54 protein-coding genes, 1 tRNA gene and 1 pseudogene (1 of these 56 only partly in view) are annotated in these 57,273 nt (G+C 52.7%); 25 read left to right on the top strand and 31 right to left on the bottom strand.

Annotated elements, in window-relative coordinates; genetic code table 11:
• Positions 1-690, bottom strand: the 5' portion of a protein-coding gene (locus tag P1U71_RS01715) for a hypothetical protein (RefSeq protein ID WP_301103813.1). Its footprint begins 198 nt before the window's first position; only the first 690 of its 888 coding nucleotides appear in the window; it begins with the start codon at positions 688-690; its stop codon lies off the left edge, out of view.
• Positions 691-820: 130 nt separating this feature from the next.
• Here P1U71_RS01715 and pyrC point away from each other — a divergent pair, with 130 nt between their 5' ends.
• On the top strand, positions 821-1,903 hold the full coding sequence (gene pyrC / locus P1U71_RS01710) for a dihydroorotase (protein WP_301103812.1): 1,083 nt from the start codon (positions 821-823) through the stop codon (positions 1,901-1,903).
• Positions 1,904-2,010: 107 nt separating this feature from the next.
• Positions 2,011-2,433 (top strand): annotated as a pseudogene (locus P1U71_RS01705) (GFA family protein).
• A 29-nt stretch (positions 2,434-2,462) separates the two neighbouring features.
• On the opposite strand, the gene P1U71_RS01700 reads toward P1U71_RS01705, so the two are convergent.
• Positions 2,463-2,726 carry an aspartate-semialdehyde dehydrogenase gene (locus tag P1U71_RS01700; RefSeq protein ID WP_301103810.1) on the bottom strand — a complete coding sequence of 88 codons (264 nt, stop codon included), beginning with the start codon at positions 2,724-2,726 and terminating at the stop codon, positions 2,463-2,465.
• A 159-nt stretch (positions 2,727-2,885) separates the two neighbouring features.
• Between P1U71_RS01700 and P1U71_RS01695 the strand changes: the two genes are divergently transcribed.
• Positions 2,886-3,875, top strand: coding sequence for an MDR family oxidoreductase (locus tag P1U71_RS01695; RefSeq protein WP_301103809.1), 990 nt, complete (start codon positions 2,886-2,888; stop codon positions 3,873-3,875).
• Positions 3,876-3,886: 11 nt separating this feature from the next.
• On the opposite strand, the gene cysQ is transcribed toward P1U71_RS01695, so the two are convergent.
• Together cysQ and P1U71_RS01685 are read right to left on the bottom strand one after the other, a co-directional pair.
• Positions 3,887-4,657, bottom strand: a complete 771-nt coding sequence (gene cysQ / locus P1U71_RS01690) for a 3'(2'),5'-bisphosphate nucleotidase CysQ (RefSeq protein WP_301103808.1) — start codon at positions 4,655-4,657, stop codon at positions 3,887-3,889.
• A gap of 90 nt (positions 4,658-4,747) precedes the next feature.
• On the bottom strand, positions 4,748-5,809 hold the full coding sequence (locus tag P1U71_RS01685) for an acyltransferase (RefSeq protein ID WP_301103807.1): 1,062 nt from the start codon (positions 5,807-5,809) through the stop codon (positions 4,748-4,750).
• Between the two features lie 126 nt (positions 5,810-5,935).
• Between P1U71_RS01685 and fdhD the strand changes: the two genes are divergently transcribed.
• Both fdhD and mobA read left to right on the top strand, forming a co-directional pair.
• Positions 5,936-6,802, top strand: a complete 867-nt coding sequence (gene fdhD, locus P1U71_RS01680; protein ID WP_301103806.1) for a formate dehydrogenase accessory sulfurtransferase FdhD — start codon at positions 5,936-5,938, stop codon at positions 6,800-6,802.
• Complete coding sequence (gene mobA / locus P1U71_RS01675) at positions 6,799-7,428, top strand: molybdenum cofactor guanylyltransferase MobA (RefSeq protein ID WP_301103805.1); 630 nt, start codon at positions 6,799-6,801, stop codon at positions 7,426-7,428. The genes fdhD and mobA overlap by 4 nt, the downstream gene beginning before the upstream one ends.
• Here the strand turns inward: mobA and P1U71_RS01670 are convergent.
• Both P1U71_RS01670 and P1U71_RS01665 read right to left on the bottom strand, forming a co-directional pair.
• Positions 7,425-8,273 (bottom strand): EamA family transporter, encoded by an 849-nt coding sequence (locus P1U71_RS01670; RefSeq protein ID WP_301103837.1) that lies wholly within the window; start codon positions 8,271-8,273, stop codon positions 7,425-7,427. The genes mobA and P1U71_RS01670 overlap by 4 nt on opposite strands.
• Positions 8,274-8,448: 175 nt before the next feature.
• Entirely contained in the window at positions 8,449-9,327 is an 879-nt protein-coding gene (locus P1U71_RS01665; RefSeq protein WP_301103836.1) for a LysR family transcriptional regulator, read from the bottom strand.
• Between the two features lie 131 nt (positions 9,328-9,458).
• Between P1U71_RS01665 and P1U71_RS01660 the strand changes: the two genes are divergently transcribed.
• The 5 genes from P1U71_RS01660 (at position 9,459) to P1U71_RS01640 (ending at position 14,419) form a co-directional block, all read left to right on the top strand.
• Positions 9,459-10,952, top strand: a complete 1,494-nt coding sequence (locus P1U71_RS01660; protein ID WP_301103804.1) for a CoA-acylating methylmalonate-semialdehyde dehydrogenase — start codon at positions 9,459-9,461, stop codon at positions 10,950-10,952.
• A 56-nt stretch (positions 10,953-11,008) separates the two neighbouring features.
• Positions 11,009-11,896, top strand: a complete 888-nt coding sequence (gene mmsB, locus P1U71_RS01655; protein WP_301103803.1) for a 3-hydroxyisobutyrate dehydrogenase — start codon at positions 11,009-11,011, stop codon at positions 11,894-11,896.
• Complete coding sequence (locus P1U71_RS01650) at positions 11,893-12,696, top strand: alpha/beta hydrolase (RefSeq protein WP_301103802.1); 804 nt, start codon at positions 11,893-11,895, stop codon at positions 12,694-12,696. Before mmsB ends, P1U71_RS01650 begins: the two co-directional genes overlap by 4 nt.
• 61 nt (positions 12,697-12,757) lie before the next feature.
• A complete protein-coding gene (locus P1U71_RS01645; RefSeq protein WP_367281095.1) occupies positions 12,758-13,675 on the top strand; it encodes a DMT family transporter in 918 nt (305 codons plus the stop codon).
• 3 nt (positions 13,676-13,678) lie between these two features.
• On the top strand, positions 13,679-14,419 hold the full coding sequence (locus P1U71_RS01640) for an enoyl-CoA hydratase/isomerase family protein (protein ID WP_301103801.1): 741 nt from the start codon (positions 13,679-13,681) through the stop codon (positions 14,417-14,419).
• Positions 14,420-14,435: 16 nt separating this feature from the next.
• Here P1U71_RS01640 and P1U71_RS01635 read toward each other — a convergent pair whose 3' ends face one another.
• The 4 genes from P1U71_RS01635 to P1U71_RS01620 are packed head-to-tail and all read right to left on the bottom strand — an operon-like array spanning position 14,436 to position 19,816.
• The gene (locus P1U71_RS01635; protein ID WP_301103800.1) at positions 14,436-15,149 is read right to left on the bottom strand and encodes a type 1 glutamine amidotransferase; all 714 of its coding nucleotides are present in this window, start codon (positions 15,147-15,149) and stop codon (positions 14,436-14,438) included.
• Position 15,150: 1 nt separating this feature from the next.
• Positions 15,151-17,889, bottom strand: a complete 2,739-nt coding sequence (gene fdhF, locus P1U71_RS01630) for a formate dehydrogenase subunit alpha (RefSeq protein WP_301103799.1) — start codon at positions 17,887-17,889, stop codon at positions 15,151-15,153.
• Positions 17,886-19,595, bottom strand: coding sequence for an NAD(P)H-dependent oxidoreductase subunit E (locus P1U71_RS01625; protein ID WP_301103798.1), 1,710 nt, complete (start codon positions 19,593-19,595; stop codon positions 17,886-17,888). Before P1U71_RS01625 ends, fdhF begins: the two co-directional genes overlap by 4 nt.
• A gap of 17 nt (positions 19,596-19,612) precedes the next feature.
• The gene (locus tag P1U71_RS01620; protein ID WP_301103797.1) at positions 19,613-19,816 is read right to left on the bottom strand and encodes a DUF3553 domain-containing protein; all 204 of its coding nucleotides are present in this window, start codon (positions 19,814-19,816) and stop codon (positions 19,613-19,615) included.
• Between the two features lie 119 nt (positions 19,817-19,935).
• Between P1U71_RS01620 and P1U71_RS01615 the strand changes: the two genes are divergently transcribed.
• From P1U71_RS01615 to P1U71_RS01590, 6 genes are all read left to right on the top strand, one after another.
• A complete protein-coding gene (locus tag P1U71_RS01615) occupies positions 19,936-20,574 on the top strand; it encodes a histidine phosphotransferase family protein (RefSeq protein ID WP_301103796.1) in 639 nt (212 codons plus the stop codon).
• A gap of 217 nt (positions 20,575-20,791) precedes the next feature.
• Positions 20,792-23,530 carry a chemotaxis protein CheW gene (locus P1U71_RS01610; RefSeq protein WP_301103795.1) on the top strand — a complete coding sequence of 913 codons (2,739 nt, stop codon included), beginning with the start codon at positions 20,792-20,794 and terminating at the stop codon, positions 23,528-23,530.
• Entirely contained in the window at positions 23,527-23,982 is a 456-nt protein-coding gene (locus P1U71_RS01605; RefSeq protein ID WP_301103794.1) for a chemotaxis protein CheW, read from the top strand. Before P1U71_RS01610 ends, P1U71_RS01605 begins: the two co-directional genes overlap by 4 nt.
• A 19-nt stretch (positions 23,983-24,001) precedes the next feature.
• Complete coding sequence (locus P1U71_RS01600; protein ID WP_227952801.1) at positions 24,002-24,367, top strand: response regulator; 366 nt, start codon at positions 24,002-24,004, stop codon at positions 24,365-24,367.
• A gap of 63 nt (positions 24,368-24,430) precedes the next feature.
• Positions 24,431-25,534: a chemotaxis response regulator protein-glutamate methylesterase gene (locus P1U71_RS01595; RefSeq protein WP_367281098.1), complete on the top strand. Its 1,104-nt coding sequence runs from the start codon at positions 24,431-24,433 to the stop codon at positions 25,532-25,534.
• Positions 25,531-26,367: a protein-glutamate O-methyltransferase CheR gene (locus tag P1U71_RS01590; RefSeq protein ID WP_301103792.1), complete on the top strand. Its 837-nt coding sequence runs from the start codon at positions 25,531-25,533 to the stop codon at positions 26,365-26,367. The genes P1U71_RS01595 and P1U71_RS01590 overlap by 4 nt, the downstream gene beginning before the upstream one ends.
• 117 nt (positions 26,368-26,484) lie before the next feature.
• Here the strand turns inward: P1U71_RS01590 and ctrA are convergent, their stop codons facing one another.
• Positions 26,485-27,186 (bottom strand): response regulator transcription factor CtrA, encoded by a 702-nt coding sequence (ctrA, locus tag P1U71_RS01585; RefSeq protein WP_207047537.1) that lies wholly within the window; start codon positions 27,184-27,186, stop codon positions 26,485-26,487.
• A 189-nt stretch (positions 27,187-27,375) separates the two neighbouring features.
• On the opposite strand from ctrA, the gene fliI reads away from it, so the two are divergent.
• The 3 genes from fliI to P1U71_RS01570 all read left to right on the top strand — a co-directional run bounded on the left by fliI (position 27,376) and on the right by P1U71_RS01570 (position 30,111).
• Positions 27,376-28,707, top strand: a complete 1,332-nt coding sequence (gene fliI / locus P1U71_RS01580; protein ID WP_301103791.1) for a flagellar protein export ATPase FliI — start codon at positions 27,376-27,378, stop codon at positions 28,705-28,707.
• Positions 28,708-28,741: 34 nt separating this feature from the next.
• On the top strand, positions 28,742-29,155 hold the full coding sequence (locus tag P1U71_RS01575; protein ID WP_301103790.1) for a flagellar FliJ family protein: 414 nt from the start codon (positions 28,742-28,744) through the stop codon (positions 29,153-29,155).
• A 110-nt stretch (positions 29,156-29,265) separates the two neighbouring features.
• Positions 29,266-30,111 (top strand): isocitrate lyase/phosphoenolpyruvate mutase family protein, encoded by an 846-nt coding sequence (locus P1U71_RS01570; protein WP_301103789.1) that lies wholly within the window; start codon positions 29,266-29,268, stop codon positions 30,109-30,111.
• 11 nt (positions 30,112-30,122) lie between these two features.
• Here the strand turns inward: P1U71_RS01570 and P1U71_RS01565 are convergent, their stop codons facing one another.
• Complete coding sequence (locus tag P1U71_RS01565) at positions 30,123-31,028, bottom strand: rhodanese-related sulfurtransferase (protein WP_301103788.1); 906 nt, start codon at positions 31,026-31,028, stop codon at positions 30,123-30,125.
• A gap of 132 nt (positions 31,029-31,160) precedes the next feature.
• On the opposite strand from P1U71_RS01565, the gene P1U71_RS01560 reads away from it, so the two are divergent.
• Positions 31,161-31,514: an MmcQ/YjbR family DNA-binding protein gene (locus P1U71_RS01560; RefSeq protein ID WP_301103787.1), complete on the top strand. Its 354-nt coding sequence runs from the start codon at positions 31,161-31,163 to the stop codon at positions 31,512-31,514.
• On the opposite strand, the gene P1U71_RS01555 is transcribed toward P1U71_RS01560, so the two are convergent.
• The 14 genes from P1U71_RS01555 to P1U71_RS01490 form a co-directional block, all read right to left on the bottom strand.
• On the bottom strand, positions 31,511-33,304 hold the full coding sequence (locus tag P1U71_RS01555; protein WP_301103786.1) for a hypothetical protein: 1,794 nt from the start codon (positions 33,302-33,304) through the stop codon (positions 31,511-31,513). The two genes, P1U71_RS01560 and P1U71_RS01555, sit on opposite strands and share 4 nt — an antisense overlap.
• Before the next feature lie 17 nt (positions 33,305-33,321).
• Positions 33,322-34,131, bottom strand: a complete 810-nt coding sequence (locus tag P1U71_RS01550; protein ID WP_301103785.1) for a MinD/ParA family protein — start codon at positions 34,129-34,131, stop codon at positions 33,322-33,324.
• Positions 34,128-35,237, bottom strand: coding sequence for a hypothetical protein (locus P1U71_RS01545; protein WP_301103784.1), 1,110 nt, complete (start codon positions 35,235-35,237; stop codon positions 34,128-34,130). The genes P1U71_RS01550 and P1U71_RS01545 overlap by 4 nt, the downstream gene beginning before the upstream one ends.
• 11 nt (positions 35,238-35,248) lie before the next feature.
• Positions 35,249-37,363, bottom strand: a complete 2,115-nt coding sequence (gene flhA / locus P1U71_RS01540; protein ID WP_301103783.1) for a flagellar biosynthesis protein FlhA — start codon at positions 37,361-37,363, stop codon at positions 35,249-35,251.
• Between the two features lie 42 nt (positions 37,364-37,405).
• On the bottom strand, positions 37,406-38,776 hold the full coding sequence (locus P1U71_RS01535; RefSeq protein WP_301103782.1) for a sigma-54 dependent transcriptional regulator: 1,371 nt from the start codon (positions 38,774-38,776) through the stop codon (positions 37,406-37,408).
• Positions 38,777-38,796: 20 nt separating this feature from the next.
• Positions 38,797-39,573 (bottom strand): MotA/TolQ/ExbB proton channel family protein, encoded by a 777-nt coding sequence (locus P1U71_RS01530; protein ID WP_301103781.1) that lies wholly within the window; start codon positions 39,571-39,573, stop codon positions 38,797-38,799.
• A gap of 18 nt (positions 39,574-39,591) precedes the next feature.
• On the bottom strand, positions 39,592-39,888 hold the full coding sequence (gene fliN / locus P1U71_RS01525) for a flagellar motor switch protein FliN (RefSeq protein ID WP_367281097.1): 297 nt from the start codon (positions 39,886-39,888) through the stop codon (positions 39,592-39,594).
• A 104-nt stretch (positions 39,889-39,992) separates the two neighbouring features.
• A complete protein-coding gene (locus tag P1U71_RS01520) occupies positions 39,993-40,679 on the bottom strand; it encodes a FliH/SctL family protein (RefSeq protein ID WP_301103779.1) in 687 nt (228 codons plus the stop codon).
• A gap of 13 nt (positions 40,680-40,692) precedes the next feature.
• Entirely contained in the window at positions 40,693-41,706 is a 1,014-nt protein-coding gene (gene fliG, locus P1U71_RS01515; protein ID WP_301103778.1) for a flagellar motor switch protein FliG, read from the bottom strand.
• Between the two features lie 15 nt (positions 41,707-41,721).
• The gene (gene fliF, locus P1U71_RS01510) at positions 41,722-43,407 is read right to left on the bottom strand and encodes a flagellar basal-body MS-ring/collar protein FliF (RefSeq protein ID WP_301103777.1); all 1,686 of its coding nucleotides are present in this window, start codon (positions 43,405-43,407) and stop codon (positions 41,722-41,724) included.
• 247 nt (positions 43,408-43,654) lie between these two features.
• The gene (locus tag P1U71_RS01505; protein WP_301103776.1) at positions 43,655-43,954 is read right to left on the bottom strand and encodes a DUF1153 domain-containing protein; all 300 of its coding nucleotides are present in this window, start codon (positions 43,952-43,954) and stop codon (positions 43,655-43,657) included.
• Positions 43,955-44,104: 150 nt separating this feature from the next.
• On the bottom strand, positions 44,105-45,427 hold the full coding sequence (gene flgE / locus P1U71_RS01500) for a flagellar hook protein FlgE (RefSeq protein WP_301103775.1): 1,323 nt from the start codon (positions 45,425-45,427) through the stop codon (positions 44,105-44,107).
• 62 nt (positions 45,428-45,489) lie between these two features.
• Positions 45,490-46,182 carry a flagellar hook capping FlgD N-terminal domain-containing protein gene (locus tag P1U71_RS01495; RefSeq protein WP_301103774.1) on the bottom strand — a complete coding sequence of 231 codons (693 nt, stop codon included), beginning with the start codon at positions 46,180-46,182 and terminating at the stop codon, positions 45,490-45,492.
• Between the two features lie 44 nt (positions 46,183-46,226).
• Positions 46,227-47,774: a flagellar hook-length control protein FliK gene (locus P1U71_RS01490; RefSeq protein ID WP_301103773.1), complete on the bottom strand. Its 1,548-nt coding sequence runs from the start codon at positions 47,772-47,774 to the stop codon at positions 46,227-46,229.
• 551 nt (positions 47,775-48,325) lie between these two features.
• On the opposite strand from P1U71_RS01490, the gene flgK reads away from it, so the two are divergent.
• The 4 genes from flgK to P1U71_RS01470 all read left to right on the top strand — a co-directional run bounded on the left by flgK (position 48,326) and on the right by P1U71_RS01470 (position 52,779).
• Entirely contained in the window at positions 48,326-50,422 is a 2,097-nt protein-coding gene (gene flgK, locus P1U71_RS01485) for a flagellar hook-associated protein FlgK (protein ID WP_301103772.1), read from the top strand.
• 10 nt (positions 50,423-50,432) lie between these two features.
• The gene (locus P1U71_RS01480) at positions 50,433-51,392 is read left to right on the top strand and encodes a flagellin (protein ID WP_301103771.1); all 960 of its coding nucleotides are present in this window, start codon (positions 50,433-50,435) and stop codon (positions 51,390-51,392) included.
• A gap of 60 nt (positions 51,393-51,452) precedes the next feature.
• The gene (mnmA, locus tag P1U71_RS01475; protein ID WP_301103834.1) at positions 51,453-52,598 is read left to right on the top strand and encodes a tRNA 2-thiouridine(34) synthase MnmA; all 1,146 of its coding nucleotides are present in this window, start codon (positions 51,453-51,455) and stop codon (positions 52,596-52,598) included.
• Positions 52,599-52,702: 104 nt separating this feature from the next.
• Positions 52,703-52,779: transfer RNA gene (locus P1U71_RS01470), tRNA-Met, on the top strand.
• A 101-nt stretch (positions 52,780-52,880) separates the two neighbouring features.
• On the opposite strand, the gene P1U71_RS01465 is transcribed toward P1U71_RS01470, so the two are convergent.
• Positions 52,881-53,195, bottom strand: coding sequence for a putative quinol monooxygenase (locus tag P1U71_RS01465; RefSeq protein WP_301103770.1), 315 nt, complete (start codon positions 53,193-53,195; stop codon positions 52,881-52,883).
• 117 nt (positions 53,196-53,312) lie between these two features.
• Between P1U71_RS01465 and P1U71_RS01460 the strand changes: the two genes are divergently transcribed.
• On the top strand, positions 53,313-53,648 hold the full coding sequence (locus P1U71_RS01460) for a hypothetical protein (RefSeq protein WP_301103769.1): 336 nt from the start codon (positions 53,313-53,315) through the stop codon (positions 53,646-53,648).
• Here the strand turns inward: P1U71_RS01460 and P1U71_RS01455 are convergent.
• From P1U71_RS01455 to P1U71_RS01440, 4 genes are all read right to left on the bottom strand, one after another.
• Entirely contained in the window at positions 53,645-54,175 is a 531-nt protein-coding gene (locus P1U71_RS01455) for a hypothetical protein (RefSeq protein ID WP_301103768.1), read from the bottom strand. The genes P1U71_RS01460 and P1U71_RS01455 overlap by 4 nt on opposite strands.
• Before the next feature lie 93 nt (positions 54,176-54,268).
• Positions 54,269-54,754 (bottom strand): VOC family protein, encoded by a 486-nt coding sequence (locus P1U71_RS01450; protein ID WP_301103767.1) that lies wholly within the window; start codon positions 54,752-54,754, stop codon positions 54,269-54,271.
• Positions 54,755-54,843: 89 nt separating this feature from the next.
• Complete coding sequence (locus P1U71_RS01445) at positions 54,844-56,067, bottom strand: MFS transporter (protein WP_301103766.1); 1,224 nt, start codon at positions 56,065-56,067, stop codon at positions 54,844-54,846.
• Positions 56,068-56,073: 6 nt separating this feature from the next.
• On the bottom strand, positions 56,074-57,273 hold a 1,200-nt coding region (locus tag P1U71_RS01440; protein WP_301103765.1), incomplete at its 5' end, for a benzoate-CoA ligase family protein.

The following is a 57,273-nucleotide window of genomic DNA, read 5'->3' as shown; positions in this document are numbered from 1 at the left end:
ATATTCAATTCGAAACAGGCGCTTCTTGATTTTCGCTCGATGTTTGGTGCGGGCCGTTAGTTCCTGTCCGACATAGCAACCCTTGGTGAAGCTGACACCGTTGAGTTCTTCGAAATTTGCCTCCAGCAGGAAATTCTTTTCCGGAAGAATATCGCGCGCGGCTTCCGGAATACCGAGGCGTAGCCGATGCGTTTCATATGCTTCTTCCGCTGCAAGAGTCGCTGCGGGGAATTGAGTTGCGGGATCGAAATCTGTGCCAGCATATACGCGCACGCCAAGCGCCAGATTACGTGGATCGGCCAAATAGAGTGCCCCGCGCTCTTCCACCACGCCTATTTTCTCCGGGAGGTTGGCGGCGGCATGAGCATCTTCTCCAAACAGGGCAAAAATGCTCTGATCGCTCTCGGTGATGGAGACATCGGCCCGAAGCTTATAGAGAGTCAGGCGGCGGATAAGATCATTCTTCCGATCCGCCGTACAATCAACGAGATAGCTGTCCCCGGACTTCAGAACAAAAAAGTCATGGAGGAACTTGCCTTGCGCCGTCAGAAGCGCCGCATAAATCCCTGATGCGCCGCTCACCCCCTTCATGTCATTTGTGATGAGGTTCTGTAGAAAGTCCCAGACATCCTTGCCTGTCAGGACAAGGACAGTGCGGCTTTCCAATTGTGCGACTGTCAAATTTGCCATGCGTTTCTTTCCAAATTCGGGTCAAATCCCGAATGCCTCTTACAGGTATGACAGGAACGCGCTCTTGGCAAGAGAGGGTATGCGTATTATGAAGAAACCGCAATTTTGACTTTACTTGTGGAATCCCGATATGAGCCAGGCCGACAGCGGACCGAAGACTTCCTTCCAGGCGAGCAATCGAACAGTGATAACCATTCGAAGGCCCGATGACTGGCATGTTCATTTGCGGGACGGGGACATGCTCAACACGGTTGCGGAATATACCGCGCGGCAGTTTGCACGGGCCATCATTATGCCCAACCTCGTGCCGCCTGTGACAACGGTGGCCGCAGCGAAAAGCTATCGGGCACGAATTCTTGCCGCTCTGCCAGGGGGGATGGAATTCACACCGCTCATGACATGTTACCTCACCGACAGCATTGACCCTGACGAAGTGCGGCGCGGGCATGAAGCCGGCATTTTTACGGCGGCAAAGTTATATCCTGCGAATGCGACCACGAATTCCAGCCACGGGGTGACGGATATTCGAATTATATATCCGGTACTGGAAGTGATGCAGCGGATCGGGATGCCACTTCTGGTGCATGGGGAAGTAACCGATGGCGACATTGATATTTTCGATCGGGAGGCGGTCTTTATTGAGCGCGTGATGATCAATATCCTCACGGATTTTCCCGAGTTGAAAGTGGTGTTTGAACATATTACCACAGCCGATGCCGCAGCATTTGTCTCGGAAGGCACTGCTAATATCGCCGCGACTATTACACCGCATCATCTCACCTTTAACCGGAATGCGATTTTTAAAGGTGGGATTCGGCCGCATTATTACTGCCTGCCAATCGCGAAGCGCGAAGAACACCGTCTCGCGCTTCGGAAGGCGGCGACGTCGGGCTCGCCAAAATTCTTCCTCGGAACCGACAGCGCCCCTCACGCAGTGCAGGATAAGGAAACGGCCTGTGGCTGTGCAGGTTTGTTCAATGCCCCCTACGCGCTGGAGAGCTATGCAACCGTTTTTGAAGAGGAAGGCGCCCTCAACCAGCTGGAAGCCTTTGCCTCGGAGAATGGTCCAAAATTTTATGGCCTGCCTCTGAACGATGGCGAGGTTACGCTGGAGCCGGTGGAGACAACGGCTATCGAGCGGGTTGAAACGCCGAATGGGGCGGTGGTTCCTTTTCTCGCGGGCGAGACACTGACATGGAGATTTCGTGGCTAAGCCTAACCCAATAAACGAACTTGAATCTCTTGCATCCTTTCATCTTGAGGGAATACTTGCAGCCAAATATGGTTGTAAAATGAAACAATGAGTAGGAGTCGCTGATCATGATCGGAATCGAAAGAAAAGGAAGCTGTCTCTGCGGGGAAGTGAAAATCAACGCGACAGCGTCCGACAACAACGTAGGAGCCTGTCACTGCCGCATGTGCCGGAAATGGGGTGGCGGGCCGTTCCTGGCGATTGATTGTGGATCGGAGGTTGCGTTCGAAGGTGATGAAAATATCTCGGTTTTTAATTCGTCAGATTGGGCCGAGCGCGGATTCTGCAGGAGTTGTGGCACGCATCTTTATTATCGGCTCAAAGGCAATGGGCAGTATATCATGCCACTTGGACTGTTTGAGGACGATGGCAATTTTGTCATGAATCACTAGATCTTTATCGATGAAAAGCCTGACTGCTACTCTTTCGCCAACAAGACGGCGATGATGACCGGCGCCGAAGTTTTCGCGAAGTTCGCGCCACCGGAATAGGCAAATTCTGATGCGTCCCGAAGGAGGCGCTAGTTCACCAGATACTCGGCGCTACTATACCGTAACTCGCTCGGGCTGATCAGCTTTTTCGAAGCAATGCGAACGGAATGCAGTGGCCCGTCCAGTTCGGCTTCCCAAAAATCCAGAAACTTTTTCAAAGTCGGGTATTTCGGGGACAGGTCATATTCCTGCCAGATATAAGTCTGCAGAAATTCCGGATAGTCGGGAAGGTGATATAAAATCTCTGCGGTTGTTAAGACGTAGCCTTGTAAAATTTTCTCCATCTCTGACATGTTGTTACTCCATTTTACTAAAAATCAGGGGAGCCTCTCTGCCTGTAATATCAATATTAGAAGAAATACATTAATAATCAATTGCTTATGTAATTTTGGCTTTTATTCCCGGTGGTGTAAGGGCTATAAGAGGTAAAATATAATTAAAGGGATATCGAAATGAGCGACACATTCAGGGCTCTGGTCATAGAAGATCAGGATGGAAAACAGCAGGCAGTTTTTAAGGATTTGACCGTTGGGGACCTTCCCGATGAGGACGTTCTTGTCGAAATTTCCTACTCAACGCTGAACTATAAAGATGGCCTCGCTGTTTCGGGTAAGGGAATTGCGCGCCGCTTGCCGATGGTTGGCGGCATTGATCTTGCGGGCACGGTGCTGGAAAGCAAGTCTGCGGATTTCAAGCCGGGTGACAAGGTCATCGTCAATGGTTATGGCCTGTCAGAGCTTTACTGGGGTGGGTATAGCCAGAAGCAGAAGCTCAAATCCGAGTGGCTGATCAAGCTGCCGGACGCTTTTTCCATGCAAGACGCCATGGCCATCGGTACAGCGGGCTATACGTCGATGCTTTGCGTGCTGGCGCTGGAAAAGGCTGGCGTGACACCGGACAAGGGCGATATTCTGGTGACGGGTGCCGCAGGCGGTGTGGGCTCTGTCGCGATTGCGATCCTTGCCAAGCTGGGGTATCAGGTTATTGCATCGAGCGGCCGAGAAGAAACCCATGAATATTTGAAAAAACTTGGCGCCAAGGAAGTTATCAGCCGGGAAGAAACGATGGGCAAGGGGCGCCCTTTCGATAAGGAACGCTGGGCGGGTGCCGTCGATTGCGTCGGCAGTAATATTCTGGCATCGGTGATTGCCCAGACCAACTATGGCGGTGCGGTTGCGGCTTGCGGCCTCGCAGGGGGCAATGATCTACCGACATCGGTTCTTCCCTTCATCCTGCGGGGAGTTTCCCTGCTCGGTGTCGATAGCGTTATGGCTCCACGGGAAAAACGTATCGAGGCTTGGTCACGGCTGGCAACGGATCTTGATAAGTCGCTCTTTGCGGATATAACTCGTCTTGAACCGATGAGCAACCTGCCGACTCTCGCGAATGATATTCTTAAAGGCCAAATTCAGGGGCGTGTCGTTATAGACGTCAACGCCTGAGCTTGAGTGAATTAGGGGCGGCCTTTGGCAACAAAAAATGGGTTGTCATGGCCGTCCTTTCCATAGGTGAGGGGGGCGCCATCAAGTGTCTCTACGGTGCCGCCCGCCGCCTCCAGTATGGCCTGACCCGCGCCGATATCCCATTCCATGGTCCGGCCAAACCGGGGATAAAGATCGGCTCTCCCTTCTGCCAGAAGACAGAGCTTCAGGGAAGAGCCCGCCGAGATAAGCTCCGCCACCTTGAATTTTGCGATATATTCATCGGTCTCCGGTGTTCGGTGAGATCGACTTGCAACAATAGTGAGGCCGTCCGACGGGGCCGGGCGTGCGGCAATGGCCTCCGGTTCATTCTCCTCGTCCTGACGCCAAACCTTACCAGGGCCTTCGGCAAAATAGGTTTTGTTCTTCGCGGGTATATGGATGACGCCCATGGTTGGGCGGCCCTGTTCAACAAGCGCGATGTTGACGGTGAACTCGCCGCGTTTGTGGATGAATTCCTTTGTCCCATCAAGGGGGTCGACTAGCCAGAAGATGCCGCCTGACAGGTCCGGGACCTTGCCCGCCGCCTCGCTCTCTTCTGCGAGAATGGGGATATCGGGTGTCAGTGCCGTTAGCCCCTTGAGGATAATTTTTTCCGCCTCTACATCGGCCTCTGTTACAGGCGATGCGTCGGATTTTGTCTTCACGTCAAAATCCTGCTCATAGATGGTCAGGATCTTATCGCCTGCTTCCCGAGCGATTTTGGTGATGGCCAGGACGAGGGCCGGGCGGTCAAGTGTCATGACTTCTTCCTGATGACGTGATGGGATCGATTTCAGGCAACACCATATCGATAAAAATGGCGATGTCACTCCTGAAACGGGGGCGGAGACCTATTTTGTCGCAATGGGGCTGCGACTCCGCAATTTGAATCTTCTGGCGAGGCCAAGAGAGGGTTTTTCAACGATCATCCAGGAAACAATGGCGCAAATAAGGGCCAGTGGAAGTGCGTAGAGGATATTGAGAAACGGATTAGTAACGCCGGCATAGGCAACGAGTTGCTGAATGGGAAAGGCGTATATATAGATGCCGTAGGAGTAATCCCCGAAGCGATTATAGCCCCTTATTTTTCCGACCGGCAAAAAGGCCAGCAGAAAAATGATGTAGGAAAGGGATAACATGAAAACTTCCCTGAAAACCACACTGTCGTATAGGAGCGCCGTCAGGATGATAAGCGCTCCGCCAATTCCCCAGTTTAAAATAATTTTCTGGCGCCACACAAAAAGGATAACACCGACCATGAAGGGAAATGCCAGCTTGGCAAGGGCAACAAGGCGGGATTGCGGCTCGAAGAATATGATGGCGGCATAGGATGCAATAAAGGCAATCCAAGCCAGAAGCATCAGGCGTGGGGACTTTAGCAGCCCTGCTATTCCCAATAACGTCACAAAGAAATAACAAATCAGTTCATGGCTCAACGTCCAGAGAGGAATGTTGATTGAGCCGCCGACGGGGTTTCCTTTAAACACGCCCGGCAAATACTGTTCAAGCGAGAATAGTGTAAAATTGCGCAAGATATATTCCGGTGCCGCCAGCCATACCGCCTGAACATTCGCGACGGTAATCAGCGGGGCCAATATCAACGCCGTGATGAGCAGAACAACAAGCAGCCCCGGAAAAATACGCATCACACGCGAAAGCCAGAACCGCTTAAGATTCGGATCACGGTCATAGCTCTGTGCAATGAGATATCCAGAGATCGCGAAAAATATCGAAACACAGATAATTCCAAGGTCAATCCCATGCAAAACATCGGCGAGGGGCTGCTCGGCGATATTGCCCGTTGAAATGGGCCAGGCGTGTGATACCAGTACACCGACGGCAGCGAGCATTCTGATCAGGTTCAGATTGTTGTCGCGGCCCTTGTCAACATCAGACAAATATACTGCCGTCATGAAATATATCTCCAATCCACCACCGGAAAGCTCCGGCAATCGGAAATAACAGGTCGATTACTGCCTGCCAAACTGCTAATTTAACACGAATTTATTTACAAAGAAATGTAAGGGTAACGTCGCGGGATGAAGGAATTCACGGTCACTCCGGACCCTGATGCTCCGGGCTTGAGCGAAAATTTGCAAGGTGTCGACCAGAATGGCGCGGCGGTTCACCTGCCTGTCGTCGTTGAGAAGCCGCTTACGCTGTTTCTGAATGGTCAGGAGATCGTCACGATGATGACCATTGGTGACTATCCGGACTATCTCGCCCTTGGATATTTACTGAACCAGAACATGTTGCAGGCGGATGATGAGGTAACGGGCATTGACTATGACGATGACCTTGGCGTTGTCGTGGTCCGCACCGACCGGGAGACGGACTTCGAAGAAAAGTTAAAGAAGAAAACCCAAACTTCCGGCTGCGCGCAAGGCACCGTTTTTGGTGATGTCATGGAGAAGTTTGAGGATATCATCCTTGATCCGGAGGTTATGCTCAAAACCTCCTGGATCTATTCTTTATCCCGCAAGATAAATCAGCAACCCTCCCTCTATCTGGAAACCGGCGCCATTCACGGCTGTGTCCTCTGCGAAGAGGACCGCCCGCTGATCTATATGGAGGATGTGGGGCGGCATAATGCCATCGATAAGATCGCTGGATATATGTGGCGGCAGGGCATCTCTCCCAAGGCCAAGATTTTCTATACGACGGGGCGGCTGACGTCCGAGATGGTGATCAAAACGGTCCAGATGCAAATTCCGATTGTCATTTCCCGGTCGGGCTTTACGGCCTGGGGCGTCGACCTTGCCCGTCAAGCCAACCTGACCCTGATCGGACGGGCAAAGGGCAAGCGGTTCGTTTGCCTGTCGGGCGCAGACCGGTTGGTTTTCGACATAGACCCAGCAACCGTACCGGAAGAATCCAGCAAGCACCAACGAAAGGCCGCACGATGACGGGGCGCGCGCAGAAATTTCCCTGCCTCTTGTTGGCGGGCGGGCGGTCGCGGCGGATGGGCGGCGGGGCAAAGTTTCTTGAAAGGCTGGGCGGCAAGACACTGCTCCTGCATAGTATCGACACCCTCCGTCCGCAGGTCAGTGAGTTTGTGCTGAATATGAATATGGAAGCAGGGGAGGATATTCCGTCGGATATTCCCGTCATAAAGGACAGTGTGTCCGGATTTGCGGGGCCTCTCGCGGGGGTATTAACCGGTATTGAATATTTTAATAAGAAGAACGTTGACTCAACTCACATGCTAAGTGTGCCAACAGATGCACCCTTTATTCCCGCAGACCTTGTCGAGCGCCTGGCATCTGAAATCAGGAGTACTACCAATAAAATTGTTATGGCGAATTCGGTCGGGAGGGTGCATCCTGTTGTCGCGCTCTGGCCCCTCGCCCTTGCCGTCGATCTGAGGTCTGCGCTGGTTGAGGAAGACCTCCGTAAAATTCTTGTGTTTGCGGACCGCTATCCGCGAAGTGAAGTTATCTGGGGCGAGGATGAAGGCGATCCGTTCTTCAATATCAATCGTCCGGAAGATCTCGCAGAAGCAGAACGCCGATTGTCCCACTCTCCCACCTAGCGTGATTTGGATGGTATGTTGATAAGGGCGACGCCGAGGATGGCCGTTGCCAATCCCAATCCGACGATCAGGGAAAACTGCTCTCCCAGGATGACGATGCCCAGCATCACCCCAATACCCATTCGCAAGTAGCTTTGGCTCGCAGTGCCAAGAGACCCCAAGGTATTGATCAGCCGGAAATAAAGGAGCAAAGCAAGCGCCGTTCCGAAGGTGCCGAGGATGACAACAGCGGTGAGGGATTCAATGGAGGGAGAAAGTGTCCAGGGTTGATCAATGATCAAGCTCGCCGGAATAAGGACCAGCGATGCCGAGATCATGACGCCCGCCGCCGTAACGGTCGGCGGAAGGGCGGCGAACTTCCGACCATTGATCGCCGCATAGCCATACAGCATGGCGCTTGCGAGGATCGCGAGTTGGGCGATAACCTGCTGCCCGAGGCTTTGCAGGGCATCGACGCCGATGATCAGGATCACGCCCGCAAGCCCGATAAAGGCGCCTGCAATCTTTCGTGCCGTTACTGTCTCATGCCGCGTGATGATCCAGGTCAGCAGAAAGACGAAAATCGGTGATGTCGAATTCAGCACTGAGGCTAGTCCGCTCTCGACATATTGTTGGCCCCAGGCGAGAAGCGTCCAGGCACCGAAGCTGTTGAAGAAAGACTGGATCGCAAAATTCCGCCATGTCGGCATATCTTTAGGCAGCCGATATCCCTGTCGCCAGATAACGACCAGCAGGACAAGTGCCGCGACTGATACCCGAAGCGCTACGAGAGAGGCTGGCGGAATTGTCTCGACGCCGATGCGGATAAGCAGATAGGAGGATCCCCAAAGGCTCGCGAGGAGGATAAGCAGGAGATATTCTCTCGTTCGATTGACGGGTAATGTGGAAATGAGACTGGCCTTTGTTATGTGCGTTGACTACGGCCAGAAGGATAGATTTATATTCTGGTTATTGCTTCGCTCCGGATCGAACTATCAGTAGCATGATACAACGCGGCGCTGATGGGAAGAAATATGTTGATTAGCTCTCGCCCATCAGTTTTTCCCGGCGCTGCTCGACAACATCACTCAGGAAATCGCTGACGGCTTTGATGCGGGCAAGGTCATGAATATCCTCGGGAGTATTCAGCCAGTAACTTCGTTCGATGCTTATCTCATCAGGGAGTATGGGAATGAGCTCAGGATATTCATCGACGGCGAAGCAATGCAGGATACTGATCCCGGCACCGGCAAGGGTTGCCTGAAACTGAAAAACAATGCTTGAGCTTTTAAGGCTGACATTTGGGTTTCCGATAACCTCACTCAAGTAGAGAAGTTGCGGGTCCGGCACCAGTTCCTCGATATAAGAAATGAAGTTGTGATGGCGCAAATCTTCCCGCGTATTGATTGGCCAATGATTTTCAAGGTAGCTCTTTGTGGCATAGAGCCGGAGCCGGTAATCCGTCAGCTTCCTGGAAATAAGACGACCGGATTTCGGGCGGCCGAGGGTGATGGAAAGGTCCGCCTCCCGCTTTGAAAGGCTGACAAAACGATCATTAGCGACGAATTCAAGCTCTATTTCTGGGTGCCGTTTCTGAAATGCGGCGAGCTCTTGCGACAGAAACTGGCTACCAAATCCTTCCGGCACGCCGAGGCGCACTGTCCCTGTCAGGGTCTGGTTTTCGCCCCCGACCGTATCCTGCACAGAGGCGGAGGCAGTCTCCATCTGTTCCGCCAACGGGAGTAGTCTCTCTCCCGCTTGGGTCAGGACAAATCCGCGTGATGTCGCCTCGAACAATTTGGCGTCCAGCTTTTCTTCCAAGGCGAGAACCCGGCGACCCACAGTGGTATGATCTACCTTGAGTGCTTTAGCCACTTCCGTCAGGCGGCCTTTACGGCTAAGCTCCAGAAAGAAACGAATGTCGTTCCAGTCAAAAATAAGAAATACCTCATGTGTAATTTTACACAGGGAATGTGCGTTCTTATCTAATTACTTTGCAATTTTACCTATGTAAAGTGGCGTGAAATAAGCGCTCATTGGGAGAAAATAGGATGACAGAACAGTTGAAGCATTATATCGGCGGTCAGTATGTGGCCGGGACGTCCGGACGGTTCAGCCCGGTTTACAATCCAAGCACTGGTGAACATATGGCAGATGTTCACCTCGCGACGGAAGCTGAAATTGGCGATACGATTGCAAACAGCCTAGCGGCTTTTCCTGGCTGGGCGGACACGTCACCGATTACCCGCGCGCGGGTCATGTTCAAATTCAAACAGCTGGTCGAAGACAATATTGAAGAATTGGCCGCATTGCTCGCGAGTGAGCATGGCAAGGTCCATTCCGACGCCAAGGGCTCGATTATTCGCGGCCTTGAGGTTGTTGAATTTGCCTGTGGTATTCCGCACCTTCTGAAAGGCGAGTTCTCCGACAATGTCTCGTCCGGCATTGATATGTATTCCATGCGTAAGCCGCTGGGTGTCGTTGCCGGCATCACGCCGTTTAACTTCCCGGCCATGGTGCCGATGTGGATGTTTGCCGTCGCCATTGCCTGCGGAAATACATTTATTCTGAAACCGTCGGAAAAAGACCCGTCTCTGCCGATGCGGCTTGGGGAGCTGATGCTTGAGGCCGGCGCACCCAAAGGTGTGCTGAATGTTGTCAACGGCGACAAGCTTGCAGTGGATACCCTTCTTGATGATCCTCGGGTGAAGGCGATAAGCTTCGTGGGCTCCACACCGATCGCGAAATATGTCTACTCCCGTGCCGCCGCGGCTGGAAAACGTGTACAGGCCATGGGCGGTGCCAAGAACCATATGCTGGTGATGCCGGATGCGGATATGGACAAGGCCGTGGATGCGCTGATCGGTGCGGGTTATGGCTCCGCCGGGGAGCGCTGCATGGCAATCTCCGTTGCTGTTGCCGTTGGCGATGCCGGTGATGAGTTGATCGAGAAGTTGGCACCGAAGGTGCGCGGTCTGAAAGTCGGGCCGAGTGCGGCTGACGGGGACATGGGTCCTTTGGTCACGAAAGAGCATCTTGAAAAAGTCAAAGGCTATGTCGATCTCGGGATTGAAGAAGGTGCTGATCTGGTCGTTGATGGCCGGGATCTCTCGCTTCAAGGGTATGAAAACGGCTTCTATATGGGCGGGTGCCTTTTCGACAATGTCCAGACCGAAATGCGCATTTATAAAGAAGAAATCTTCGGGCCGGTCCTGTCCGTCGTGCGCGCGCCCACTTTCAATGACGCCATTGAGATGGTCGATAAGCATGAGTTTGGGAATGGGACATCGATCTTCACGCGAAACGGCGATGTCGCCCGTGCCTTTTCCAACAATGTTGAAATCGGCATGGTTGGCGTGAATGTGCCGATCCCGGTTCCGCTGGCTTTCCACAGTTTTGGTGGCTGGAAGAATTCCGCTTTCGGTGATCACAACCAGCATGGACCTGAAGGCGTGCGGTTCTATACCAAGGTGAAGACGGTTACCTCACGTTGGCCCGATAGCATCAAGGCGGGTGCCGAGTTCATCATGCCGACGCATAAATAAAAGCTGAATAAAACGCGGGGCCTTCGGGCTCCGCGCTAACAAAACGGGGAAATATTATGGCCAGAATTGGATTCGTGGGTGTTGGTAACATGGGCGGGCCGATGGCCCTTAACCTCCTGAAAGCCGGACACTCGGTAAAAGTTTTTGATTTGTCTGCGGATGCCGTTGCCGCCTGCGTTAAGGAAGGCGCGGAAGCTTCGGACAGTGCCTCTGCCGCTGCTAGTGGAGTTGGCATTGTTGTCAGCATGCTGCCGAAGGGCGATCACGTCCGGGCGGTTTATCTAGGGGCGGATGGGCTGCTCGTTGCGGCGGACCCGGGAACTCTTTTTATTGATTGTTCCACTATCGACGTGGCAACCGCCCGGGACGTTGAGAAAGAAGCGTCAGCAGGCGGCATGATGATGGTTGATGCCCCGGTGAGCGGCGGTGTTGGTGGCGCAGCCGCAGGAACACTGACCTTTATGGTCGGTGGCAGCAAAGGCGCGTTTGAAGCGGCAAAGCCCATCCTTGAGGCTATGGGCGCAAATATCGTGCATACCGGCGGGCCGGGGAACGGGCAGGCGGCGAAGATCTGCAACAACATGATCCTCGGAATTTCAATGGTCGGCGTTTGTGAGGCATTCGTGCTCGCAGAAAAGCTCGGGCTGGAGCATCAGACTATGTTTGATATTGTCTCAACGGCATCGGGCCAGTGCTGGTCGCTTACGACATACTGTCCTGTCCCGGGGCCGGTACCGACTAGCCCGGCGAATAATGGCTACAAGCCCGGGTTTTCGGCAGAGAATATGCTGAAGGACCTCCATCTCAGTCAGGAAGCGGCGGAGGGATTTGGGGCTTCAACCGAGCTTGGCAAGGCGGCGATGGATCTCTATGAGAGTTATGTCTCGGGTGAGGGGAAAACGGCTGACTTTTCCGGCATAGTCAATATGATCCGGAAGTCGTGACGTCGGCGACGGATTTAAAACTCGCGACAATCGCCGGTAAGCGCATCGAATATCGAACGATTGGCGCGCTGGATTCGCAGCGACCGGTTCTAGTGTTCTTGCATGAGGGTCTCGGCTGCACGGCGCTTTGGCGCGACTTCCCGGACCGCCTGTGTGAACTCACAAATTGCACCGGACTGATATACAGCCGGTTGGGATACGGCGGGTCTGATGCGTGCGATCTGCCAAGACCTCTTGACTATATGGAGCGGGAAGCAAGTGATATGCTTCCCGTGATCCTTGAGCATTTCAACATAAAAAGACCTCTTCTTGTCGGCCATTCCGATGGGGCATCTATTTCCCTGATATATGCGGGCCTGTCCGATGTTGCCAAACCCGAAGCCGTCATTGTGATGGCGCCGCATGTCTTTTGCGAAGACATCTCTGTCGATGGCATTAAGACAGCGAAGCAGGCTTATGAACAGCGGGATTTGAAAGAAAAGTTAGAAAAATTCCATGGAATAAATACAGAATGTGCTTTTCGGGGATGGAATGACGCCTGGCTCGATCCGGCATTCAAAAACTGGAATATTGAAAGCTTCCTGCCGTCGGTCAATATGCCGCTCCTTGCTATTCAGGGGCGGGAGGACTCTTATGGCACACTTGCCCAAATTGATGCCATTGAAGCCGCTGTTTCAGGACCTTTCGAAAAACTGATTTTGGACGATTGCGGCCATAATCCCTGGCAGGAAAAGGCGGAAGATGTGCTTTCGTATGCTGCTGAATTTATTTCCGATATAGGGGTACGAACCGCAGATTAAATCTTTATCGCTATGGTGAATAATACTTGCGGTTTGCCATCTTTTCACAGACTAATTGGCAATGGCTATTCAATTCTCCGACAATATGCGGGGTGCGGCTTTCATGTCGATCAGCGTCGCCGCTTTCGTTGTCAATGACACAACTATGAAGCTGGTGGCGGAGCACCTCGGTATATTCCAAGCAATTTTTTTGCGAGGTATTTTTACGAGCCTGTTGCTGGCCGGGTTATGCCTTTACAAGGGACACCTTGCTTACCGCGTCCCGAAGGGAGATCGCCTGCTTATCTGCCTTCGTTTAGTCGGTGAGATCGGGGGTGCAATTTTTTACTTAACGGCGCTCTTTCATATGCCGATTGCCAATGCCACGGCAATCTTGCAGGCACTTCCGCTTGCGGTGACCCTGGCCGGTGCAATCTTCCTTTCCGAAACCGTGGGTTGGCGGCGGTACTTTGCAATTGCGGCCGGGTTTATTGGGGTGTTGATGGTGGTGAGGCCCGGATCCGACGGGTTTAATGAATTCTCGATCTACGCCATTATTGCCGTGCTCTTTATCGTGTTGCGTGATCTCTCAACACGCCGACTGTCCGCGGCTGTCCCATCTTTGTTTGTTTCTCTGCTAACCTCAATCGCAGTAATGATTGTCGGCGCTATTCTGGCGCTGACGGCAGACTGGCAGCCGGTCACGGTAGAGGGCGTCAGCCTGCTCGCGATGGCGTCACTCTTTATCATTTTCGGCTATCTCTTTAGCGTTATGGCCATGCGAGTCGGTGATATTAGCTTCACCTCCCCGTTTCGTTATACCATTCTCATATGGGCTATTATCCTCGGCTTTTTCGTCTTTGGCGATATTCCGGATACTTGGACAATTCTTGGTAGCCTGATTATTGTAGGTAGCGGCGTTTATACTTTTTATCGGGAGCGGCATGTGTTTCGTAAACAGAACAAGAGCGCAGACGTCAAACCTTTGGAAAGGACCTGATGAATGTCGGCACTGGTCACACGAAAAGATATTGATGGCATCGCCATATTAAGCCTGAATCGTCCGGATGCGTTAAACGCGCTCAGTCCGTCCTTGTTTGTGGAGCTTCATGAACATGTTGCTGCGATTGCCGAGGACGCGGAAAACATTGGATGTGTTATCCTGCGCGGCGAAGGGCGATCGTTCTCGGCGGGAAATGACCTGAAGGCCATGCAGGCGGGGGAGAAGGCCCCGCATCCACGTTTTCAGGCGGAGACTGTCGAAATGATCGAAAACCTGCCGCAACCGATCATTGCCGAAGTACAGGGACATTGCTATACCGGCGCGCTGGAACTCGTGCTTGCCTGTGACCTGATGATTTGTAGCGAAAGTGCCAAATTTGCGGATACTCACGGTAAATGGGCCTTAACCCCGCTCTGGGGGATGAGTCAGCGATTGCCGCGGCGCATTGGTGTGTTGAACGCAAAGGAAATGATGTTTACAGGCCGTGTCGTGAGTGGCGCAGAGGCATTTGAGATTGGGCTGGTCAATAAATGCGTACCTGATTCTGAGCTTTCAGAGGCCGCGTTGCAGATGGCCCGCTCTATCGTTGAGAATTCCTGGCACACTCTCCGTGCCGATAAAATGCTGGTCAATAAGGGCCAGGATTATGGTCTAAAAGATGGCCTGATGTTCGAGCGGGAAAACAGCCCTGGCCGGGCCACAGGGAATGAAGAGCGATTGTCCGGGTTCAAGAAAGGCTGAGAATACCACTGCGGCGTTATATCCGCCGCTCCCCTTTCAGAATTTCGGCAAGCCACTGACCATATTGCTGCTGATCATTGGGTTCGGCCAGAGACGCGAGGCCGTCATCTGCCAAATCGGCATCCAATTGGATACCGCTCCGCTGATTGATAAGATCGACGATGAAGGGCAGTGTATGTTCGGGATGTGGCTGCAATGACAAGCAAGTGGGTGAATATTTAAGTCCCGCATTTTCGCAAAAATCAGATGTTAGAATAACTTCCGCGCTATCCGGTTGGCGCGTGACCTGGTCCTGATGAAAGGAAAGAAGACGCGCTTTCCTGTTGTTGATGAGGTCTGAATAAACCACGCGTCCAACGCTCCATCCGCCTGCGAATTTTTCCACCGTACCGCCCATGGCCTGTGCCATGAGCTGATGCCCAAAACAGATGCCTACCGTCGGCTGGCCACTGGCAATCAGTTTGCGCACAAATACTTCCAGCGGCCTGATCCAGTCAAAGTTCTCATACACACCATGCTTGGAGCCCGTGATAACCCATGCATCGCATTCCAACGGGTGTTTGGGAAGCTGCATATCGATGGCGGCATAGGTCACATAATTAAATGGTTCGTCCTTGAACATGTCCATGAACATGTCCGGATACTCACCGTATTTAACACCAAGCGAGCCGCCGAGACGGCCCGTCTGGATAATTCCAACGGTAGTTTTCCTCTCCAGATCGGTGGACATTTCAGGCGGACTTCCTTTCGACATGCACGGCGCAGAATTTAACTTCCGCGATTTTGCCGAAGGGGTCAAGTGCGTCATTCGTAAGCAGATTTACCGCTGCCTCTGCGTAGCAGAAGGGAATGAAGATCATACCATTCTGCACGGCGCCGTCGGCGCGAACCCGAATATCAATCTCACCGCGACGCGACCGGACAGTGACGAGGTCACCGGCGCGCGCCGCCAACTGCTCCATCATTGCCGGCGGCATATGAACAATGGGTTCTGGCTCCACCGCATCCAGCACGCTGGCGCGGCGGGTCATGGAACCGGTATGCCAATGCTCCAGCAGACGGCCTGTCGTCAGGACAACAGGGAAATCTTTGTCCGGGATTTCATCGGGGGAGACAAGGCTGGCCGGAACGAATTTACCCAGCCCATTCGCCGTCGGAAAATCCTCTGTGAAAATGAGCGGTTTGCCAGGATCACCAAGGTTTTCGCAGGGATAGATGACAGCATCTTCCGCCTCCAGCCGATCCCATGTAATGCCTTTGATACTGTTCATCGCCTGTGTCATTTCGGCGAAGACTTTCTTCGGGTGGTCGTAGTGCCAATCCAGCCCGAGGCGCCTGGCAATCTCCTGAATTATCCAGAGATCCTGACGAGCATCGCCCGGCAGCGGAACCGCCGCACGGCCGATTTGAACCTGTCGGTTGGTATTGGTCACGGTGCCGTCCTTCTCCGGCCAGGCCGACGCGGGAAGTATGACATCGGCATAGGCCGCCGTCTCGGTCACAAATAAATCCTGCACTACGAGATGATCCAGCATAGCGAGGGCTTCGCGGGCATGACTGACGTTCGGGTCAGACATTGCCGGGTTTTCGCCCATGATATACATGGCGTTGATTTCGCCGCGATGAACAGCCTCGGTTATTTCAACAACGGTGAGGCCTTTCTTGGGGTCAATCTTCGCGCCCCAGAAACTCTCGAACTTTTCGCGGATGACGGGGTCCTCAACCGATTGATAGTCGGGCAGGAACATCGGGATCAGCGCCACATCGGATGCGCCCTGCACATTATTCTGACCGCGCAACGGATGCAGTCCCGTCCCCGGCCGTCCAACCTGGCCTGTCATCAGTGCGAGACTGATCAGGCAGCGGGAATTATCCGTGCCATGGACATGCTGACTTATGCCCATCCCCCAGAAAATTATCGCCGCCTTGGCGGTGGCAAATTCCCGCGCAACCTCCCGGATCAACTCCGGCGAGATACCGGTCACCTTTTCCATCGCCTCCGGGCTGAAATCCTCCAGATGGGCTTTCAGCTCTTCAAAGTTTTCCGTGTGATTCTTGATATAGTCCTTGTCCGTCAGCCCTTCCCTTACAATGACATGCATCATGGAGTTAAGAAGCGCGACGTCTGTTCCCGGCTTTTCCTGTAGCATATATTGCGCATGGCGAGAGAGGGATTGACCGCGTGGATCAATGACGATCAGCTTCGCGCCTCTCTTGGCGGCGTTCTTGAAAAAGGTGGCGGCGACTGGATGGTTGATTGTCGGGTTGGAGCCGATCACCATGATGACATCGGCGTTCTCCGCCTCATTAAACGGGGCCGACACAGCACCCGATCCAACGGTTTCGAGCAGCGCCGCAACGGAAGAGGCGTGGCAAAGGCGGGTGCAGTGATCGACATTGTTGGTACCAAAGCCAATGCGAACGAGCTTCTGAAAGAGATAGGCTTCTTCATTCGATCCTTTGGCGGATCCGAACCCGGCAAGCGCGCCGCCACCTTTTTCATCTCGCACCTTACGAAGACCGCTGGCGGCATAATCGAGCGCCTCTTCCCAACTTGCCTCGCGGAAATGGGTGTAGGGATTTGCGGGGTCCAACCCGGCAACATTCCCTTTTGCGACCCCTTCTTTCCGGATCAGCGGGACGGTCAGCCGCTCCGGGTTATGGATATAGTCAAAACCAAAGCGTCCCTTGATACAGAGCCGTTCCTCATTGGCGGGGCCATTGCGCCCGTCCGCATAGAGAATTTTGTCATCCCGTACCTTGAACGTCAGCTGGCAACCGACACCGCAGAAGGGGCAGACGCTGTTGACCTCGCGATCAATATGGTCGTCATGCAGGACGGATTTCTCAAGTAATGCGCCGGTCGGGCAGGCCTGGACGCATTCGCCGCAGCCCACGCAGGTGCTGTCTCCCATCGGATCGTCAAAATCAAAGACGATTTTGGAATGCACCCCGCGCCCGGCCATGCCAATAACGTCATTCACCTGCACATCGCGGCAGGCCCGGACACAGAGATTGCAGTTGATACAGGCATCGAGATTGACGGCCATCGCGGGATGAGACATATCTTCAAGCGGCATTTCGCGCGGAGCGAACCGACTTGTTGCAATATTCTGCTGGTCCGCCATTTGCCAGAAATGGCTGTCATCGTCATAGGCGCTCTCACGCTCCGGCTGATCGGCGATGAGCAGTTCCATGATCATCTTACGGGACTTCTCCGCGCGCGCTGTCGCGGTGTGAACTTTCATCCCGTCCGTTGGTTTGCGGATACAGCTCGCGGCAAGAACCCGCTCCCCCTCAATCTCTACCATGCAGGCGCGGCAGTTTCCATCCGCCTCGAAACCGATCCGGTCCGCATGGCAAAGATGTGGAATTAATGTGCCCTGCTGCTTGGCAATCTCCCAGATGGATTGCCCCGCATTCGCGGTTACTTTTTTGCCATCAAGCTCAAACGTGACTGCTTTACTCATTTCACCGCCTCCAGGAAATGCTTGAGGATCGACAGCAAGCCATTGGGCGCCGCCTGCCCAAGACCGCAGATAGAGGCATCCCGCATTACGGCGCTGAGCTCCGTCAAAAGGTCACTATCCCAGTGATCCGCCTCCATCAGCAGACGCGCTTTTTCCGTACCGGCGCGGCAGGGGGTGCATTGACCGCAGCTTTCATCCTCAAAAAAGCGCATCAGGTTGCGGGCGACCATTTTCAGGTCGTCCTTGTCCGAAATTACGATAACGGCGGCGGAGCCGATAAAGCAGCCATGCTTTTCAAGCGTTCCAAAATCAAGCGGGATATCCGCCATAGACGCGGGCAATAGGCCGCCTGATGCCCCGCCGGGAAGGTAGGCGCGAAATTCATGTCCGTCCTGCATACCGCCGCCATATTCCTCAATCAGTTCCTTGGCGGTAATTCCGGCGGGCGTGATATAAACGCCCGGCTCCTTTATATGGCCAGAGAGGGAAAAACTTCTAAAGCCTTTGCTGCCATGACGGCCGCCTTCCTTAAACCAGCCAGGTCCTTTTCGGATAATGTCCGGTAGCCAATAGAGTGTTTCGACATTGTTGATCAGGGTTGGCCGTCCAAACAATCCGACATGGGCCGGGAAGGGAGGCTTGTGGCGGGGCAGCGCGCGCTTGCCTTCGATGCTTTCCAGCATGGCACTTTCCTCCCCGCAGATATAGGCGCCAGCGCCACGCCGAAGAATAATCTTGCGCCCCCCGTCAAGTTCTTCGGCTTTCAATTTCGCGATACAATCGGAGAGAATTTGGGCGGTTTCCGGATATTCATCTCGCAGGAAGATGTAGATTTTCTCTGCGTCTACGATTTCCGCGCCAATGAGCATTCCTTCCAGAAACTGGTAGGAGTTTTTATTGAGAAAATACCGGTCCTTGAAGGTGCCGGGCTCGCTCTCGTCGGCATTGACGGCCATATAGCGTGGACCCGGAACGGAAAGTACGGAGTTGAGCTTTAATGCATGGGGAAAGCCTGCTCCACCGAGGCCGCGATGACCGCTGTCACTTAAAATCTCGATAATATCTTCAGATTTGAGCTTCCCCTCGCGCAACTGAAGGAGAGTGGTGAAGCCTCCAGCCCCTGTATAATCGGTGAGAGACGTATAGGCGGGAAGGGCGAGCGGATCATTCCTTTTTTCCGCTTCAATCTGCTTGTCCACTTCCTCTATTGTCGCATTTCCGACATAGCGATCCTTGATGCGTGCAACGGGCGCAACTTCACAGCGACCCATGCAAGCGCCATGGGTTATATGAATATTGCCGCCGTATTTTTCGGCGAGTTTCTTTTTTATTGCCATTGACCCGGCCATTTCGCAACTTAGGCTGTCGCAGACCTTGATGGTGAGGGCGGCGGGTTTGGCGTCACCTTCCTTCACAACTGTGAAATTGTGATAGAAGGTCGCGACTTCATAGACTTCTGCAAGCGCAAGCCGCATTTCTTCCGCCAATGCCGCCAAATGGTCGGCCGAAAGAAAACCATAGGTATCTTGAATTAAATGCAGATGCTCAAGGAGCAAGTCCGGTTGACGGGATCGGTCACCTAACAGCGCGGCAATTTCGCGAGCGGCTATAGGATCGACTTGACGACCTTTTTTCTGGTAGCGGGCTTTCCGGCCTCCCTTGCCCGGTGCTTTTGGAGCCGCGAATAATGTTTTCCCTGCAGCCAACTCGAGATCCTCCGGTCTTAATTCCCGCGATTTTGTTCTTTATGCGCTTCTTCCTCGCTAAGCACAATGAGTTCAACCAGCCCGACAATGATCAGTTGCTTGCCAGCGTGCTCAAAATTCACTGTTACGCGGTCTGCAACGGATGACTGTACCTGACCCACGCCCCAGTTGGGCTCTTGCGGGTGGCGGACATATTGGCCGGGTGAAAACTGAGCGAGCATGATTTTTCTCTTAACATGACGGATAAGATTGTTGCATATTCACTCTATCAAATTGTCGTGCAGACGACAAAGGTTGTTCGATTTTACAGTGTCCCGCAGCTTGCGGATTTGGAGATGTTATGATTGATTTGAAACTCGCGTCCTTAATGAGCTCCAAACTCTGTCATGACGTCATTGGCCCCATCGGTGCCGTCTGCAATGGAATTGAACTTGTCAGTGATGATGGCAATGAAGATATGCGGACCGAGGCGCTTAAGCTGGTGAGCGAGAGTGCAGGGGAAGCGTCGGCGCGGCTTCAGTTTTACCGGCTTGCCTTTGGCCTTGCCGGTGGCTTGGGGCAAGAGGTATCGCTTCGTGATGCGCGTAACCTCTGCCGCGACCTTATGTCATATGGCAAGGTAAGGCTGGATTGGCCCGATAGCGAAGGCGGTGCAGAGCTTTTGCCGAAAGATGCCATTAAAATTCTTTGTAATCTGCTGGTCATCGCGTCGGGTTCCTTGCCGCGTGGCGGCGAAGTAAAGGTCACGGGAAGTGTGGCGGATGGTGACTGGTCATTCGCCTATCGGGCTGAAGGGCCGCGTGCCGTCCTGCGTGAAGACGTGACCCATATCCTGCAGAACGGATATAATGAAAGTGAACTGACGGCACAAAATGTCGGTGTTCAGTATCTCATGGCCCTGTGCGGAAACAATAATGCGGTTCTGGATATTACGGACGTGGAAGACGGTCTGGTAGCGCTTGCCGTCCGCTCAGCCTGACCGGTCATCACAGGTTTTCCGTTGTACCCTAATTTAATTGAATAGCATTTAATGGAATGATGCCTGAACTTCAAGGATGTCATTTTATGGTAAAAATTGCGATTTTAAAGCCAATCCGTAACCGCTTGTTAACCTATATCCTGCATTCTGTATTCGAACATTTTTAGGAACATCGATTTCCTGAAAAGAAGTAAAGAATCGGAAAGTGTGTGGGCGAATGGATGATCTTCTAAGTGAATTTCTTACGGAAACCAACGAAAACATTGGTATCGTTGATGCTTCCATTGTTGTTTTGGAACAGGATCCGAGTGACGAAAGTCAGATCGATAATATTTTCCGTCTTGTTCATACCATTAAGGGAACATGCGGCTTCCTTGGCCTGCCAAGACTGGAAGCGGTTGCACATGCCGGGGAAAATGTCCTCGGAAAAATTCGCGATAAGGAACTTACCGTTACCGCCGATGTCGTAACCCTTATTCTCGAAGCAATGGATGCCATCAAGGATATTCTGGCCACGATTGAGGAGACGGAAGAAGAACCTGCTGGAAATGACGCGGATCTAATCGCTCGCTTGAACGACGTCGCGTTCGGAGAGGCCCCTCAGGAAGCCACGCCGGTTCCCGAACAGGAAGAACTCCCACCCGGAAAGGTGTCCGAGGCAGAGCTTGAAGCAGCATTTCAAGCGGCGGAAGGACCGGATGAGGATTTGGCGGAAGAAGGCTTGCGCCCTGGCGAGGTTTCTGAAGCTGAGCTTGAGGCGGCGTTCGAGGCAGCAGAAGGCCCGGACGAGATCGTCGTGCCCGCAGAAGTAAAGCAAGAAGAGGCGCCGCTTGAGGAAAAGAAGCCGGCAGCCGAGAAAACATCAAAAGAATCCAGCATCGCCAATCAGAGCATTCGCGTGAATGTGCAGATGCTCGAAAATCTTATGACGATGGTCAGCGAGCTTGTCCTGACCCGCAATCAGCTTTTGCAGATGGTTCGCGGGATGGACGACAATGAATTTACTGTTCCACTGCAACGCCTCAGCCATGTAACCACAGAGTTGCAGGAAGGGCTGATGAAAACGCGGATGCAGCCGATTGGAAATGCCTGGTCGAAGCTGCCGCGTATTGTGCGTGACCTCAGCCATGAGCTGGGCAAGAAAATTGATCTTGTCATGCATGGCGCCGAGACAGAACTTGATCGTCAGGTGCTTGAACTTATCAAGGACCCGCTCACGCACATGGTGCGAAATTCGGCTGACCATGGTCTTGAAATGCCTGAAGATCGCGTTGCGTCTGGCAAACAGCAAACCGGAAAGATTGTTCTCGAAGCCTTTCATGAGGGCGGCCATATCATCATCAAGATTACGGATGACGGTCGAGGGCTGAACAGCGAGAAAATCAAGAAGAAGGTCGTTGAAAGCGGATTGGCGAGCGAAGCTGAACTGGAAGGCATGAGCAAGCAGCAAATTCATAACTTCATCATGCGCGCCGGCTTCTCGACTGCGGAAAAGGTAACAAATGTGTCTGGCCGGGGGGTCGGCATGGATGTCGTTCGCTCCAATATTGAGAAAATTGGCGGAACAATTGCCCTGACTTCTGAAGAAGGTGAGGGGTCAACTTTCACCATCAAAATCCCGCTCACCCTCGCGATTGTGTCCGCATTGATTGTTGAATGTTGCGGCGAAAGATTTGCCGTCCCGCAGACGAGCGTTGTTGAACTCGTTCGCGCATCGACCAATAACAATAGCAATCACACGATTGAAATGATCAATGGTTCGCCGGTCCTTCGCCTGCGTGATCATCTTTTACCACTTGTCCATCTCAATGAAATCATGCGTCTTGAAACGGCTGCGGATGAAGTTGCGGATCGAAGCGAAGTTAAAGGCTCTGAAGAATTTATCATCGTGATCCAGGTTGCCAACTATGTGTTCGGCATTGTTGTAGACCGGGTTTTCGATACTGAAGAGATTGTCGTCAAGCCGATTGCACCGATCTTGAAAAACCTGTCCATTTTCTCGGGCAATACGATCCTCGGGGACGGCAGTGTTATCATGATCCTTGATCCGAATGGAATTGCTGCGATGTCCGGTGACGCCGTGGTTAATTCGGATGGTTCGTCGAAAGAAGAAGCAAGCCAGGCGCAGACGCAGGATGAGAAGATTGCGCTACTTGTCTTCCGCGCAGGTGGCAAGGACCCGAAAGCCGTGCCTCTATCTCTGGTGGCACGCCTTGAAGAGATCGACGTTGGCACCATTGAAGAGGCTAATGGCAAGAAAGTCGTCCAGTATCGCGGCCAACTGATGCCGCTGACAACAATCGAAGACGATATTGAGGTCAAGGAGGAAGGCAGACAGCCTGTCCTAGTCTTCAGCGATCAGGATCGCACGATGGGTCTGATGGTCGAGGAAATTGTCGATATTGTCGAAGATCGCCTCGATGTGGAAATGATATCGGAACGTGATGGCTATGTCGGCAGTGCCGTCATTCGTGAAAAGGCGACAGATATAATTGACGTTGGCTACTGCCTGAGCAAATGCTTTGGTAGTTGGTTTGGTGACTCCGAGACACGGCCTTTTGGCCATAACGGAGAGAAACAAAAAATCCTTTTGGTTGATGACAGCCCTTTCTTCCGGAATATGCTCGTGCCGCTTCTTAAAACGGCGGGGTATGACGTCTCGACGGCTGAAAATGGTGTCGAGGCCTTGCAGAAGCGGGATACGGGCGAGACGTTTGACATCATCATCAGCGATATCGAGATGCCGGAAATGGATGGCTTCGCGTTCGCCGAAGAAATCAAAGGGGATGATAGATGGAATGAGACGCCGATTGTTGCCTTGTCATCCCATACGACGCCAGGTGATTTTGATCGCGGCCGCGCCGTAGGGTTCTCCGATTATATAGCAAAATTCGACAGAGATTCATTGATGTCCGCGCTTTCGCAGACTCTCAAGGAATGTGGGAGTGCAAAATGACCGTCAGTAATATGCAAGATTATGTAACCGTTTCAATTGCGGACCAGCTGTTTGGTATCCCGGTTCTTGAAGTGCATGATGTGCTTCGGGGTCTCAGCCTTACGAAAATCCCGCTTGCTCCGCCTGAAGTTGCGGGTGCCCTTAACCTCCGCGGTCGTATCGTGACTGCTATTGATGTTCGCAAACGACTTGATCTGCCGGAGCTGGAGGAAGATGAAAACTGCATGAGTATCGTCGTGGAGCATCAGGGTGAACCCTATAGCCTGATGATAGATAATGTAGGCGAGGTGCTCAGCCTGGATTTGAATGAGTTGCAGCCAACTCCTGTCACGCTGAATTCCCGCTGGAAAGAAATATCAGGCGGTGTTTACCGGCTTGAAAACAAGCTGCTCGTCCTTATGCAAATCGAGCAGCTTTTGAGCTTTGCAGACAATTCGACCATCGCAGCTTGAGAAAGAACGGAGAAATTAGATGCCATCGTGTTTGATTGTTGATGATTCCAAAGTTGTCCGTATGGTCGCGAGACGTATTCTGGAAGATTTGAGTTTTGGTATCCTTGAAGCGGAGGACGGTAAAGGCGCGTTGAATGCGTGCCTCGAAAAAATGCCGGATGTCATCTTGCTTGACTGGAATATGCCGGTGATGAATGGAATTGACTTTCTTCGGACGCTGCGAAATTCAGAGAACGGGGAACAGCCTGTTGTGATCTTTTGCACGACAGAAAATGATATGGCGCATATTCGTGAGGCTATTTCTGCGGGCGCCAATGAATACATTATGAAGCCATTCGACCGGGCAATCATTGAAGCGAAATTCTCACAAGTGGGAGTTCTCTAGGTGGTGCAAGCCGAAACGATAGCAAGTTTGCCTGACGAGACGAACAAAGATCCTTATCGGATCATGATCGTCGATGACTCTGCGGTCATACGTGGATTTTTAAGGCGGTGGCTTGAAGCGGAGGCGGACATTGCGGTTGTCGCTATCGCCAACAACGGTGTTATGGCCCTTCGTGAATTTGAACGCACTCGCCCAGAATTGGTTATCCTGGATATTGAGATGCCGGAAATGGATGGCCTTACGGCGCTGCCGCGCCTTGTCCAGCTGGATCAGGCTGTGCAAGTTATTATGGCGTCCACACTGACACGACGAAATGCGGATGTCAGCCTGAAGGCACTGGCCATGGGGGCTGCGGATTATATCGCAAAGCCGGAATCGACACGCGTCGTCAATGAGAAAGAAGAATTCCACAGGGGTCTGCTCGAAAAAATCCGGGCGCTTGGGGAAACCCGACGTATACGCGATCGCAAGGCAGGTAAAGTCGCACCGCGGTCGACTCCCCAGCCAGCGGTGATTGGGGAAAAAGCGGCATCGCCACTTCCCAAAAAATCGACATTTAGTTTGCGACCCTATGAAAAGAACCCTACCCCTAAAGTGATCGCCATCGGATCATCCACGGGCGGTCCACAAGCGCTCTTTAAAGTATTTGAAGCGCTCAAAGGAAAAACCAGCCTACCGATTTTTATCACCCAGCATATGCCGGGTACGTTCACGGCAATCCTCGCAGAGCATTTGAATAAGATCTACGATAAAGACTGCAGGGAAGCAGCTGACGGTGAAAAGGTTTTGGAAAACCGCGTTTATATTGCGCCGGGAGATTGGCATATGACGGTTTCCCGAAAGGGCACAGATATCATCGTCAAGTTAAACCAGGAGCCTCCGGAAAACTATTGCCGTCCGTCCGTAGACCCGATGCTTAGAAGCCTTGTTGCTGCTTACGGGAGTGACGTGCTTGCGGTTATTTTGACGGGTATGGGACATGATGGATTGGAAGGTTGCAAAAAACTTTCGGAGTCAGGAGCAGTGGTGATTGGTCAGGATGAAGAAACAAGTGTTGTATGGGGAATGCCGGGGGCCGTTGCCTCTGCCGGCTTATGTAATGGGGTTTTCCCGCTGCCGAAAATTCCCGATGCGATTGAAAATATTCTCAAGGGGAGGCCCGTATGAATAGTCAGGACTTCCAACTCTTTGGCGAAATAGTCAACTCACGCTCCGGACTGGTGCTGACGGAAGAGAAAATATACCTGCTCGAAAGCAGGCTGGTTCCTCTCGCGCGGCGGCGCGGACTGGAAAACCTGGAGGCACTGGCGGAAGAAGTTCGTCGGCATAAAGATGAACGTCTTCTGGAAGAAATCACCGAGGCGATGACAACCAACGAGACTTTCTTCTTCCGGGATACCAAGCCTTTTGACACATTCCGCGATGTCGTGCTGCCGCAGCTTCTGAAGGCGAGGGCCGCGAAAAAATCCTTGCGGATATGGACGGCGGCATGCTCAACGGGTCAGGAGCCCTACTCAATTGCCATGCTGTTGAAGGAAGAAGCCGCTAAAATGGCCGGCTGGCGTGTAGAAATCATGGCAACCGATATCTCGCAAGAGGTTTTGGAGAAGGCCAAGGCTGGGCTGTATTCTCAGTTTGAGGTGCAGCGCGGACTTCCCATTCAGCTGCTTATGAAGCATTTTCAGCAAGTCGGTGAGATGTGGCAGATCGATAGCTCTATCCGGGCGATGGTCAAGTTCCAGTCGAAGAACCTTCTGGAGGATCTCGGAAATCTGGGTCACTTCGACGTTGTTTTTTGTCGTAACGTTCTGATCTATTTTGACCAATTGACAAAGGGCCGTGTGTTGACACAGATCCATAATATTCTCACTGATGACGGCGCGCTCTTTTTGGGCGGTGCGGAAACGGTTCTTGGTATTTGTGACAGCTTTAAGCCGGTTGATGGTCAGCGAGGGGTTTATACTTCGGTTAACGGCGGGTTGATGGCGGCAGCCAGCTAAACAGACAATTGGGTGCACAGCCGCGCAGGCACTCTCTGACGATATTCATTAAAAAGCCCCGCAGTATAACTACTGCGGGGCTTTTTAATGAATGGCGCTTCGTTGTTTGGTAGAAGGTTAGCTCGCGCGTGCCTGAAGATTTTCTTCCGGATCGCGAAGAACATATCCCCGTCCCCAGACAGTCTCGATATAGTTATCTCCGGCAGTGGCCGCAGCAAGTTTCTTGCGCAGTTTGCAGACGAAAACGTCGATGATTTTGAGTTCCGGCTCGTCCATGCCCCCATAGAGATGGTTGAGGAACATTTCCTTCGTCAATGTTGTGCCCTTGCGCAAGCTAAGAAGCTCAAGCATGCCGTATTCCTTGCCGGTCAGATGCAGACGCTGGCCGCTGACTTCGACAGACTTGGAGTCCAGGTTGACCGTAAGCTTGCCTGTCTGAATAGTGGACTGTGCATGTCCTTTAGATCGGCGAACAATCGCATGAATACGTGCGACAAGTTCATCTTTATTAAAAGGCTTGGTTAAGTAGTCATCCGCGCCGAAGCCCAAACCCTTAACTTTGTCGTCAGGTTCGGACATGCCGGACAAAATCAGAATGGGCGTTGATACCTTTGCCGTACGAAGCTTTTTCAAGACATCGTAACCGGACATATCAGGCAGGCCCAAATCCAATATAATAATGTCATAGTCATAAAGTTTACCAAGATCTACGCCCTCTTCACCAAGGTCGGTCGTGTAAACATTAAGACCCTCTGCGCTCAGCATCAGTTCGATGCCACGAGCCATTGAGCTATCATCTTCTATCAATAGTACACGCATATATTGTACCTCCTGTACTCCAACTATTATTAACAACTTAACTTAACAATTAGTTAAAACAAAAGATAAAAATTAACTATCTTTGTTAACTTCGTATGACGGCATTTACGAAACATTAAAATGTATCTGCCAGAATGGCTTAACTCACCAAGTCAGGGTCGTACAAACAAGTTTAGCGAGGCGTCTTTCGTGCAAAGCATTATTTCGGAAATCGATCGGGTTCCTACCGCGCAATATTACGGTCGTGTGGTTGCAATAATGGGGCTGCTGGTCGAAATCGGTGGTATTCAAAGACATCTGAGCATTGGCAGCCGCGTTAATCTATGCGCCCGCGGTAGCGGTAAGGTAAAGTGCGAGGTGGTCGGTTTCCGCGATGACCGCGCGTTGCTCATGCCGTTTGGCGTTCTGGAGGGGATTGGCATCGGTTGTAAGGCGGAAATCGCAGAGCGGGATCCGGTTGTCTTTCCAAATGAAAGCTGGCTCGGACGGGTGATCAATGCCATGGGGGAACCGATTGACGGGGGACCGCCCCTTAAGTCCGGAAGCAGGGCTGTTCCCTTTCGGAATACGCCGCCGCCAGCACATACCCGCCAACGGGTCGGTGACAAAATTGATCTTGGCGTTCGCGCCCTGAACAGCTTCGTTACTTGTTGTCGTGGGCAGAGAATGGGTATTTTCTCGGGCTCCGGTGTCGGGAAGTCGGTGTTGTTCTCCATGCTTGCGCGGAATACGGCGGCGGATATCAATGTGATTGGCTTGATCGGGGAGCGCGGCCGGGAAGTGCAGGAATTTATCAAGGATGATCTTGGTGAAGAGGGGTTGAAGCGGAGCATTGTTGTTGTTGCGACGTCTGATGAATCCGCACTTATGCGGCGCCAGGCTGCTTATCTGACGCTTTCTCTGGCGGAATATTTCCGCGATGAGGATCGCGAGGTGCTTTGCCTGATGGATAGCGTCACCAGATTTGCCATGGCACAACGGGACATTGGCCTTTCGGGCGGTGAACCCCCCACGAGCAAGGGATATACTCCGACTGTCTTCAGTGAACTACCGAAATTACTTGAACGCGCGGGACCGGGGGCCGGTAAGGGTAGCATTACGGGGCTTTTTACCGTTCTTGTCGAAGGTGATGATCATAATGAGCCTATCGCAGATGCTGTTCGCGGAATTCTGGATGGTCATATTGTTATGGAGCGGCAAATCGCGGAGCGGGGCCGGTACCCCGCAATTAATGTTCTCAAGTCTATCTCCCGAACGATGCCCGGCTGCAATAATGACGCCGAAAACACTCTTATTTTGAAGGCGAAGCAATATCTATCGACCTATGACGACATGGCGGAAATGATCCGCTTGGGTGCATATCGACAAGGCGCGGATCCACTGGTCGACGAGGCCATTCACTTTTTCCCGATGCTGGAAGAATTCATGAGCCAGGGCAAGAATGAGAGAGCCAGCTTGCCGGAATGTTTCGCAGCGCTTTCGGAGATCCTCGCACGGCAACCAGAACCAGAAACGGTTTGAGTTTGGAGACTGATGCATTGAAATCGAGATCAAGATGAAGGGCTTAGACAGTTTAATCAGGGTCCATAAATGGAAGCTTGACGAGAAGCGGCGGGAACTCGTCGATTTTGAAAATCTGCGCGCAAGTTTCGTCAAACAATTAAGGGCTCTTGAAGAAGAGCAGCAGCGGGAGCAGGATGTCGCCGGGACCAATCCTGAGGTCGGCTTCTCATTTGCAAACTATGTCGCCGCTGCCAGGCAGCAAAGAGAAAATATCCAGGCAAGCATCGAAGAGGTAGACACCAAGATCGCCACGCTAAATGAAGAGGTAACCAGCTGTTATCAGGAACTCAAGAAATATCAGGTCGCGCTCGATGCCCGTGGGATTAGGGAAAAATACGAGCGTAACAGGGTTGAGCAAATGAGCCTCGATGAACTGGCGATTGACCTGCATCGGCGTAAAGGTTGAGCCAGTTTTACTTCCCCGTGCTTCTGTCGCTACGGTTGTGTTTTTTCTTGCAAGTTTGCAATAAATTCGCGATAGTGAACAAAACATGAACATTTAATCGAGGAGGGCAAATGTCGACCGATATTTGTGAAAGGGCGGAGGCGTTCAAGGCGTTGCATCTGCGGGAAAAAGCGTTTGTTCTTCCCAATCCGTGGGATACGGGCTCGACGAAGATGCTGACAGCACTTGGTTTTGAGGCGCTGGCAACGACGAGCGCCGGTTTTGCCTTCTCTACGGGCAAGGGAACCTCGATCGGTGAAATCGGCCGCGAGGAAGCTCTCGACCATGCCGCCGGAATTATTGCGGCGACACCCTTACCCGTCAGCGCCGATCTTGAGAATGGATATGGCCATTCGCCCGAAGAGGTAGCGGAGACGGTCCGGCTGGCCGCCGAAATTGGCCTTGCCGGCTGCACAATTGAGGATGCGACAGGTGATCCGGACAGTCCCATTTATGAGCGCGCCCACGCGATTGAGCGAATTGCCGCGGCTGCTGAAGTTGTGAGGGGGCTTGATAGACCCTTCATGCTGACGGCCAGGGCCGAAAATTACCTCTTTAACCGGCCAGATTTTGACGATACTTTGATGCGCCTGCAATGCTACGAGATGGTCGGAGCCGACGTCCTATATGCGCCGGCGCTTCCCGATTTAGAGGCCATCAAGACGGTCTGTCAGGAGGTTTCGAAACCGGTTAATGTTGTCGCGGGCATCGGCCTGCCGGGCGTAACAATTGCAGAGCTTGAAGCTGCAGGGGTGAAACGGATCAGTGTCGGCTCTGCCTTCGCCCGGGTTGCTTACGGGGCGATGATAAGCGCCGCGCGAGAAATTCTCGATACCGGGTCCTTCGCGCCCTTTCAGTCCGCTGCATCCTTTTCCTCGATAGAAGCGCTGATTAAATCCGTAGATTTGGAACAGTGACGAAAAGGCAGTTACTTACCGCCGATATGGACTTCGTTCCGTGCTTTCGCGAGATCGATCTGTTTCTGACGATCCGCGAAGCGCTTTTTCTGCTCCTCGCTCAGGCTGTCATGGCAGCGCGGGCAGGAAATCCCCTCTATATAGAGCGACGATGCCTTATCTTTTTCCGTGATCGGATAGCGGCAGGCATAACATTGATCGTAGGAGCCTTTTTCGAGATCGTGGTTGACCGTAACCCGCTGGTCAAAAACAAAACACTCTCCTTCCCAGCTGCTTTTCTCTTGCGGGATTTCCTCAAGATACTTCAGGATACCGCCTTCAAGATGGTAGACATTCTCAAATCCCTTGGAGAGAAGATAGGACGTCGATTTTTCGCAGCGAATTCCGCCGGTGCAGAACATAGCAACCTTTTTGTCGCGAACGGGATCGAGTTTCTCCTCAACAAATTTTTTAAAATCCCGGAATGTTACGGTCTCCGGATTAATTGCGCCCTTGAAAGTCCCAACCTCAACTTCATAGTCATTGCGTGTGTCAATGAGCAGGGTCTCCGGATCGCTTATCAAGGCATCCCAATCCTCTGGCTTAACATAGGTCCCAACGGCCTCCCGCGGGTCAAGGCCCGGTGCGCCGAGGGTCACGATTTCCTTCTTAAGGCGGACCTTCATCCGGTAGAAGGGTTGCTTCTCATTGTAGGATTCCTTGTGCTGCAGGTCATCAAACCTTGGGTCAGCCTTCAGGAACGCAAGCAAGGCATCAATCGCCGCGCGGGTGCCGGAAACTGTGCCATTAACGCCCTCTTCGGCAAGTAGGAGAGTCCCCTGAATATTGTTCTTCTGACAAAGCGCAAGCAATCGCCCCTGCAACTGCTCATAATCGGGCAGGGCGACGAATTTATAAAGCGCTGCAACAACGAACATCTATCGTATTCCTAATCGTGCGGATTTGACCGGGAATATGGCGTAGCGCTCGCAATCTATCAAGCTCGAATATTGAGAAAGAGTTATGCGGAATGCGGGAATGGAGGAATGCTGTGAAAGGAGTGAAGAGAAATGACGAGAGACGAATTTGACCGGTTCTGTGGCACCTTGCCTGCTGTCACTAATGTCGTGCAGTGGGGAAATGCGTCTGTCTGGAAAATCGGGGGAAAGATATTCGCCATCTGTTCCAACTGGGGCCCGGGGGAGGCGGAGAAAATTGGTTTTAAGTGCAGTGATCTTACTTATGCAATCCTTATTGAACAGGACGGCATCATTCCGGCGCCCTATCTTGCGCGGGCGAAGTGGGTACAGCTGGTTGAGAGGGATGCGATGACGGATCAGGATATTGAGGCCTATATTCGCGAAGCTTATTCCATAATTAAAGCGAAACTAACCAGAGCAGCGCGCAAGGAGCTTGGCATTTAGGTGCGGGCACCGACATCATGACCGCTCTCCCACTCCGACAGCGGATCAACGGGAAAGGAGGGAATGGTCTTAAAAATTAGCTGTCCTTTTAGACCGGAAATCTCTATATGCTCGTTGAAAAGCTTACCGATATGCAGGCGCATTTCTTCCGGGATCGCCTGATGGCTGCGAACGGCGAGATCGAACACACTGCGCTTGAAGAGGCCATCAAGCTGCAACTGTCCGGATTTAGTTAAATTAAGCTCGATAACGAAGCGGGTCGTGTCCTTATCAGGATCGGCATTGTTAGGGTCTTTTCTCTGCCGATGGAACATACGTATCTGCCTCAGGTTATGTCCATCGAAGAACGGGAAGTTAAGGGTCTTCCAGTCCTGTCCGCCGGTATCCGACTGTAACCTTGAAAAAGTCGCGAAATCATCTTCGAGCGCTTGCAGGAGAGGAGCCCGACCCGCTGCCTTCAGGGCATGGGCGAAATCCTGGCCCAGCCATTTCTCGATAGAGCCCAGGTTCAGCGCTGCCATAAAAAACAGCAGGCTGTTCGAAAGCTGAGTATTGGGTTGAGGCATAATTTGATTGATCACGGTCTGGGCAATGATGGGATCCTGACGCGCAACGAGATTAAGGGATTCTCGAAGATTCTGCCAATCTCCCATAGCTCCGATCGTTGGTAGACGCCCACCAGATTGTTGAGTTTCCGCATTGGGAAGAGGGAAAACGTCAATGCCGTCCGCGATGGAAAACTGCACAGTTGTCCCCGTCGCAGGAGGGGTCGTTGTTGTATAGGAGAGCGTCCCGAGCGGAGTTTGCAGGGTTACGCGGCTATTGCCATTGGTTGCCGATGCGCTGCTGAGCGCAATGACCGTCCCCTGAAAAAGGCCGTCACGGGGAGACAGAGAGCCGGTTATCTGTTGCGGCCGAACAATCAGGTTGATTTTTGCCCCTTCTGCAATCGGAATTGAACCCCGGGGCGTTTCAACGGCTGTCGGAGATGGTAGCCGAAGGACGTCAGCAACAACTATGTGACGTTGTATCGTATCCGGTAGCTTGGAAGACCCGAGAGGAGCGGGTGATGTCTGTCCCGCCGCGCCTTGCGCGGGTGGTATTGATGGATTGTGGTACTTCTGGTAGGCCGAGAACCCCATCTGGTTGGATTTGGGGCCTCCCTCACTTTGAATGGTGGCCACGTTTCCCGCTGGGGAGGCGACTGGCTTATCGGCTGGTAGCTGTGGCATCAAGGTCGAGAGTTGGGCCGGTGTTTTGGGGGGGATCGTCGCGGTCTTGGCAACCGGTGACAAAGAGGCCGCAAGATTTTGCATATCCGATTTTAGCTCAAGCGGATGCAACTGCCCGGCTTTCAAGTACCCTTCCGCTCCTGAAACTGTTTTCTCCACAGTAGGCAATAATCTGACGTCGATGGGCGGCGAAAAACTCCGGCCATTCATGGCAAGTAACCGGGCTAAAATAACCTCCTGCATTTCAGTTACTTCAAACACAATATGACTGCCGATGGTCAGGGGCGTTGGCGTCGTAATCCTGAAATTGCCGAACACGGTGTGAAGGACAATATTATCGTTCGTGGATTTTGCCATCACGACGGCGTTTATTGGCGTATTCTCGCTGATCGCGGCGGAGGGTTTGGGATGCTGCGATGTGCGGGCGGGTAGGCCAGCCTGCTCTCCCGTTGGCGCAGCAGGTGTCGCCGGTTCAACCGGTCCCTGCCCGGAGGAGGGGGATTTGGCGCTGCCCGTCAGTCCGGACGACACGCTTGATGGTGAGCGAATTCCACTCATTCATTGTTACCGCATTACTATGCAGCTCCCTTGATGATGTTGTGTGCAAGACTATCAACATTCCCGGCCGCGTTGCTGGTTGGGTATCGCGTCATAAGCCCGGCCTGCGCACGGATTGCGTTGGAAACCTTCTCATCCAGTTCGATGATGCCAGCGAGCGGGGGTTCAAATTTCAGAAAATTCCGGCAGGCGCTCAGCAGTTTTCCGTATATCTTCTGCCCATCAGCCTCTGATTTTGCCATGTTTATCAAGACACGCAGATCTGCCCCCGGCATCATCTGTGATGTCACCTTGATATAGGCATAGGCGTCCGTGAGCGATGTGGGATCGCCGGTGGTGACCACCAGTTTCGTCCCTTGTCCGTTGGAAAGCGTCTTCACCGCATCATCGACGCCCGCGCCAAGATCCAGAATGATGAAATCATATTTACTGCCGAGTGCGGCCAGATCCTCCCGGATTTTCTTAAGCTGGCCCACGGACATACTGCCCAGAGCGCCGGAGCCAGATCGGCCGGCGATAAGGTCGAACCCGCCCGCAGCGCATTTGAAAATCACGTCCTTCAACGCCATTTCACCCGTGATAACGGTCGCCAGGTCCTTTTCAGGCATAATCCCCAGCTGGATATCGACATTGGCAAGCCCGACATCGCCGTCAAACAGCAGAATCTTTTTCCCGGCTTTGGCAAGGGCCTCGGCAAGACTGATGGCGAGAACCGTTTTACCGACACCGCCCTTGCCGGACGCAATCGTAATGAGGTTTTTGCCCGCGGGCTCGGTCGCCGGATGGTGTGACGGGCGGTTGCGCAGAGGGCTTTCGGTCTGGATCATGGCTTTACCTTGTCAAATTCTTTGTCGACTTTGGGTTGTGTCGGGTCTCTCAATAGAAGCCGGGCGAGGTTTACCGGATTGATCTTATGGAGGCCGGTGGCAACTGATGAAGAAACGCTGGCGTAGGAGAAGCTGAGTTTGGCCGTATGGGCGGCTGTGAAAACCCCGCCATAGCGTCGCGTGGTATCGAGGCGCGTCACTATTAATCGTCGCGCACCCAGCGTCGCAAAGCCTTCTGCTGTATCGCTCATTTCAGCGGTATCGGTGCCGGCGGCGAGAACAGCGACAGGCTCTGCCTTAGCGGCAATGATTAGCCGGGTAAGCTTGGTGACGTCATCTTCATCATAGACATTGACACCGGCGGTATCGATGAGAAGGTCGACGTTCTCTATCTCTTTCTTTTTGTTTACAAGAGATGCGAGCTGCTCTGGTGTCTCGGCGATTTCGAGATCAAATTCAAGAATATCCGTATAGGCTTTTAGCTGTTCGATGGCGCCTGCACGGCTGGTATCCGTGGTGATAACATGCACCTTGCGTCCTTCCAGCTTTCCTGCCGCAGCAAATTTAGCAAGGGTCATTGTCTTGCCAACGCCGGGCGGACCGACAAGCATTATGGGTAGTTTGTGCCCCGAACTACGTGCTGTGTATTTGAAATGACTGTCCAGCGCCGCCGCGAGAGCCAGTTCCGTGTCTTCCGATTTAACAGCAAGCGCCGTCCGGCAGAGCTTTTCCGCAAGGATTGGCGGAATCCCGTGATAGGCCATCGATTGAACGAGAGCTTCCATCTTCGGGGTAATTTGCTCTTCGGCGGATTTTTCCGATGACGGGGTGGCCGCTTTGGAGCTTTTGGGTCGATGGGCATTTCCGTTTGGTTTTGGACGCGGCGGTTCCGCCACTTCCGCTTTCCAGTCGCTATCCCATTCCGTTGCCCAAGCGCCGTTATTTAGTGGCGCCACCGCATCGATTTGTTCGACGGCGGCCGTCAGTTGGACATCACCGTTGTTTATATTCTGGCTGGACAGGATGATTGCTTCCGGTCCCATTTCGAGGCGCAGCAGATTTATCGCCTTTTCCATGGTTGGGGCTGTATAGGTTTTGATCCGCATCTATCGCTGCCTCAGACCTGTGCCAGTGTTTTTAATCTGGCTTTTGGATGGATTTCATTCTGTGACATGACTACCGTTGATGGACGGAAGCGTTCGACGATGGACCGGACATAGGGGCGGATCGCCGGACTGGTCAGCATAACCGGGTTATGCCCTTGACTTGCCAGTGTTTCAAAAACTTCTCTCACTCTTGCGATAAACTCCTGAAGCTGGCTTGGCGCCATGGATAGCTGCCGGTCATCGCCCTGGCCGACAATGGCATTGGCAAAATTCTGCTCCCATTGCGGGGTCAGTGTAATCAACGGAATATAGCCGTCCTCCGCAGTGTTTACTGCCGAGATCTGGCGCGCCAGTCGGGCGCGAACATGCTCTGTGATGATATTGATATTCTGCGAATATCCCGTCGCCTCCGAAATTCCTTCCAGAATGGTTGGCAAATCACGAATGGAGACTCGCTCGGAAAGGAGGTTTTGCAAAATGCGCTGGGTGCCGCTTACCGAAATATGCGTCGGGATCAGATCGGCAATAAGCTTCTGGTTGACGCTTGGCAGATCGTCGAGAAGTTTCTGCGTTTCTGCATATGACAGCAGATCCGGCATATGATCTTTCAGGATCTCAGTCAGATGCGTCGTGATGACGGTTGCCGGATCAACAATTGTATACCCCCGGAAAGAGGCTTCCTCGCGCTGGCCCGTATCAACCCAGACGGCGGGCAGGCCAAATGTCGGCTCGACCGTCTCCTCGCCCGGCAGATCGATATTCTGCCCTTGTGGATCCATAATCAGGAGATTGTTCGGACGTACATCGCCAGCGCCTGCCTCAACCTCCTTGACCCGGACAAGATAGTTGTTGGCGGGAAGCTGCATGTTATCGAGGATGCGGACACTGGGCATCACAAAGCCCATTTCACTGGCGATCTGGCGGCGCAGGGCCTTGATCTGATCGGTCAGGCGATAGCCCTCATTATCGTTGATCAGGGACAGCAGGCCGTAGCCAAGCTCAAGGCGCAGATCGTCAATTGCGAGCGCTGTGGAAATCGGCTCTTCCGCAGGAACAGCAGCTTTATTGTTTTCAAGCAGAAGCTGCTCTTCCTCGACGGCCTTCACCTCCTGTCGGCGGTTCAGGACAAATGCTGAATAACCGATGCCGCCCGCCAACACCAGGAAGGGAATTATCGGAACGCCGGGCAGTAGAGAGAGGCCAACCAACAGGAAGGAGCTAACCCCGAGCGCACGGGGATAGCCACCAAGTTGACCGAGCAGGGCTTTATCCGTAGAGCCGACAACCCCGCCGCGCGAAACCAGAAGGCCCGCCGCAACGGAGACGATAAGAGCCGGAACCTGACTGACCAGACCATCACCAACCGTGAGGAGCGTGTAGCTGTCTGCGGCGGCAGCGAAAGACATGCCTTCCTGTGCGACGCCAATAATGATGCCACCGATGACATTGATAAATGTAATCAGAAGACCGGCAATCGCGTCGCCACGCACAAATTTCGAGGCACCGTCCATGGAGCCGAAAAACCCGCTCTCATCCTCCAGTTCCTTGCGCCGTGTGCGGGCCGTGTCCTCATTGATCATGCCCGCAGAAAGATCGGCGTCGATCGCCATTTGCTTGCCGGGCATGGCATCAAGAGAAAATCGGGCGGCGACTTCGGCGATACGACCGGAACCCTTGGTGATGACAACGAAATTCACCAGCACCAGAATAGAGAAAACAATAATCCCGATCACAAAGTTGCCGCCCATGACAAAACTACCAAAAGCGGCGATGACGTGACCGGCTGCATCCGGGCCTGTATGTCCTTCGGACAGGATCAGGCGTGTGGAGGCAAGGTTCAGGGCGAGCCGCAACATCGTCGCGATCAGGAGAACCGTCGGGAAGGAACTGAAATCCAGGGGTTTGGATATAAACAGGCAAGTCATCAGGATCACGACGGAAAAGGTGATCGATATGGCCAGACTGAAATCCAGCAGCCAGCTTGGCATCGGCAGGATCAGGACAATCAGGATACAGACAACGCCAAGGGCGAGACCGATATCGCTGCGCCCGACCATCTGCACTATCCGTTGGAGGAACTCATTGCCTCCCTGTGCCGCCGCCGCTGTTGATTGGGGTTCACTCATTTACTGTATACGCTCCGGAACTCGAATATATTCTTAAGGCAATCAGGCGCGGGCCTGATACCGGTTGTCTCCGGTTGCTGCCGGGATTTCAACGCCATCACCGGAATAAAGCTTGAGCTTGTTCCGCAGCGTCCGAATGGAAATGCCTAGTATGTTCGCGGCATGGGTACGATTGCCGAAACAATGATCCAGCGTATTCAGGATAAGATCCTTTTCGACATCCGCGACCTTTCGTCCGACAAGCGGACTTGCCATAGCGGCGCCATTTTCTACGCCGCCTGATACAGGCGCGGCGTGATCTGCCGGGGTGGCACTGCCGTCAGGCATAAGAATGGCATCCCCGGTGATCATATCGCTCTGACAGAGAAGAACGGCACGATGGATCGTGTTTTCAAGCTCGCGAACGTTTCCTCTCCATGGATTTGCTTTAAGTTTTACTATGGCACTATCGTCGAGGCGCCGGTCGCTAAGCCCGTTTGATTCCGAATATTTTTTCGCAAAATGCTTGGAAAGAACCTCGATATCGATTGTGCGCTGACGAAGGGGCGGAATTTTAAGTGTGACGACATTCAACCGGAACAACAAATCTTCGCGGAAAGACTTTTCGGCAACGGCTTCGGCAAGATCACGGTTCGACGTCGCTATGATGCGAATGTCAACCGGAACTGGCTTGGTGCCGCCGACGCGGTCAATCATCTTTTCCTGAATGGCGCGGAGTAATTTTGCCTGTAACTGGATGTCCATCTCGCTGATTTCATCAAGCAGGAGCGTGCCGCCGTTGGCTTCTTCAAATTTTCCAATGCGTCGGGCAATCGCGCCGGTAAAGGCTCCTTTTTCATGACCGAAAAGCTCCGATTCCAACAGGTTTTCCGGAATGGCGGCGCAGTTTACGCAAACGAAGGGCTTGTCGGCACGGTTACTGTGTGTGTGCAGGTAGCTCGCCATGACTTCCTTGCCTGTCCCCGTTTCGCCATTGATCAGAACCGATGCAGATGAGGGTGCGATCTGTTCTGCGAGGGCGACAACGTCTTTCATGACGGGGTCCGCGAAAACAAGCTTGTGGCTTTCCTGGGATACGGCTTCCAGGACTGCTGCGATCAGTTCGGGGTCCGGCGGCAGGGGCAGGAATTCCTTTGCGCCTGCGCGGATGGCGTTCGCTGCGGACGCCGCGTCGGTATTCACGCCGCAGGCGATGACGGGAAGGTTGATCCGTTCGCTGGAAAGCATGGTGACAAGGGTTTTAATCGGCAGATTGACATCGATCATTGCCATGTCGGCACCCTTGCCTGCTCGCAGCGATGCCATAGCCATCTCGATATCATCCACCTGACTGACCTTGGCACCGCGTGACATGGCGATCTGGCTGGCAGCGCCAATCTGACCGTTCAGGGAACCAATTATAAGCAACCTCATCGACTTACTCTCCTAGTGACTCAACTATAGTACTGCACGCGATTTGCGGGCGGCAGCAGGGTGTTTAACAACATTTCAAGGCGGCGGGGGTTTTCCTGCCGTCCGATAGACGTGGCGCCGAGCATGAACACCCGGTTTAGAATAACTTCCTCCGCCGAATTACGCTCCAGTTTGGAGGCCAGCGGGTTAAAGAACATATTGGCAAGAATGGCACCGTAGAACGTGGTAAGTAGGGCAACGGCCATGGCCGGACCGATACTGGATGGATCATTCAGATTTCCGAGCATTTGCACGAGGCCGACAAGCGTGCCGATCAGACCCATGGCCGGGGCAACTTCAGCGGCTTTCCGCAGCACGCTGGAGCAGGCATTGTGCCGGGCAATCATGCCATTCAGGTCATTTTGCAGAATGCGATTGACCTCTTCGACGGGCAGGCCATCGACGACGAGTTGCAGGGATTTACGCTGAAAGCTTTCCTCATCAAGTGACTGCATGTAGTTCTGCAGGTGCAGGACACCCTTGCCGCGGCATTTATCCGCGAGATCGAGCATGGAGTAGGCCGCAAGATCGGGCGTCACATTGCGCGTAAACAGCGTATTCAGGACTAATCTCTGGGCACGGATAATATCGGTTAAAGAAAAGCTGATTGTCGTGACGAGGAAAGTTCCCCCAAGCACCAGCAATACGGATGGCAGATTGAAGAAAGAGCCAATCGACCCGCCAAGCAGGACAGCGCCCGTCACCAGCGTAAAGCTGCCAAACAGACCCAGAACCGTTGCTAAATCAATTTTGTTCACTGCACTATCCAATGTTTACTAGCGGCGATCGGCCTTGATGATTTCCGTCATCGTGACACCGAGACGGTCCTCAACAACAACGACTTCGCCGCGCGCGACCAGACGGTTATTCACATAAATGTCGATTGCTTCACCGACTTTTCGGTCCAGTTCAATGACGGCGCCACGACCGAGCTTGAGAAGCTGACTCACCCGCATGCGGGACTTGCCAAGAACTGCGGTGACATGCACCGGAATGTCGAAGACGGCTTCCAGATCCGATGCCGTGCGGGCAATCTCTGTATCATCCTCCGCATCGGTGCCATCCAAAGCCATCCCTTCGGCGGCTTCTTCCTGGACCGCAACGTCAGTATCCGTTGCCGGTGTCTTATTCAGGTCCTCAAGGTTGAGTTCTTCATCTTCTGCCACGGTCTCACTCCTTAAAATTGCTCAGCGACCGGCTGATCCATAACTTGCGGGGTTTGTTGCTCTGTCTCGCCGGTTGAGCGAATAAAGCGATTAATAACTTCTTCGAGCCGCGCCTCAATATCCTCAAGGCGGCGTTCTGTTCCGCCGTCGGCCCATTCAACCCGGCAATCACCGGCATGTCTGGTTTCGTCAGGAAGAAGGATAAGATTCCCCTGAAAGGCAGAGCGGTTTGTGATTTCGTCAATCTTTCCGGAAATATTCTCGCAAACCTCTTCATTTGCACGAATGACGATCCTTGGCTCGTCATGAAGATCGACAAGGCAATCCTCGATCAGCTTCTTTACCTCCGTCTCAGGTGCAAGCTCGATCAGCGCAGGGGCAAATTTTGATGCAATCGAAAGAGCCAGTTTCGCTGACTCTTGCTTGAGAACAGTCATTTTCGCCTCATGACTGGACAAGAAATGTTCTAACTGGGCGCTGATTGCTGTCATTGCTTCAGCGACGATTGTCTCAAGCTCTTTATGGGATTGGCTTTTCCCTTCGCGTAGACCCTGCTCAAAGGCTTCTGCCTTCAGCGCGGTGACATCGCTCTCCGTATAGATCGGTTCTTCACGCTTAACACGCTTTTGCGCAGCTTCCGGGGAGGACGGATCCGTGCCGAAATCGGTGTCGAACAGAAATCTGTTGGTTGCAGTCATGTCTAATCGCATCCTAGTAAATCAACTCGTCATCGCCGCCGCTATCGGCCAGCATAATCTCGCCACTATCCGCCAGTTCTTTTGCGATGTTGACAATTTCCATCTGTGCTTCATCAACGTCTTTCAGGCGAACAGGGCCCATTGCCTCCATGTCCTCGCGGAGAATTTTGGCGGCCCGTTCCGACATGTTGGTAAAGAAAAGATCACGCAGGCTTTCCGATGCGCCCTTCAGGCAGATGCCAAGACGTTCCTTGTCAACATTCCGGAGCAGTGTCTGAACGCCTGCGGGGTCAAGCTTGAGCAGATCTTCAAAGGTGAACATCAGCGCCTTGATTTTTTCGGCTGAATCCCGGTTGCGCTCTTCCAAAGCGGAAATAAAGCGGCCTTCCGTATTGCGATCGAAATTGTTGAAGATCTCCGCCATCATCTCATGGCTGTCCCGCTTGTTGGTTTTTGCGAGATTGCTCATGAATTCGCTGCGCAAGGTGTCCTCAATTTTATCGAGAACCTCTTTCTGCACGGATTCCATTTGCAGCATCCGGTTGACAACTTCGAGAGAGAAATCTTCGGGCAGAGTGGAAAGGACCTTCGCCGCATGGCCAGGGTTGATTTTGCTCATGACGACGGCCACGGTCTGCGGATATTCGTTTTTCAGATAGTTGGCCAGAACCTGTTCGTTCACATTGGCCAGCTTGTCCCACATGGTACGGCCTGCGGGGCCGCGAATTTCCTCCATGATCCCCTCGACCTTGTCGCCCGAGAGTGCTTTCATGAGCAGCCGCTCCGTTGCTTCGTAGCTGCCGACGATATTTCCAGTAGACGAGATCTTGCTCGCAAACTCGACGAATAACGCCTCCATCGCTTCCGAGGAAACAGATCCGAGATTGGACATTGCCTGCGATATTTCCTTGATTTCTTCCTCATCAAGGCGCGACCATAAGTCCTTTGTGTGTTCGTCTCCGAGGGCGAGCATCATGATGGCCGCCTTATCGGGCCCGTTCAGATATTTTGTATCAGTTGCAACCATAAAAAAGACGTTCCCTTATGCGTCGTGATAGAGCCAGCTGCGAAGGATGGAGATCGCTTCGTCTGGATGCTTGTCAACGATTTCGCTTACCTTGTTGAGCGCCGAGGTCTTGACCTGTCCGTCAACTTTATCAATATCGATCATGCTTTCGATTTCATTCAGAGTCTCAGATTGCTGCACACTTCCGGACTGCCCCTGACTGCCGGCAATTGCCGGCATGGAGCCGCCTCCGGGCAGTGCGCCTGCGATTGCGGCACCACCAGGTCCGGCAAGAGCCGGTGTTGCGGCGCTGGTGGCCAGCGCGCGATTAAGAAGGGGCCGGACAACAAGCAGCAGCGCGAGGATTGCGACGATAACCAGAACGCCCATTTCGCCCATTTTGAATAGGTCGGCCTTCGTCAGGCCCATGAAAATTTCATCGGTGACAATTTCTTCATCCGAAAATTTTTCGATAACCTCCGCGAAGGGCATATTGACTACTTCGACGACATCGCCGCGTTCCTCGTTATAGCCGATAGCTGACTTAACCAGACGGCTCACCTGTGAAAGTGCATCCTCGCTCAACGCTTCATAAGAGCGGGTACCGTCCGGGGCAACTTCAGAACGACCGTTGACGAGAACGGCGACAGTCAGGCGGCGAACCGGCCCGGATTCGCGCACTTCCGTGGTAATGGTCTTGGAAATTTCGTAATTGACTGTTTCTTCCGTCCGGGACGCTGCATCCTTGGAATTTGATCCACCCCCGGTATCCGCACCCGCTTCGGGCAGGTTATTGGCAACAGATACGGCGGGATCGTTGGAGAGACCTTCATTTGACGAACTGTTTTCCTCAACCAGTTGAGAGGAGCGCACAACCTGGCTATCCGGATCGTAGGTTTCCGATTGGATGGTGCGCTGGTCAAAATCCATAACGGCGCTGACCTCGGCTCTGATGTTGCCCGGCCCCAATGACTTTTCCAAAAGCTGCTCAATCTGTTCTTTCAGGTGGCTTTCATAAGCGATGCGCTTGAAGTCGCTCTGTGAACTGATGCCGGAACCTTGCGTTTCTTTGCCGTCGCCCCGCGCAAGCAGATTGCCATTTTCATCGACGATGGAAATATGTGATGGCGACAGGGATGGGACTGCAGATGCCGTCATATGCTGAATGGCCGCGATCTGATCGTCCGTCAGCCGCCCCCGTCCGTTAAGCTTCAGGACAATAGAGGCGCTGGCCTCTCGCTTGTCGCGGCTGAACACTTCCCGCTTCGGCAGTACGAGATGGACACGTGCGGCGGAAACATTATTCAAGGCACGGATGGTGCGGGCGAGTTCACCCTCAAGGGCACGAACAAAATTTACGTTCTGAACAAAGCTGGTCGTGCCAAAGGTGTCGGAATTGTCAAAAATTTCATAGCCAACGGAACCGCCATTGGGCAGGCCCGCCTCGGCCATTTTGAGGCGTATCAAGGCGACCTGATCGCTGGGAACAAGGACATCACGGCCATTGCCAGCGATCTGAAACGGGATGTTCTCAGCTTCGAGCTTGGATACGATGGCTGCAGAGTCGGACGGTTCCAGTCCGCCATACAGCAGAGCAAAATCCGGGCTGCTGATCCGCGTCGCCATTAACATGATTAAAGCAATCAATCCGACGGCGACCCCACCGAGGATAATCACTCTAACTGCTCCCAGACTCTGCAGAAGCTGGCTTATTCCGTTCACGTTGATGCCCCCACTCAAATAAAATACCGGTAAAATTTATTCCACTTCACGAACGATACGATGAGGAAATAAACAACTGGTTAACGGCAGGCAAAATTTGCCGGGTGAGCGGAATATTTTGCCTATCAGATTTTCCGGGTGATTTATTTGCCAGAGCAATGGGCCCTGGATGAGGAGTGCGTTGGGAGAAAATAAAAGCCCGGCGTTTTGGCCGGGCTTTCTGAAAAGTGAATAACAAGTAAATTAACTAGTCATTATTATATGTTGGATCATTTGGACGATATTCCTGGATCCGGGTTGTTCGAAGTCCCGGCAGGCCATGTTTATCGATCGCTTTTTGCCAAGACAGAAATTCCTCGACAGAAAGCGTATAGCGTCGGCATGCATCATCCAGGCTGATCAGCCCACCGCGAACGGCGGCGACCACTTCAGCTTTCCGCCGGATGACCCATCTCTTGGTATCTTTCGGCGGCAGATCATGGATCGTCATGGGCTGACCATCCAGTCCAATAATCCGATTTACTTTGCGGTCTATTTGCGACTGCATCTGTACTCTACCTCATACTTACATTTAGCCTTGAACTAAGATCATATGCCTATCGATTTAACAAACAGCTAATGAGGTTGGTTAATTTTATCTTCATGGCGGAAACAGGAGATTTCTGCCATGAAGACGTCGATTTTAGGGCCTTAAAAACTACCTTTTCAGGCGGATCAGCTCTTCCAGCATTTCATCTGCGGTTGTGATGATTTTACCCGCGGCCGAATAGGAACGCTGCGTAATAATCATGCGCGTGAATTCCGATGCGATATCGACGGTTGAGGCTTCCGTTGCAGACGAAATAATTCTACCGGCGCCCCCGAAGGTAGCTTCTCGCAAAGTGAAGGTGCCTGAATCAGGTGTTTCATCGTAGGAGTTGCCGTCGCGATTTCGAAGACCATTCGGGTTAGCAAAGGTTGCCACCGGAATTTTGTAGATCTCCTTCGATGTCCCGTTATCGAACTTGGCAATCACTACGCCTTCTTCATTAATGAAGACTGAATCAAAGGCGCCGAATACCGCCCCATTTACTTCCGAGGAAACAAGCTCAGAGTTTGAGGCCGATTGGGTGAAGCCGTCCGACAATGCATCTGAGCCGAAATTCAGGGTAATGTCCTGCGGTGTGTCGATGCCCAGGCTCGCGGCCCAAGGAATAGTAATTGTGTTGGTGAGAGTTGTTGCGCCCAGATCCAACGTACCATCCGAATTGAAGGCCGCAATTTGTGACGCGAGGACATCTTCTGTACCGTCTTCGTCGATGTCTGCTGTTATCTCAACCGTCCACTCGTTTGGTGTAACGCCGGTTCCTGTCCTGAGGAAGTTGAACGTGATGCCATGAGCAGAGCCCATGCTGTCATAAACCTGGAAGGATCTTGCAAAATGAGGCGTTGTTGTGCCCGCTGCCATATCCCCTGCAACATAACCGGCGCCAAAAGTGGCCTGGTCAGAAGAGAGATTGGCTTTAAGGTTTATTACCGTTGTTGCTTCGGCGTTCCCTGTAAGGCCCGTAATATTGACCGGGGTGAGAGCGGCCAGATCAGACTGGTTAGTTGGAATATTGCCGTCATTATCGATTTCCCAACCCTGCAGATAATACCCTTGAGCGTTACGGAGCAATCCTGAAGAGTCGGGCTCAAACGTACCCGCCCGGGTATAGATATAATTGCCTTCCGATCCGGTTGGATTGGCAAGAGTATTAACGACAAAGAAACCATCTCCGGCCACTGCCATATGCGTAACGGAATCCGAGGCGGTAATTAGGCCTTGTTGATCAACCTGTGCGCGCGGATGTACTAACACACCACCAGCGGAATAGGAGGTGTCAGTCGCGCTTTCGGTCACCAAAGTTGAAAAGATAGCATTGCTGCCTTTATAGCCGACCGTATTCGTATTGGAAATATTGTCTGAGATCATTGCCATCGCCGTTGATTGCGCGGCCAATCCCGAAACACCGGAAAACATTGCTGCTGTTAAACTCATTTTTTCTCTCCTAATTTAACCGCCCACCTAATGAATGGCGAAGGCGTCTTGGTTAGCCGCGATTAAGCGGACGGATCAGTCGTTGTTGGTTGAGTGACGGAAGTGATGTAGCCTAGGCCGATTGGAACGTCGCCGACCATCATGACGGGTTCTCCGTTGACGGTTTCAACGCTTGTGGCGATGCCCTCAAAACTGTAGCCGACATCAACGGCGCTGCCGCCTGCGGTTTCGCCTGTAACGACAAGATAATAGGCGCCATCTTCGGCAGCGGCTCCGCTTTTGGTTGTGCCGTCCCAGCTATATTGCTGCTCACCGGCCGCCACGCCTTCTGCGGTTTCGGAGAACACAATGTCGCCCTTCTGGTTGTAAATATCGTATTTCACGGTTGCGGCACTGCTTCCAAGGTCAATATTCCAGGCTGCATTGCCATCGTTCAATGCGGACACATTGAGATTTGTGCCGATGGACTTGCCGAGATAATTGATCATCGTTGCGCCCAGCATGTTCTGTTGCGACATCTGCTCCAACTGAACCAGTGCTTCGAGGTTCTGGTTCGTCGCGATCGATTGTTCGACATTCGTGAAATTGACTAGCTGATTGGTAAACTCTGTGGAATCCGTCGGGTTCAGCGGATCCTGATTGGTCAACTGCGTTGTCAGCAATGTCAGAAAATCATCAAAATTGCTGGCCAGAGTTGTCTGCGCCGTTTGTGCGGCGCTGCTCTGCGTTTGGGATGTGGAGGTTACTTCCGGCATTGTTCAATACTCACTTTTTGAAATCAATTCATTTGGTCAATTATCTAAACCTGGATATCGAGGCCGCCATCACTCATCGGCGCCCCGGCCTTTGTCTGAAGGGGGAGATTGGACAAACCATCATCGTTTCCCGCGTCTTCCATCGGAATATTCATATTTGCGAAATTCAAATCCTCGCCCTGACTATCCTGCCCATTCTGGCTGAGACCGAAGTTCAGGCTGTTGGAGCCGGTATCAAACCCGGCGTCCTGCAAAGCGCGTTCCAGGCTGCGGGCGTCCCGCTGCAGAAGATCAAGGGTTTCCTGCTTGTCAACGGAAACGACGGCAAGGACGCGTCCATCATGTCCGATATCGAGTTTTACCTCGACCCGACCGAGTTCCGACGGATGTAGGCTGATCTTGATTCGATCCTGACCCTCCTTGATGGCGGTACTGATTTGCGTCGAAACCTGCTCGGCTACTGGCATGTGGGCTGCTGCACGGGCAGCATTAGATGCTTGACTGGCATTATTTGTTGCGGTTGCTTCAACGCCTTGCACACTGCCGGTCGAGGCGGTCGGCATGGTCTGGTTCACGGAATCCGAAGGCAATGCTTGAGCATTCCCCGTCATGGGCAGGGGCGTTTGGGAAACGGTACCATCCATCTCGCCGCCGGATCCGGGCAACACGCTCGGGTTCGCGGCTGCATTATTGATCATGTTGGCGGTGACCAGATTGGTGCTGCTGGCAAGCGCGGTTTGGAAACTCTGCTGCTGCTTGCCTGCGGTCAGGCTGATTTTTCCCTTCCCGTCTTGAAGCATCTCGGCAATTTTTGACGAAAGGACATCCTTTTCGCTCATTTTGGCATTGGCTTCAGCCCGCACGGCGGCAAGCGCTTCCGAAGAAGGGGGCGTCGCCTTCGCCTCAGATGGAGGTGCGGTTACAGTTTTCTCATTCCCCGTTTGGGTAGATGCGGACGCCGTATTTTTCTCCGCAGGCTTTTTCACTTCAGTCTGCGCCGCAGCAGCGACCGGTGAGGCGACCTGCGTTGAGGCGGCGTCAGAATTCTTTATATTGGTAGAGTTGGTGTTTGGCTCTGGCTTCTTGCCCGTATCTGCAGCTACATTTTTCTCGGCTGATGGGTTTTCCGTTGAGCCGTTGGCTATTGGAGTTTGGGTTGCCGCCGGAGTGGCCGCGGGTACGGGTGCTGAAGGTTGCTCGGCAGTTCCCTCGGTTCCGGTCGCGCTTGAAGCGGTGACCGGTGTTGCTGGTAGCGCTGTTGCCGGCGCGGCTGCCGTTGAGGCAGAGTTATCGACCGGCGGCATATTTGCTGCTTTTTCAGATGTGGGTGCTTTATCTGTCGCGGCCGGGGCAGGCACATCTTCCTTGGGCGTGCTGTTGTTCTCGACTGAACGCTCGGGTGCCGTGTTCTGTGCCTCAACGGGTTCCTCCGCTTCGGCGCGGTTCTGACCCGCAGATTTCTCTTTAATAGGCGACTCATTCTTCGGGGCCGTCTCATTCACATAGCTTGCGAAATCCTCGTCCTCGTTCCGATACGGATCCTTGTCCCGGTTTTTCGGCTCTGTCGCCGTTATTATCTGCCCAACATCCATGATGTATCTCTCATTCAATGTAAATGCGTCGCGCGCTATAATTGTTCGCTGAGATAAGAAGCAAGCATCGGGCCAGTTTTTAATAAGACAAAAAAATCAATAAAAATAATAGGTTGCATATTTTTTACCAATTGAATTAGGAAAAATACTCCGGATGTGGCCGGTCGTTTTTGATGAAGGGGAGAAATTTGCCGAGTTCAAAAAGGACTGGGATAGAGGCGGCGCCGCCTAGTTGGAAACTTGATGCCTTGGGGAACCATTGCAAGCGCGTTATGTCTGTTTTCGGCTGATATAGACCTGTTCCCTTATATGCCGTCATGACTTGGCACTGAAATTGCTTTCTGTATGGGTGAAGGCTGGGTTTCGTGCCTGAAGCATATAAGCGAGCAGTTCGGTATGACGTTAAAAAATTATATAAAACATACAGTTAGAAATATATCGCGGGATTTATCCGCGATTGATGCGCAAATGCGGCCCGGTAGCTTTTGCCAGGGAAGGGCTGTTTTTTCCAGTGAAGCCCCCGTTACGCCAATCGCTTTGGAGCAACTATCATGAGCCTGAACGCAATATTTAACTCTGGCGTAAGTGGGATGCTGGCGCACCAAACCGCGCTGAATGTGACATCAACGAACATCGCCAATGTCCAGACAGAAGGATATGCGCGTAAAACAGTTGAATACAGTGCCATCAGTGTAAATGGAATTGGTACGGGTGTAGAGATATCCGAAGTTCGGCGTATTACGGATGAGTTTATCGCAAAAGAGCTGCGGCTCGCGACGGCCGGATCCGAACAATATAAAGCCATGTCTGAGATCTATGGTCAGTTGCAATCCCTGCTTGGTGATCCGGCAGCGAATAATTCCCTGACGGGCAAGCTTGACGGTATGAATTCCGCCTTTGCAGCGCTGACGATTGACCCGACCATGTCAGTGTCGCGCACGGCGGCGCTCGATGAAATCGCGAATTTTGGGATTGAGACGGATAGGCTGCTTACAAAGATCCAAAACCTTCGAAAGGAAGCGGATCATCATATCGCGGAAGAAGTGAATGTCGTAAACGATGCTATTCTCAGAATTTATGAGTTGAATCTTGCAATAAAGTCAGCCTCCCAGAGCAATCAGCCGGTTGGCGAATTGGAAGACCAGCGCGCGCAGGCTCTTTCTGAAATTTCAAAGATCATGGACGTTAAGACCTATCCCATGAGTGATGGCGCCGTCGCTGTGGTGACAGATGCCGGGCAACAGCTTCTTGATTTCGAACCGCGTCAGCTTGTTTATTCGCCGGCGGCGGATGTTACCAGCCAGACAGTTTTCGATCAGGTCACGCTCAATGTTTATGATCCGACAACCCGGACTATCGCGGATACGGGCCTTGCGCTGGATCCGGAATTACAGAGCGGGTCGCTCCGGGGCTGGATCGATATGCGAAATACAGAGTTGCCTAATCTCGCAGCTCAGATCGGTGCGCTTGCCTCCGGTGTGGCGGAGCAGTTTAATGCCGTGCATAACGATAATATTGCGATCCCGCCGCCTGCAATGATGACCGGCAATGCGACAGGCGTTCTGGCAACAGATGCACATGGCTTTACGGGTCAGGCAACGTTCTACAGTTTTGATGCCGGCAATAATATTGTGGCTTCCTATACAGTTGATTTTGATAATCCCGGTACAACGACGATGGCCGATGTTATGGCAGAAGTGAACGGCGCCCTCGGTGCCGGAACGCTGAGCCTGACGGGCGGTGCCCTGACGATGTCCGCACAAGGCGGCGCCACCGGCGTCGGGATCGGGCAGGAAGCCGCCAATCCCTCCGAACGTGGTGGGCGCGGGTTCTCTCATTTCTTCGGTATGAATGATTTGATCGCAACGAGAGCCAAGACGTCGTACCAGACCGGGCTAACGTCGGCCGATGCTCATGGTTTCACCGGGACGACAGCATTGGAACTGATCGGCCCGAACGGGGAAGAACCCATTTCGATGGTTCTGGATTTTGGTGTGATCGGCGGAACGATGGCGGATGTCGTCACCGAAATTAACAGCAACATGGGATCATTCGTGACCGCATCGGTGGATGCAAATGGTGCTTTATCCTTCACCCCTGTCTCAGGGTTTGAAAACTACAGCATCAATGTCCCGTCGGATACATCGGATCGTGGTGGCACCGGCACAAGTTTCTCCGAGATGTTTGGCGTCGGTCTGCAATATCCGGCAGACGCGGGGTTGGAATTTTCTGTTGATCCGTCAATCTCAGCTAATCTCCAGCTCCTGGCGACCGCGAAGATTGATCCATCGGGAACGCCTGCGCTTACCGCAGCGGATAACCGCGGTGCACTTGCCTTTCAGGATCTGGCAACACAATCCTTTGCATTCTCTACTGTGGGCGGACTGACCGGGTCTTCCGTTTCTCTTAGTGATTATGCGGCCCAGATACTGGCGAAATCCGGTTTGGATGCCGCCCGAGCAGAGAGCCTGCAAAGTGACCGTGCTGCTTTGAGCGGCGAATTTGAAGCCCGAATGCAGTCAGTTTCCGGCGTCAACATGGACGAGGAGCTTGCCAATCTTATCATTTACCAGAACGCATATAATGCCTCCGCGCAGATCATTACGACGGCGCGGGAAATGTATGACGTCCTGATCAATCTCGTTTAGGAGAAGAACGATGACACGCGTTTCAACATATCAGCAAAGCCAGACGCTTATCAAAGAAATGCTGGGGAGCCAGTATAAGCTTTCAGATGCACAACGGCAGGTGTCAACGGGCCATGTCGCGGCATACTATAAGGACATCCATATGGATGTAACAAACCTAGCGGGCTCGAAGTCATTGCTTTCCCGCCTCGAACAGTATGAAGCGAACAACGGCAAGGTTATGAGCCGCCTTGCGCAATATGATCAGGCATTGGCGGGTGTGGAAAGTGCGGGCGGAGATGTCCTGTCTGCTGTCATGTCGACAATTAACACGGCTTCCCCGCAGGGTCTCTCCGGTACTGTCGAAGGCGCATTTGAAACGGTGCTGAATTTCCTGAACAGTCAGAATACCGAAGGGTATCTCTTTGGCGGAACCAATAATGATGTGCCGCCGGTAAATCTTTCAACGATTAATGATCTGATGGCCGCGGCGGAACCGCCGACAGATATTTTCCAGAACAACGATCTGAAAGCGACAGTTCGCATAGATGAAAACCGGACCCTCGAAGTTGGGGTGCTGGCGGATGAAATCGGTCTCGAGGTCATGACCTCCCTGCAACGATTGGCGCTTTGGGCAAATGGTGTGGTGCCGACCACGACACCGGTACCAACCGGCCCGTCCAACAGTTTTGGTTCCCCTCTTTCACAAGAGGATCAGGATTTTCTGGTCGGTGAGATTGCAACTCTTGAATCCATGCTCGACAATATCGCCGGGTTTCGGGGGAATAACGGTCTCAATCAGAAAACTATGGACGAGACGATGGAGGCTCTCAATCTACAGATTGACCAGACGAAGGTCTTCGTCAGTGATATTGAAGATGTCGATGCCGCTGAAGCAATTGCCAACCTTACCCAACGGGAGCTGGCGCTTGAGGTGTCCTACAATGTGTTGAGCACAATCAACCGCATGAGTTTGCTGAACTTCCTGTAAATAGTGAGTTTACGGCGCGATAGGCTTGCATATTAGGCGGCGCGCTCTATATTGCCCGCCATGAATTCACTAGGGTTTGATACAGCGCCGGAAGATACCCGCATCGTTGTCGCCATGTCCGGCGGCGTCGATAGTTCGGTTACGGCTGCGCTCCTGAAAGATCAGGGCTATGACGTGGTCGGAATCACGTTGCAGCTTTATGACCATGGTGCTGCAGTTCAGAAAAAAGGCGCCTGCTGCGCGGGGCAGGATATCCATGATGCCCGCCGCGTGGCGGAGGCCGTTGGCATCCCCCACTATGTTCTGGATTATGAAAGCCGGTTTCAGGACAGCGTAATGGATGAATTCGCCGACAGCTATTTGCGCGGTGAAACCCCAGTGCCTTGTGTCCGTTGCAATCAAACCGTGAAATTTCGGGACCTTTTGGAAACATCGAAGGATTTGGGTGCGGTTGCGCTTGCAACCGGCCATTACCTTCGTCGCGACGGCAGCGGCGGGAAGGCTCATCTTTTTCGCGGCCGTAATGCCATCAAGGACCAGAGCTACTTCCTGTTCGCGACAACACAGGAGCAGGCGGACTATCTCCGTTTTCCCCTCGGCGATTTGACGAAAGAGGAAACACGCGCGCTTGCCGATAAATATAATCTGGCAGTCGCGGCCAAGCCTGAAAGTCAGGATATCTGCTTTGTTCCGAACGGCAATTACGCAAAAGTTATTGAACGCATGCGGCCAGGATCTGCTGTGCCGGGAGATATTGTCGATCTGGACGGCACTATACTGGGGCGGCATACGGGAATCATCAACTACACAATCGGTCAGCGCCGCGGTCTTGGCATCGCGACAGGAAGCCCGCTTTATGTCGTTCGGATTGATCCGGATCGGAACCGCGTCATTGTGGGGCCGACGGAGGCCCTTCTTGTCTCCAAGCTCACCTTGCGGGAAATGAACTGGATCGGTGATGATCCGCTCGATGAAGACGGCACGGAGGTGATGGTCAAGGTCCGCTCCACGCAAGAGCCGATGGCGGCGACCGTTTTCGGCGCTCCGCGCGGTTGGGCGGAGGTTCATCTTGCAAAAGCGGAACCCGGCGTTTCTGCCGGTCAGGCTTGCGTCATGTATGACGGTGACCGGCTTCTCGGGGGTGGGTGGATTGCCGGAACGGAGGCGCCCGTCAAAATCGCTGGCAGTCAGCGACAATTGGCCTGACTATTGTCATTTCCTTGCTTGACAGGACATTGTAAAAACCCTAAAAACCGGGCTTCAAAGGGCCTGCCGCTCGCTTGTTTGCGTGGATTGGGCGCCTGCTTCGTGGCTCCTTAGCTCAGTTGGTTAGAGCGGTGGAATCATAATCCATGTGTCCCCAGTTCGAGTCTGGGAGGAGCCACCAACATAAAGCCGGAGTTGAGATCATGTCTCCTCCGGCTTTTTTGTGTTCTTTACGCTACGCTCAATCTGCTCAGGATGGTTGCAGGTCGACTCTGACAGCTTTTAGGCGGATTTCAGGATATGGATGGTACGGCTGTCCAGCATGTCCTTGGTTTTGGCGCCATAAGCTTTCATGTGATCAGAGACCGCATGTGCCATCAGGGCATCCATGCTCTCCCACTTTTCGATTACAGCGAAGCTGTTCTCTCCAAGTTCCGCCTGAAAGCCGCCAACACCGTCCATATCGATAACGGCGTTATATTCAATGCAGCCTTTTTCCGCGTGAACGGCGGGAACATTGGCTTTGAAGGCTGTGAGGACTTCCTCCCGCTTACCAGGTTTTGCGGTGATGATGGCGACAACATTTACTGGTTGCATGTTTTTTCCTTTTTATGGTTGTTGCTTTCCGTCAAATTGTAGCCCAATGCTTTGGCTAAAGGCCATGATAAATCGCGTGGCAGAAATTTTTAGTTCTCTTGAGGGAAGCAGGCAGGAATGAAAATAGCAAATATGATTATTGTGTGCCTGACCATGGCCGCCATGCTGCTACCGATTGAGGTGAGAGCGGAAGAATGGCGTGAAACCGGGTGCGCCGGCGTTGTGGAGAATGAGCTTGAAAAGCTGGATATTGACGCGCTGGGCACTGCAAGCGTTACCTATATTGTATCCAGCCGGGGTTCCGTAGCCTCAGAAGGCTCTGAAGAATTAAATGGATGGGTCAGTTTCGAAAAATGTAAGGGAAACCTGACTGTTCAGCTTTCCGACAATTGCGCCGTGACAATGATGTACACAAGCGGCCAGTGCCGTATCCCCGGGATTGTGCATTACTAATCAATAGATTGGGTATGGCAGGCATCTTCGGTTAGCTGACGTATTTCAATCTGGTGAGTGAATTTGTTGCCATCGCTTGCGGTTACGGATTCGAAGCCCAGCAACGCCAGTAAATCCAGAAAGGTAAGATTTTCTGGTGCGCCGCTTTCATCAAATATTGGTGTTGTTCTGGCGCTGTTGGTCAGATCGGCAAGCAAAGCGCGGACCCGGTAAATGGTCTCCAGATGATCATCTGTCTTGGCGACAATGATCAGCTTTCTGGATTCGCCGCCTTTCACAAAGACTGAGTATGCCGAATCATAGGGCTTGTTCGACATCCCCTCCTTGATCCCGATAACAAATCCGACACGGCGACGTTTATCTATGCCGGAAAGAGCGGGGACGCGAGCGCAATAAGTTTCGATCTCTGCAGGGGCGGGATAGTAATATCCAATGTAGCGATCTTCCGCAGCGGCAGCCGTCAGAGGCAAAGCCATAACACATGCCCAGCCTATGAATACAAACCAGCCTATTTTACAACGCAGCATCAGAATCCCCCGGACAATGTCTTTTCCACGAGCGTAGGTTATTTTTAAACTGCTCCTGAAAACAACCCTAAATAGGTTCTGACTGGTCAGATTTTATGCCGCATTATGGGCTTCGTTCCATTCGTGCAACAATTTTTTGGCATGCGCTTCAGCGGTTTCAAGGTCCGGGGTTTTTTCCGGAACTTTCGCCGTCAGTTCAATCACATAGCCGTTGGGATCGCGAAAATAAATCGAGTGGATGGATTTATGATCGGAAATCCCGCGGGTTTCAAAGCCCATTTCCTTCCCCTTGGCGAACATCTTGTGAAGGCTGTCCATATCCACTTCAAGGGCGATATGCAGATCATAATCATGCTGGTCTTTGAACTCGAACTCCTGATCGGGGGCTTCAAAGAAGGCGAGGAAGGAGCCATCATCCATCCGGTAGAATGTATGAAGGACTTCGGTTTTTCGGCCCGTCATGGATTCGCTGATTGAAAGCGCGTCGGCCAGTGGAAGCCCAAGAAAATCCTCATAGAAGCGCCGCGTTTCTTCAGAATTTCGGCATCGGTATGCGTTGTGGTGAAGTCCTTTGATCATCATACTCCCCTTTATTTCTGGCGCGCCCTTATATACCTAAGTATTTGGCTTATACCGCAATAAAATCAACCCCACAAATGCCAGAGGTGTTATCGATGACCATTCGCCAAAGATGTGGCTTCGGGTAGATGCCGAAGTTTCATCATCGCGATCACGCCAAGAAACGGCCCGACGGCAAGTGGTGCGAATGCATAATGCCAGCCAACGAAATCGATAAAGACGGGAATGAGATGAATTGTCGTGAGACTGATCAGAAAGCCGATAGAAGTCTGGATTGTCAGCATCGTGCCGATCATGTTTTTAGGGCTGAGCTCAATAACACAGGTAGAAAACTGCGCGGAATCGGCGACGATGGACACGCCCCAGATCAGGCAGAGGGCAATCAATAGGGCAGGGGAGCTGCCAAAAAGAAATCCGACGAGAACGGCGCATGTTCCGCTCACGGCCATAGCAAGGATGGTCACAGTCGTCCGGCCCACCCGATCGGCCGCGATGCCCGCGATCAAACTGCCGAGCCCGCCGACGGCAATTGTCGCAAATGTCCCGAGATTGGCATAAAGGCGATCATTCTCGAGGCCGCTGATCCGGAAGCTTTCAAACAGGAAAAGCCCGATCCAGGCCCACATCGCATAAAGTTCCCACATATGACCGAAATATCCAAAGTTAGCCAGTCTGAGTGGTTTGTAGCGCCAGGCATATAAAGCGGAAGAAGGATCAAACGGCGGGGCTTTCGGGATATCGCTGCCAAGAGAAACTAAAATGATAAGCGCGCTTGCGCCAACGGCGAGAAGGCTGCTCGCGATCAACGTTAATTGCCAGTCGATGCCGCTAAGGTCGAGAAGATTAAGGATGTGAGGAAAGGCGCTGCCTATCGTGAGGGCACCAACCAGCAATCCCACCAGAAGGCCGGTATCCCGTCTCGCCCATGTCGATACCATCTTCATGCCGATCGGATAAATCCCCGCCATGCAAACACCGGTCAGAAAACGAAGAAAAATAACGAAGGAAGACGTCGGATCAGAAAAGATGATCGAGGCATTTGCGATTGCGGCGATAATGGTTGCGGCGGCAAAAAACGTCTTGGGCGGGATACGATCTGCGAGGCCGAGAAACGCACTGATCAGTGTGCCGCAAACAAAACCGATGGCGACGGCGCTTGAAAAGAAGGAAGCTTGAAGATCGCTCAAGCCATATTCCGATTTCAGTTCAGGGATTACCGCGGTTGCGGAAAACCAGAGTGAGAGCGCCATGACCTGACAAATTGCGAGTAGCGTGACGGAACGCCATTTTTGCGCTGCAGCCCGGCCGGTCATTGAGTTTTACGAAGGGTCACGCAGCTTAAATCGCTGTATTTTCCCTGTCGCCGTTTTGGGAAGCTCCTCGACAAATTCAATCCAACGTGGGTATTTGAATGGTGCCAGCCGTTCTTTGACAAATAGCTTCAATTCCTCCGTCAATGCATCGGTATCATAGTTGGCTTGGTTAGCCACTATCACAGCTCTTGGCTTTATTAATTGATCCGAATCGGCCATGCCGACAACGGCGACCTCCAAGACTGCCTCATGCTCAATAAGGGCCGCTTCAACTTCGAATGGCGAGACGTAAATCCCGCCCACTTTGAGCATATCATCCGTCCGTCCGCAATAAATAAAATATCCGTCCTCATCCTGATAATATTTATCGCCCGCCCGCGTCCATGGCCCATGAAATGTCTCTATGCTTTTGCTGCGGCGGTTCCAGTACATGAGGGCGCTTGACGGACCAGATATCTCCAGCGCGCCCATTTCTCCTTGCGGGACGGGCAGGCCGTCATCGCCCGTCAGGCGGATGTCATATCCCGTGACCGGTTTGCCAGTTGATCCCGGTCGGACATCTCCCGGACGGTTAGAGAGAAAAATATGCAACATCTCGGTGCTGCCGATACCGTCCAGGATATCGACCCCCACCTTTTTTTGCCAGCGGGCGAGCAGGTCGGCAGGCAAAGCTTCTCCGGCCGAGGTGCAGTAACGCAAGTGATGGTCGTCTTGCTCCGGCAAAAGACCACTTGCCAGTAACATGGCAAACAATGTCGGTACGCCATAAAAAATTGTCGGTTTCTGATTTTTTATAATATTGCACACATCATCCGGAGTCGGCGGGCCGTCCAGCAGAATGACAGTTGCACCAACAGAGAAGGGAAAGGTCAAGCCGTTGCCCAATCCGTAGGCGAAGAAAAGCTTCGCCGCGGAGAACATGATATCGTCTTCTCGAATACCGATAGTTTCCTTTGCATATAAATCTGCAGTGGCGCGCAGATTTCCATGCAGGTGTACCGTCCCTTTCGGCATGCCGGTGGTGCCGGAAGTATAAAGCCAGAAACACATATCATCGGGTGATGTTTCCGCTGCCGCAAATACCGGGCTTTGCACATTAGTCAGGTCCGAAAGGTTTAAGTGCCCATTTGAACCTTCGCCTGACACGATAATTGATTTCAATGCCGGATGTTTATCAAGGTGACGTTCAAAGAAGCCCAGCAGATC

The organism is Sneathiella sp. (assembly GCF_029233945.1).
GTDB lineage: Bacteria > Pseudomonadota > Alphaproteobacteria > Sneathiellales > Sneathiellaceae > Sneathiella.
This window is presented reverse-complemented; position numbering and strand designations above follow the sequence as displayed.

What these genes read in the sequence shown, in the direction of transcription:
- pyrC (WP_301103812.1), top strand. Translation starts at nt 821, where the DNA reads ATGAGCCAGGCCGACAGCGGACCGAAGACTTCCTTCCAGGCGAGCAAT.
- P1U71_RS01700 (WP_301103810.1), bottom strand. Translation starts at nt 2,726, where the DNA reads ATGTCAGAGATGGAGAAAATTTTACAAGGCTACGTCTTAACAACCGCA.
- P1U71_RS01695 (WP_301103809.1), top strand. Translation starts at nt 2,886, where the DNA reads ATGAGCGACACATTCAGGGCTCTGGTCATAGAAGATCAGGATGGAAAA.
- cysQ (WP_301103808.1), bottom strand. Translation starts at nt 4,657, where the DNA reads ATGACACTTGACCGCCCGGCCCTCGTCCTGGCCATCACCAAAATCGCT.
- P1U71_RS01685 (WP_301103807.1), bottom strand. Translation starts at nt 5,809, where the DNA reads ATGACGGCAGTATATTTGTCTGATGTTGACAAGGGCCGCGACAACAAT.
- fdhD (WP_301103806.1), top strand. Translation starts at nt 5,936, where the DNA reads ATGAAGGAATTCACGGTCACTCCGGACCCTGATGCTCCGGGCTTGAGC.
- mobA (WP_301103805.1), top strand. Translation starts at nt 6,799, where the DNA reads ATGACGGGGCGCGCGCAGAAATTTCCCTGCCTCTTGTTGGCGGGCGGG.
- P1U71_RS01660 (WP_301103804.1), top strand. Translation starts at nt 9,459, where the DNA reads ATGACAGAACAGTTGAAGCATTATATCGGCGGTCAGTATGTGGCCGGG.
- mmsB (WP_301103803.1), top strand. Translation starts at nt 11,009, where the DNA reads ATGGCCAGAATTGGATTCGTGGGTGTTGGTAACATGGGCGGGCCGATG.
- P1U71_RS01645 (WP_367281095.1), top strand. Translation starts at nt 12,758, where the DNA reads ATGGCTATTCAATTCTCCGACAATATGCGGGGTGCGGCTTTCATGTCG.
- P1U71_RS01640 (WP_301103801.1), top strand. Translation starts at nt 13,679, where the DNA reads ATGTCGGCACTGGTCACACGAAAAGATATTGATGGCATCGCCATATTA.
- P1U71_RS01635 (WP_301103800.1), bottom strand. Translation starts at nt 15,149, where the DNA reads ATGTCCACCGATCTGGAGAGGAAAACTACCGTTGGAATTATCCAGACG.
- fdhF (WP_301103799.1), bottom strand. Translation starts at nt 17,889, where the DNA reads ATGAGTAAAGCAGTCACGTTTGAGCTTGATGGCAAAAAAGTAACCGCG.
- P1U71_RS01620 (WP_301103797.1), bottom strand. Translation starts at nt 19,816, where the DNA reads ATGCTCGCTCAGTTTTCACCCGGCCAATATGTCCGCCACCCGCAAGAG.
- P1U71_RS01615 (WP_301103796.1), top strand. Translation starts at nt 19,936, where the DNA reads ATGATTGATTTGAAACTCGCGTCCTTAATGAGCTCCAAACTCTGTCAT.
- P1U71_RS01610 (WP_301103795.1), top strand. Translation starts at nt 20,792, where the DNA reads ATGGATGATCTTCTAAGTGAATTTCTTACGGAAACCAACGAAAACATT.
- P1U71_RS01605 (WP_301103794.1), top strand. Translation starts at nt 23,527, where the DNA reads ATGACCGTCAGTAATATGCAAGATTATGTAACCGTTTCAATTGCGGAC.
- P1U71_RS01600 (WP_227952801.1), top strand. Translation starts at nt 24,002, where the DNA reads ATGCCATCGTGTTTGATTGTTGATGATTCCAAAGTTGTCCGTATGGTC.
- P1U71_RS01595 (WP_367281098.1), top strand. Translation starts at nt 24,431, where the DNA reads ATGATCGTCGATGACTCTGCGGTCATACGTGGATTTTTAAGGCGGTGG.
- P1U71_RS01590 (WP_301103792.1), top strand. Translation starts at nt 25,531, where the DNA reads ATGAATAGTCAGGACTTCCAACTCTTTGGCGAAATAGTCAACTCACGC.
- ctrA (WP_207047537.1), bottom strand. Translation starts at nt 27,186, where the DNA reads ATGCGTGTACTATTGATAGAAGATGATAGCTCAATGGCTCGTGGCATC.
- P1U71_RS01575 (WP_301103790.1), top strand. Translation starts at nt 28,742, where the DNA reads ATGAAGGGCTTAGACAGTTTAATCAGGGTCCATAAATGGAAGCTTGAC.
- P1U71_RS01570 (WP_301103789.1), top strand. Translation starts at nt 29,266, where the DNA reads ATGTCGACCGATATTTGTGAAAGGGCGGAGGCGTTCAAGGCGTTGCAT.
- P1U71_RS01565 (WP_301103788.1), bottom strand. Translation starts at nt 31,028, where the DNA reads ATGTTCGTTGTTGCAGCGCTTTATAAATTCGTCGCCCTGCCCGATTAT.
- P1U71_RS01560 (WP_301103787.1), top strand. Translation starts at nt 31,161, where the DNA reads ATGACGAGAGACGAATTTGACCGGTTCTGTGGCACCTTGCCTGCTGTC.
- P1U71_RS01555 (WP_301103786.1), bottom strand. Translation starts at nt 33,304, where the DNA reads ATGAGTGGAATTCGCTCACCATCAAGCGTGTCGTCCGGACTGACGGGC.
- P1U71_RS01550 (WP_301103785.1), bottom strand. Translation starts at nt 34,131, where the DNA reads ATGATCCAGACCGAAAGCCCTCTGCGCAACCGCCCGTCACACCATCCG.
- P1U71_RS01545 (WP_301103784.1), bottom strand. Translation starts at nt 35,237, where the DNA reads ATGCGGATCAAAACCTATACAGCCCCAACCATGGAAAAGGCGATAAAT.
- flhA (WP_301103783.1), bottom strand. Translation starts at nt 37,363, where the DNA reads ATGAGTGAACCCCAATCAACAGCGGCGGCGGCACAGGGAGGCAATGAG.
- P1U71_RS01535 (WP_301103782.1), bottom strand. Translation starts at nt 38,776, where the DNA reads ATGAGGTTGCTTATAATTGGTTCCCTGAACGGTCAGATTGGCGCTGCC.
- fliN (WP_367281097.1), bottom strand. Translation starts at nt 39,888, where the DNA reads ATGGCTTTGGATGGCACCGATGCGGAGGATGATACAGAGATTGCCCGC.
- P1U71_RS01520 (WP_301103779.1), bottom strand. Translation starts at nt 40,679, where the DNA reads ATGACTGCAACCAACAGATTTCTGTTCGACACCGATTTCGGCACGGAT.
- fliG (WP_301103778.1), bottom strand. Translation starts at nt 41,706, where the DNA reads ATGGTTGCAACTGATACAAAATATCTGAACGGGCCCGATAAGGCGGCC.
- P1U71_RS01505 (WP_301103776.1), bottom strand. Translation starts at nt 43,954, where the DNA reads ATGCAGTCGCAAATAGACCGCAAAGTAAATCGGATTATTGGACTGGAT.
- flgE (WP_301103775.1), bottom strand. Translation starts at nt 45,427, where the DNA reads ATGAGTTTAACAGCAGCAATGTTTTCCGGTGTTTCGGGATTGGCCGCG.
- P1U71_RS01495 (WP_301103774.1), bottom strand. Translation starts at nt 46,182, where the DNA reads ATGCCGGAAGTAACCTCCACATCCCAAACGCAGAGCAGCGCCGCACAA.
- P1U71_RS01490 (WP_301103773.1), bottom strand. Translation starts at nt 47,774, where the DNA reads ATGGATGTTGGGCAGATAATAACGGCGACAGAGCCGAAAAACCGGGAC.
- flgK (WP_301103772.1), top strand. Translation starts at nt 48,326, where the DNA reads ATGAGCCTGAACGCAATATTTAACTCTGGCGTAAGTGGGATGCTGGCG.
- P1U71_RS01480 (WP_301103771.1), top strand. Translation starts at nt 50,433, where the DNA reads ATGACACGCGTTTCAACATATCAGCAAAGCCAGACGCTTATCAAAGAA.
- mnmA (WP_301103834.1), top strand. Translation starts at nt 51,453, where the DNA reads ATGAATTCACTAGGGTTTGATACAGCGCCGGAAGATACCCGCATCGTT.
- P1U71_RS01465 (WP_301103770.1), bottom strand. Translation starts at nt 53,195, where the DNA reads ATGCAACCAGTAAATGTTGTCGCCATCATCACCGCAAAACCTGGTAAG.
- P1U71_RS01460 (WP_301103769.1), top strand. Translation starts at nt 53,313, where the DNA reads ATGAAAATAGCAAATATGATTATTGTGTGCCTGACCATGGCCGCCATG.
- P1U71_RS01455 (WP_301103768.1), bottom strand. Translation starts at nt 54,175, where the DNA reads ATGCTGCGTTGTAAAATAGGCTGGTTTGTATTCATAGGCTGGGCATGT.
- P1U71_RS01450 (WP_301103767.1), bottom strand. Translation starts at nt 54,754, where the DNA reads ATGATCAAAGGACTTCACCACAACGCATACCGATGCCGAAATTCTGAA.
- P1U71_RS01445 (WP_301103766.1), bottom strand. Translation starts at nt 56,067, where the DNA reads ATGACCGGCCGGGCTGCAGCGCAAAAATGGCGTTCCGTCACGCTACTC.